Below are 57,671 nucleotides of genomic sequence, written 5' to 3'. Positions count from 1 at the left end.
GAAAAAGATGTTGCCATGGGCGCCAATGGATTAAAAATCTATAAAAGTCAGGGAATGGATAATAAAGATGGGAAAGGCAATCGTATTAAAATTGATGACCCCCGCATTGGTCCTGTATGGGAAAAGTGTGGTGAGCTTGGTATACCAGTATTAATTCATGCTGCAGATCCAAAATCCTTTTGGGATCCTCATGATAATAAAAACGAACGCTGGCTAGAGTTAAAACTTCGTTCTAGAAGGAAGCGTGATGCTAAGGTTACGGGCTCCTGGGAAACAATTATACAGGAACAGCATAATATCTTCAAAAAACACAAAAACACTACGTTTATTAACGCTCATTTAGGATGGTATGGAAACAATCTGGGTAAGCTTGCCCAATTAATGGATGAGATGCCAAATATGTACACCGAAATTGGAGCTGTTATTGCTGAGCTTGGCCGACAACCACGCAATGCTAAGGCTTTTTTAACAAAATACCAGGATCGCGTGATGTTTGGTAAAGATTCCTGGAATCCGGAAGAGTACTACACCTATTTTAGAGTTTTAGAGTCTGATGACGAATATTTTCCTTATTACAAGCGTTATCATGCTTTTTGGAAAATGTATGGATTAGATCTCGATGATGAAGTACTTAAAAAATTATATTATAAGAATGCATTAAAGGTCATTCCAAACATTGATAAAAGCTTATTTCCCGAATAGAATAAACTACATCTTCGCCTTGCCTTAAACTGAAATCCTAAAGACTTAAGTCAGCGTGCATTATTTGATTCTACTTCGATTGAAGCGAAGAAGCAATTATTTTGTCATTACTGTATTAATCATCTTAAGCCTTTCTACATACATTTGATTATCAACGTTTTAATTTTTTGGCACGCTGCTTGATATCATAAAAGTGAACATCAGAAACATTTAAAAGTGTTTCTTCAAAATCACGAATTATGAAAAATGTTGTTTTACTTTTTACAGGACTATTACTAGCAACTTTTAGCGTAAGTGCATCAGAGACAAGTACAGAAGCTTCTACTCGATATTATAATAATGGAAGATCCTTCATTTTTACTGAAGGAGGAATTGATTTTTCAGTATTCGCTGATGGGCAGTTCGATTTTTTTATTAATGGTAGAAGAGGTGGTGTAAGTGTTGGAGTAAATGCTCCTGGTGTGAACATCAGCTTTAATTCAGGATACGATTATGATGCCTTTGTGCAGTACGATGATTATGGAGCCGTGGTACAGATAGAAAATGTACCTATCTTTTATGATCACTTTGGAAGAATTATACAGGCTGGTGATGTATTTATTAATTATAATCGTTGGGGTCGAGTGTCCAGAGTGGGTGGATTATACGTACATTATAATAGCTATGGTAATTTCATCAACTATACTGGTTTTATCAACCGTTTCAATAGACATTATGTATACAGACCCTTTCATGCATATTTTACTGTACCTATTGTAAGCAGATGTATTGTATACAATAGACCTTACAGAAGATTTTATAATCCATACAGATGTTCTTATACCGTATATAGAAGGAACTATTTTAACGGATATTATCACAGACCATATAGAAGTAGAAACTATTATAGACCTCACCAAAGAGTGGCGAGTTATAATAGAGGATACAGAGTTTCTAATGCAAGAGCTGTAAACTATAGAACCAGAGGTCATAGAGCAGAGATGTATAAAAGAAATGATCGAAACTATAGTAGAATCAATCGCAGCAGATCAAATAATAGTTTGGCTACAAGAAGTAGATCTAGTAACAGATCGAATAATTACGGCACAAGAAATGTGACCAAAAGTAGATCTATAGACAATAGAAGTAGAAGCGTAAACAGAACTCGTTCTGTAACACCAAATACGAGATCACGTACTACGAGTAGAAACGTTCAGTCTAAAGAAAGAGTGCAAGGAAATAATAGAAGTACTCAACCAAGACAAAGAGCACAAACTACCCAAAGAACGGGAAGTAAGGTTACTAGTAGATCTCAAAATAATAACAGAGCTGTGTATAATAGAAATGGTAGAAGTACCCAGCCGAAACAAAGAGTACAAGCTACGCAAAGAACTAGAAATACAGTAGCTAGTAGATCACAAGGTAACAACAGAGCAAAATATGAAAGAAATAATAGAACGCAGGCAAAAAAACCTACAAGTACAAACAGAAAATATTCTGAAAATGTAACAAAACGTTCTAATAACAGTCGTTATAGTAATAACAAAGGAACGAGTAAGTCGAGATCAACAGTAAACAGACAAAGAAGCAATACTTCTAAAGGATATACAAGATCAAATAGTTCAAGATCAAGTAACAATCGAGCACGTAGCGCCAGAAGTAGAAGCTAGAAAACATAAACAATATTTATTTTTTTGGTTGGTTAGTTGGAAAATCCCCCAGAGCAGATGCTTAAGCACCTCGGGGGATTTTCTTTATAATCGTATTAATATCAGGTGATATTCTTAGTAGATATAAGATAATCGTATACAACCCACCAATTACGATACTTTTTAGACCAATATTTATAATTGGGTGAAACTGAAAGTCCCAATAATAAAACCCAAATGAGAAAGCAATTATTAAAAGTAATCCTAAAAATGTCTTCTTCGAAAATGGATGCATTTTAAATTTAGTATTTACAACCCATAGTTTTGCCAGGTTATAAAGAAAAACTGCTCCAAAAGTGGCAATAGCGGCTCCTGTAACTCCATACAGACGAATACATATGAGATTCAATACAAACGAAAGAATTGCCATACCTACCCCTATGTATAAAACTATTCGATAATAATCAGAATTGTAAAGGATAGCATTGTTATTTCCCATAAGATTATCAAATAATTTGGCCACACCTATTAGAATCACCACCCAAATAAACAGTTCATAATCATCAGGAATAATTTCGAATAACTGATTAACGTTGCAAACAATCAATATAAATAATAGCCCACTTATAAGGAGAAGATTTAATGAACTTTTTTGATAGAGATTTTTTAGTTCCTCAAAAGACTTTTCATTAATTAGCTTAGCGGTTATAGGATATGTAATCTGGTGCATAGCACGAGACGGAATGATAATTACACTTGCGATATAAGCGCATATACCGTATTTAGCTACGTTTTCTATAGGGAGAAACTCATTGATCATTACTTTATCTAGATCAATCAATAAAGAAGCTACTGATCCTGCAATCAAAATCAAAAAGGAATATTTAAAAACAGAACTATAGTTGGCCGGCAGAGAAAATCTTGGTGTAAAACTATGTAAACTAAAAGCATAAAATTTCATAATAAAAGTTCTAATCAGATAAACAAGGACTAATCCGTAAATGAATTGATCGATGGTCAAAACTTCAAAATACAATAAGAGTAAAAGCAAACTTGTTGAAATTCTAAGAAAAAGTTCTTTCATTATATTTCCAAAAACGCTCTTTAGCTTCACTTTGGACCAAGCAAAAAACACTTCAAAGTATGATAATGCAAATGCCAGTATGTAAATTGTCCAAACATATGGAGCCACAATTTCATTATCATCACTAATAAAATTAATGATTGTTGAATAAAGTACAGTTCCTATGAATCCAAGAATCAATGCTATAATAAAAGGAAGAACCAATATTTGAGTTAAAAACTTGTTTTGTTGGTTTTCGTTTGTATATGATGAGAAAAATTTAACTAACGTATTATGAGTTCCAAAAGCCATCAATGGCCATATCAGATTTGAAGCAGAAATCAGATAAGTGATTAATCCATAATGCTCCTCATCCATAAAATTAGTAAATAAGAACAACGTATTTATTGCTCCTATTCCAAAACCCAAACAGGTGATGATTACGTTTTTTATAGACTGATTTACTACTACGCCCATTAGAATAGATTCTGTTTAATGGATTATTATGGTTAGTTATAAATACTCATAAACTCAATATCCCATTTACTTAAATACTTTTAATAATTTCAGATATGCTTTTAGTCAACTCCCGCCTACTATACTTCTCTATTCCTTTAACCTCAGCATACAATTTCCCTTCTTGAAACTGTTTGAAATATTCTAATATCTGATATTTTATACTTTTATACTCGTGATATTCAAAAAAACAACCAGAATTTGTTTCTTTGATCAGCTTCGCAATATCTGCATCCTTAGGCCCTACCGCCAATATAGGCCGTTTAGAAACCATATATTCAAACAGCTTACCCGGTATGATACACTTCGTTGCTGCACTATCAATTTCTATTAGCAAAAGAATCTGGGAACTTCTTTGTATCTGTATTGCTTCTTTATGCGATACATATCCTTTGAGGTCTATAAAATCTTTTAATCCTGCTTCCTTAATTGAGATTAATACATCATCGCTAACTGCCCCTACTAATTGTAGTTGAAATGCTTTTGCAAAATCCTGGTTTTCCAGGGTCAAATCGTGTAAAGCTTTCCAAAGTTTTTTAGGGTTACGGCCCGATAATAAAGAACCAATATGCGAAACGGTAAACGTAGTGTCCAAAAAAGCTTCTGAAATCTCTTCCTGATCATATCCATTCGTAACCACAGAAATTGGACGATCAGTAATCTCTTCGAATTCTTCTTTTGTTGTAAAACTAGTCACTATGATCTGGTCTGTTGAGTTGAGCACCTCTTTTTCTAAAGTTTTATGCTTCATCATTGACGCTTTTGTAAGTTTTAGCTTTTCATGATATCCAATGGTAGTCCATGGATCCCTAAAATCAGTGATCCATTTGAGTCCCAACTGTTTTTTTAATTTCATTCCGATCAAATGAACACTGTGTGGTGGGCCAGTCGTAATGACAAGATCTATTTTATTTTCTGAAAGATAATTTTTTAAATACCGAACAGAAGGTTTTATCCAGAATTTACGGGCATCAGGTATAAAAAAATTTCCACGAATATATAATAATAGTCTTTGAATCAAAGATTGCTTTGTTGCACCCGATATAATTCCCTTACTGATAGTTTTAGTTTCTTTTTTTGAAAAAAACTCAGCAAATTTATATGGTTCAAATATTGGTTGTTTAATTACAGTAACACCGTTTGGAATCTTAGCTAGAAAAGATTCATCTTTTAAAGGATAGGTAGGGTTTTCAGGAACAAATACAACTGGTTCTATATCAAACTCTCTAAAATATTTTACAAAAGCAAGCCATCTCTGTACTCCGGGACCCCCGGCCGGTGGCCAATAATATGTAACGATCAGTATTTTCAAAATTAGTTACTTCTCTTCTTTGATTAAAGATAGTAAACTACCGGACTTTTTGTATTGATAAAATAACCCTCCTATTATCAATAGCACAAAAATAATAGAACTGGTAAGTGTGATAGCACTTCCCGTTCTTACTACCTGCGGTTCAAATTTGAATTCTATCTTATGTTTACCCTTGGGCACTTTGAGCCCCCTAAGCATATAATTGACAGGATATATAGGTTGCTCTTTTTCATCAATAAATGCTTTCCAGCCGTTCTTATAGTAGGTTTCTGCAAAAACCACAAATCCAGGTTGAGCAGCATACACATTGTAAGCCAGATGATCGGGAGTCGTTTTGGAAACAGAAATTGTCGAAACACTATCTTTCTGTATTTTGAGAGTTCCTATTTCCTCCTTAAAATCTTTTCTAATTATTGCAGTTTGTTTTGTTTTTATATCGCCAAGAGCCTTAAATTCAGATTTATAATCATCTACATACTGTATTTCTTCTACAAACCAGGCTGGACCATTTGCCGAAGGATTGATTTGTGCTTCTAGCCTACCCTCCTTAGTGCGCTGGATAATGTATTTAACATTAAGCATATTCAATACTTCAAGGTTACCTTTAGCTATATGTCCAAAATAAATATCTTCCATCTTTCTTGGGCGAACAGCAGTATATCCATTAATTGAATTGAAGAAATAATTAGTATGAGAATTGTTAAAACCTCTTGCTTGGTCTAACACTCTATAATAAGAGTCATCTTTCATGATTTCTTTATCAACCTGTGTAGGTTGAAAAAATGCTCTGTACTCTCTCTTCGATATAAAACCTTCTTCGTCTACACTTCGTCTGTCTACGGTCACCAAATCTACAAGAACTAATACTGCGATGCAGACCAAAGCAATATTCTCATTAAGTTTTTTCTTAAGCATAAACCATAGTACAGCACCAATTAAAATTATATATACCAATGATCGTAAACTATCACTTTTCATAATAGTGATACGATCTTCTTTTATGGCATCAAATATCATTGGTTGTTCTATTTCTAATTGTACTTCTGAAGGCGATTTAAAGCTGAATAAGCTACCTCCGAATAAAAAGAAAAGTAGACATAAACCACCAAATACTCCCAGAGAAATTAGAAACTTTTTTTTCTTTTCGTCAAATGCAATTTTATCACTAAATAATCTATGTAGTCCAAAGACAGCCGCTATAGGTACCAGCAACTCTAAAATTACCTGAATACTGGATACTGCCCTGAATTTGTTGTAAAGAGGAACGTTGTCAATGAAAAAGCGAGTTAAAAACTCAAAATTTTTCCCCCAACTCAACACTAACGACAATATGATACCGCCTAAAAGCCACCATCGCAACCTTCCTTTGATGAGTAACAGTCCCAGAAGTGCTAAAAAAACTACAGTAATTCCCAAATAAGGCGGTGCTTCGACAAAAGGCTGTGCGCCCCAATACAACGGAGTACCATTTGCATAGTAATTTGCTTGTTCGGGCGACTGCCCCAATGCTATTAGTTTTTGATAAAAAGCAGAATCACTGCCTAGATCTGATGCTCTTCCTAATCCCATTAATTTTGGAATAAAGAGATTTAAAGATTCTAATTTTCCATAGCTATATTCAGTAATGTAATCATAGTCCAAGCCATTTTTCTCTGATGCACGTGTAGTCTCGTCTGCTAGATAATTTTTACCTCGTATACTGGTATCCACATATTCAGATGTTGATAATAAAGTAGTTGCGTTAGTGGCCAGACCTAAAGAAACAGCCATTATTAAGAATCCAACTGATTTAAAAAAATGGGGCAGCTCCTTCTTTTTATAGGCATCAATTAGGTAAGAAACACCTAAAACAGCCACCAACAACCCCAAATAATAGGTCATTTGATAATGATTCGCTTGTATTTCTAAACCCATCGCCAATGCTGTAAGTACAGAACCCCAGAAATACCTTTTCTGAAACACAAGCAAAATCCCTGCAATAACCAAAGGAAAATAAGCAATAGCATGTGCTTTAGAGTTATGTCCAACACCTATTATAATGATCAAATAAGTTGAAAACCCAAATGCTAAGGCTCCTATTATACCTATTTTCCAGGGTACACGCATTACAAGCATTAAAATATAAAAACTTACCAGGTATAGAAACAGATAATCTGCCGGTCTTGGTAAAAACCGAATTAAACGATCCAATTTGTCCATATAATCATGCGGAAATCGAGCTCCTATCTGATAGGTAGGCATACCCCCGAAAGCAGCGTTATTCCAGTAGGTCTCCTTGCCTGTTTTTGCTCTATGCTCATTTTGTTGCTTGGCCATACTTTCATAAAGCTTAATATCATTTTGATACAAGACTTTGCCGCTTAATACCGGATTAAAATATAAAAGTGAAATAACAATAAAACCCAGAATGACAAATATATGAGGTAAGAATCTTTTAATTAAAGACATGATATGTGCAAGTTTACTAAATGAAAGGCCAAATTAAAAAATATAAGTAACTTCTATAACAATGCTGACATATTTTTAGGTAACATACCTCAAATAAAAAATAGAAGATTAGTAAGCAGTTGAAAGCTAGTGGTAATTTCCAAAAATTTTGTTTTAAATGATATAATGGTATATGGATATTAAAGCTTATCCAGATAAAAAATGTGTTTTAATCAATGAAATTGTTGTTGAAGAAAATAATACTCAGTCTAGCTCTTCAAAATCGATATATTCTCCTACGTCTTTATTAGAAGACTTTTGTTTTGGTTTCTTTTCGATGGTAACCTCACCTTTTTTAGTTTGTTGGGGTTGTTGGTATTTCCCAAAATGTTGTTCAAATTTTTCTCCTGCTTTCTTTGTGACGTACCTAAACAATAGAGGACCAAATAAACGCGTTAATACTTTTAGTCCATAATATATTAACAATATAATGAGAATTACCTTTAACACCCCTTGTAGAGAAGCTTCTTGCATGTCATTTTTTTTCAAAAATAAGGAACTCGCTACACAATTACAGGTAGACAATCCTAAAAAAATGATAAAATCTGCTATATTTGAACCAAATATATTGAATATGAGCCCTAAGTCTATTCTATTGTTGGTATCCATTTTTCTATTTGGGTTAATGGCTTCTGCACAATATACCGAGAAGATTAATACCAATAGACCCGGTACTTCTCAGGGAGCTTTCTCTGTTGGTAATAATGTATTACAGATAGAAGGTGGTCTTGGTTTCGGAAAAGAAAAACATGATATTTTTAATACGAAGACCAATGTCTTCAACTTTGACTATGCGATTAGGTATGGTCTTCTAATCGAGCAATTAGAGATTAGATTGAATGGTCGATTTAGAGCAGATGGAGTAACACAAACGGTTGGGGCTAACGAACAAAAAATAACTCGAAGCGATTTTGAGATCAATACATTAGGTGCTAAATATTTGATATATGACCCCTATAAAAAGCCAAAAAAAGAAGATTCTACCTACGCAAGTTTGAAAAGCTGGAAAGAGCACCATAGATTTAAATGGAAAACGCTTATCCCAGCAGTTTCAGCCTACGCCGGTGTTAATTTTATTAATGCAGATAATCCATTCACATTTCCTGAAGATCAAAGTATCAGCCCTATATTTGTAATAGCAGCTCAAAATAACTGGACGACAAATTATGGTGGAGATTGGGCATTTGTAACCAATATCATTATTGATAAAGTAACAACAGAAAATCCTGCATTCGGACTCATTCTCACAGCCACTCATACCATCAATGATACATGGGCTGGATTTTTAGAATATCAGGTGCAAAAAAGCGACTTCTATAGTGATAATATCATGAGATTAGGAGGAGCCTACCTGTTTGATAAAGATTTGCAATTCGATGCTAACCTGGCCTTCAACTTTAAAGACACACCTTCAATTTGGACGTTGAGTTTTGGTGCTTCCTACAGATTTGATTGGCATACCAAAGATGAAATTATTGAGCAACCAGGATTAGAAGGAGGTGTTACAGAAGAAGAAGTCGAAGAAAACGAGGATGGCGAAGGCGAAGATGAAGACAGCATCGAAGGAGAATTTGATGAACTCAATGAAAATGAGACAGATAGTCTGAAATTAGGAAAAACCCCGTTCATTAATGATTTTGAGGATGATGGCTTCAGAGAAGAACTTGAAAGAGATCTTGACCAAAGACGTACTGAAGAACGATTAGAACGCGAACGTATTGAACAAGAGAAAATTGATAAGAAAGAAGGTAAGAAATTTAAGAAAGAAGAAGCAAGACGTTTGAAACGTGAGGCCAAAGAGGCCAGAGAAGCTGAAAAAGCTGCTTTAAAAGCAGAAAAAGATAAAGAAAAAATGATTCAGGATATCGATGCCGAACTGGATAAAATGGAACAGGATAAAGGAGTCGACCAGGAACTTGAGGATTTGGACAGACAGCTTAAGGAGCTTGAAAAAATGGAGCAGGATCTAAATATAGAAGAAGAAAAGCCAAAAGAAAAACCTGAAGAGAAGAAAAAAGAAGAAGAGATTGATGTTGATGCAGAGTATGAGCAGTATCAAAAAGAGCAGGAAAAAACTAAAAAAGCTGAAGAAAAAAGAAGAAAAAAAGAAGAAAAAAGACGCTTGAAAGAAGAAAAAAAGCGCCAGAAGGAAGCAGAGAAGATCAAAAAAAATAATGAAAAAGATCCTAATATAGACCAAGAAATAGAGAAAGAACTCGAGGATTTTGATCGCTAATGCTGATATTATTGGCAAAATGATCACTGTACAACTATAAATATTTGATAAAAGGGTTATATATTTGCCATGAATTAGAGATAATATATGATTACGATTAAAGAAATTACTTCTAAAGGAGATTTAACGACATTTGTTAAATTTCCTTTTTATTTATATAAAGACTCTCCATATTATGTCCCATCAATTATCAAAGAAGAGGTTGATGTAATGGATCCCAAAAAAAATCCGGTTTTTAAAAATGCTGATGCCAAATACTTTTTAGCATATAAGGGAGATCAAATCGTAGGGCGTATTGCGGGTATAATTAATTGGATTGAAGTCAATGAACAAAAGAAACCTAAAGTGCGTTTTGGGTGGTTCGATGTTATTGATGATATTGAGGTTACAAAGGCCTTATTAAATAAGGTTTCAGAGTTTGGTGTACAACATAATCTAGAATATATGGAAGGCCCTGTCGGGTTTTCTAATATGGATAAAGCAGGTATTTTAATTAAAGGATTTGACGAATTGAATACCATGATTACCTGGTACAATTATCCTTACTATGCCGATCATATGGAGCAACTTGGCTTCGAACCTGCAGCAACCTGGGTAGAATACAAGATAAAAGTACCTAAAGAAACCAAGAAAAAAGTTATAAAATTCGCTCAAGTAATTAAAGATCGTTATGAATTAAAATTACTTAAATTTAATAAGAGTAAGGAGATTCTGAAGTATGCCGATGATATGTTCGATCTTCTTAATAAAACCTATAGTAGTTTACAGACTTTTGTTCCTATACAGCAATATCAAATAGATATGTACAAGAAGAAGTATCTTCCCTATCTTAATCCAGAATATATTACCTGTATTGCCGACAAAACCGGAAAACTTATTGCTTTTTCTATTGTTATGCCTTCATTTTCAAGGGCTTTAAAGAAAATGAATGGTAAAGTATATCCATTGCGATTTTTACATATTTTAAAAGCTCAGCGACGAAACGATACGGCTGCTTTTTATCTTATAGGTGTAGACCCGCACTATCAAAACAAAGGCGTAACGGCTCTTATTTTTAAAGAAATGAACGAAGCATTTCTTCGCAATGGCATTGAAATGGTCGAAACCAACCCCGAGTTAGAAGAAAACAAAGCTATTCAAGCACTTTGGAATGGTTATGAACATGAGCAACATAAAAAGAGAAGAACTTTCAGAAAAAAAATTTAAAGTACTTTACTTTCCCTAAACTTACGTAATATTTTCTCATCAGTTTCAAATTGAGGATACTGAGGTGTTTAGCATTTTTAGTATCTCAAAATGTTAAATAACTTTTGCTTAACTATATCCTAAATTTTATTCAATAAATTGTATGCAATAAGACATGAATCTGAGGGTCTATAAATATATCAGGATTAGTTAAATTCTTAAAACCTATAATTATGTTAAAAAGTATTTCAAGTATTAAAGGAGTTAAACACTTCTCGAGGTTAGAACAAAAAAATATTAAAGGAGGATTTAATAACGATGATTATGGAGTATGCAAAACTCCTTATTCTTTTTTATGTGGAATACCTAACCATATCTGTTGTAATCAAATGTGTGTTCTAGAAACCCACCCTGCCTGTAATTTTTAGTAAAGTTTTAATTAAAGCGAACTTCCCGTTCGATTTAATCTAGTATTAATCTGTATCGATTATTTAGGACTAGTCAATAATTTTCAAAAAAAATCCGCTATTAATAGCGGATTTTAATATTATATTTAAAGAGAATATACGTTATTCACCCATAGCGGCAGCTACTGCAGCAGACATGCGCTTGTATGTTCCATTCTCCAGTCGCTCTCGTATAGCAGAAAACGCTACTAACGTTTCTTGGATATCCTCCATAGTATGAGAAGCTGTTGGAATTAATCTAAGTAAGATTAATCCTCTGGGTATTACTGGATACACTACAATAGAGCAAAATATACCATGATTCTCTCTAAGATCTTTTACCAGCGCCATAGCTTCAGGAATACTTCCTTTTAAATAAACCGGCGTAACACAACTTTGAGTGGTTCCCAGATCGAAACCTCTTTCTCTTAAACCATTTTGTAGAGCGTTTACATTTTCCCAAAGCTTTGCTTTTAACTCTGGCATTGTTCTCAACATATCCAGGCGCTTTAAAGCACCCACTACAAGTTGCATCTGTAAAGATTTTGCAAACATCTGAGAACGTAAATTATACTTCAAATAATCAATAATTTCTTGATCTGCAGCAATAAAAGCACCTGTACTCGCCATTGATTTTGCGAAGGTGGCAAAATACACGTCGATTTGATCCTGTACTCCTTGTTCTTCACCGGTTCCTGCTCCTGTTTGGCCTAATGTGCCAAACCCATGGGCATCATCTACGAATAGTCTAAAATTATATTTTTCTTTTAAAGCAACGATTTCTTTTAATCTTCCTTGTTCACCACGCATTCCGAATACTCCTTCTGAGATTAACAAAATACCTCCACCAGTCTTTTCGGCCATTTTTGTGGCTCTCACCAAATTTTTATCGATACTTTCTATATCATTGTGACGATAAGTATATCGCTGTCCTTGATGCAATCTCACACCATCGATGATACATGCATGGGCATCAACATCATATACGATAATGTCATCTTTACTAACCAATGCATCGATCGTAGATACCATCCCCTGGTAACCAAAATTCAATAAATAGGCAGCTTCTTTATCAACAAATTCTGCAAGTTCATTTTGTAATTGTTCATGAAGATCGGTATGACCACTCATCATTCTAGCACCCATTGGATATGCAGAACCATAAGCCGATGCAGCCTCTGCATCTACTTTACGAACTTCTTCTTTGTTAGCTAAGCCCAAATAGTCATTGATACTCCAGGTAATAACTTCTCTCCCTTGAAACCTCATTCTATTTGATATTGGACCTTCTAATTTAGGAAAAACAAAATATCCTTCTGCTTGATCTGCCCACTTCCCTAATGGTCCTTTGTCTTTATAAATTTTATCAAATAAATCTCTCATTTATCAAAAATTGTTTCTTTTAAGTGTGCGAAAATACGTAAAATTGATTTGATGACATAATTATATTCAAATTCACTTTTATAAAGTGATATTTTAACAAATTAAAACTTTAAACATGAAATAAACCCATCAACATTTTACAGGTTTTCTGTAATTTTATAAAAATAATAAATATCGCTAATTGACTATTAATGAAGATATTTACAAAACATATAAAAAGGCATTCCTCTGTCAAAGAATGCCTTTTTGTCAATTTAATATTTTCTTATTTAATAAATTCTACTTTTGCGGCATCAACTTCATTTTTACTATCAAAAAAGCCTTGTTCCATCATCCAATCATCGCTATATACTTTACTCATATATCTAGAACCATGATCCGGTAAAATAACAATCACATTACTATTCTCATCAAATTCTCCTCTAGCAGCAAGCTGCCTAATTCCTTGAATCGCCGCACCACTGGTATATCCCAAAAACAATCCTTCAGTTTTTGCTAATTCTCTAGCTGTATGAGCACTATCCTCGTCATTTACTTTTTCGAATTTATCAATAGCTTCAAAATCTGTTGCTGTTGGGATCAAATTTTTTCCTAATCCCTCGATACGATAAGGATAAATTTCATCACTATCAAATTCTCTTGTTTCGTGATATTTCTTGAGTACAGATCCATAAGCATCTATACCCATGACTCTAATATTTTTTTTCTTTTCTTTTAAATATCTGGCTGTTCCAGAAATAGTGCCACCGGTACCACAACATGCAACAAAATGAGTAAGATGTCCATTGGTCTGCTCCCAGATTTCAGGACCCGTTGAGTTATAATGGGCATCTATATTTAATTCATTAAAGTATTGATTTATATATACAGATCCTTTTATTTCTTCATGCAGCCTTTTTGCTACTTGATAATATGATCTAGGATCATCTGCACTTACATGGGCCGGACACACATACACTTTGGCTCCCATGTTTTTTAGCATAGCGATTTTATCTTTAGAAGATTTTGAACTTACCGCAAGAATGCAATCATATCCTTTGATTACGCTTACCATCGCGAGACTAAAACCTGTATTACCACTTGTAGTCTCGATAATAGTGTCTCCAGGTTTAAGGATTCCCTTTCTCTCTGCTTCTTCTATTATGTATAATGCAATTCTGTCTTTGGTGGAGTGTCCCGGATTAAAAGATTCTATTTTTGCATAGTAATTTCCCGGGAAATCTTTCATAATTCTGTTCAGTTTTACAAGTGGGGTTTGCCCTATAAGTTCCAGAACATTATTATAAGCCTGTATATTTTCTTTCATAAGATGTTGTTTTATGAATTTGTGATATAAAATTGGGGATCACAAACTGCTACAAAAACGCTACGAAGTTACATTATTTTTTTTAATTACTCTTTTATACCTTCTAAATCTAAGACAAAGGAATATTCTTCTGCCACCTCTTTAAGGGCATCAAACCTTCCTGATGCTCCACCATGTCCTGTTTCCATGTTGGTATGTAAAAGTAATATGTTATTATCTGTTTTCAATTCTCTTAATTTTGCGACCCATTTGGCAGGTTCCCAATATTGTACTTGTGAATCATGCAGTCCAGTGGTCACCAACATATTGGGATACTCCTGTTCAACTACATTATCATAAGGGGAATACGATTTCATATACACATAATAATCTTCTTCATTAGGATTTCCCCACTCGTCATATTCCCCTGTCGTTAAAGGAATGCTATCATCGAGCATTGTCGTTACTACATCAACAAAAGGAACAGTAGCAACTACTCCGTTGTAAAGTCCTGGAGCCATGTTTACAATAGCACCCATTAACAAACCTCCGGCAGATCCGCCCATAGCATATAAATGTTCTACAGATGTATACCCTTCCGCAATTAAAAATTTTGAACAATTTATAAAATCAGTAAAAGTATTTTTCTTTTTAAAAAGCTTTCCATCTTCATACCAGGCTCTACCCAAATACTCTCCACCCCTAACATGGGCTATGGCATAAATAAAGCCTCTGTCTAATAAACTTAAACGTACTGAAGAAAAATACGGATCTATCGTAGATCCGTACGAACCATAAGCATACTGTAATAAGGGATTGTTTCCATCTTTTTTAATACCTTTTTTATATACCATAGAAATTGGAACCTTAGTTCCATCTTCAGCGGTAGCCCATAACCGTTCCGAAACATAATTATTCTTGTCAAATTTACCTCCAAGGACTTCTTGTTCTTTTTTTATTTCCTGTGCTTTGGTATCCATATTGAAATCAATGACAGAATTGGGAGTAGTAAGAGAGTTATAGGCGTATCTAAGGATTGTTGTGTCAAAATCAGGGTTAGTACTTACATATGCCGTATAAGTTTCATTGTCGAATGGAAGATAATAATCTGCTGCCCCATCCCAACGCTTTATATTGATTACGTTCAGCCCATTATTACGCTCACTAATCACAAAATAATCTTTAAAAATTTCAATGTCTTCGATAAGAATATCTTCGCGATGAGGAATGACCTCTTTCCAGTTTTCTTTTAACGTATTTTCTTCTGAAACCTTCATCACCTTAAAATTAAGGGCCTCATCAGCATTAGTCAATATATAAAAATCACTATTATAATGTGCTATTCCATACTCTACACCCCGTATTCTAGGTTGAAAAATTTTGAATTCTCCAGTGGGATTATCCGCTTTAAGAATTCTATACTCTGAAGTCAAAGTACTACTCGAACCAATAACCAAGTATTTTTTTGATTTTGTTTTATAAACGAAGGTATAAAAGGTATCATCTTTTTCATTATAAACCTCGACATCTTCGGAAATCGGAGTACCTAACACATGCCTGTAAATTCGATCAGAACGTAATGTTTCTTCATCTTTTTTTGTATAGAATAACGTTTTACTATCGGCAGCCCAGGTACTACCCCCTGTTGTAATTTCTATAGTCTCAGGGTACAACTCTCCTGTCTCAAGATTTTTTATTCGTATTTTATATTTACGTCTACTTAACGTATCTACACCAAATGCAATTAGTTTATTATCCGGACTCACATTAAGTCCTGTCATTTTAAAATAACTATGCCCTTCAGCTTCTACATTACAGTCAAAAAGTATTTCTTCAGGAGCTTCCAGAGTATCCTTCCTTCTGGCGTATATAGGATACCCTTTTCCTTTTTCATATCTCGTTATATACCAATATCCATTAAGTTTATAGGGGACCGATTCATCATCTTCTTTAATTCGTGCTTTCATTTCTTCAAAAAGAGTAGCTTGAAAATCTTTGGTATGTGAAGTCATTCTATCATGATATTCATTTTCACTTTTAAGGTAATCGATTACCTCTTGATTTTCACGCTCATTTAGCCAGAAATAATTATCTATACGAATATCATTATGTTTTTCAAGATACGTGAGCTTCTTTTTTGCTAATGGATTTTGAATCTTAGTTTCCAATGTGATTATGGTATTTTATAAGAGGTTGCAAAAGTAATTGAAAGTAAGTACATAACCTCTTTGTTTTGACTAATTTATTACAATTTATTATACAGATAACATAAAAATTATTGTTGGCATTCTGTCTTGAACTACAATTTGGAAGTACTATTCGTTTTCGTAAACAATATACTAGAATATTAATACTCAAAATATTAATTTTGCTTCTATAACTATTTATAAATAAAAGGATATGTTTGGAGATATGATGGGCATGATGGGAAAGCTCAAAGAAGCTCAACAGAAAGTTGAAGAAACAAAAAAAAGGCTCGATACGGTTTTAATAGACGAGAATAGTGCTGATAATCTTCTGAAGGTTACATTAACGGCCAATCGAGAAATAAAAAATATAACTATTAGCGATGAGCTTTTTGAAGACAAAGAGCAATTAGAGGATTATCTGATTTTAACTTTGAATAAAGCTATCGCGAAAGCTACCCAGGTTAATGAAAGTGAATTGGCTGCCGTTGCAAAAGAAGGAATGCCTAATATCCCCGGGTTAGATTTATTCAAATAAATCTAAATCTAATGGATGATTATGACTCTTTTTCATAAAAATTGTTGACTTCGCTATTTTTATATTTTTCTTTTTCCTTTTTATTCTATAATTTTAACAAAAGTGAAAAAATTAACTAAAAACTAACACTATGTTTGAACTCAAAAATAAGGAAGGGTCTAGCTACCATTTTACGCTAAAAGCTAAAAACGGACAGGTAATTTTATCTAGCGAAGTTTACAACAGTAAGTCCGCTGCAGAAAACGGAATTGCTTCTGTTAAGAAAAATGCTTCTGACGACGGCAGATATGAACGCAAAACTGCTAAAAATGGTAAATTCTTTTTTAATCTAAAAGCAGGTAATGGACAAGTAATAGGGAGTAGTCAAATGTATTCTTCTGAATCAGGAATGGAAAATGGAATCAATTCTGTTAAAGAAAATGCAGCAGGTGCTGATACCAAAGAAGCTTAATTTTTAAGCGCATACTTTAATATAATTTTAAGCTGTTCAGATTTTTTGAACAGCTTTGTTTGTTTTAAAAGTAGCTAAAACTTCGAGGAAATATTTGTGCATCTTTTGCGTATAGTCCAGATGAGTTACAAAACGAAGCTTACCTTGTCCCATACCATAAAAATGAATATCCATTGATCCCATTTTGGATATAAACTCCTCTTCATTACCTTCTACCGTAAATATAATAATATTGGTATCTATTGGCTCAACCTGTTTTACAAAAGATAATGTTTGTAATACGCTCCCGATTTCTTTTGCTCTTGTATGATCCTCTGCCAAACGATCGATGTGATTTTCTATAGCGTATAGACCCGCTGCAGCTAAATAACCAACTTGACGCATTCCTCCTCCCAATATTTTCCTTACCCGAATAGCATTTTTCATAATTTCTTCATTTCCTATCAGTACAGAACCTATGGGGGCCCCTAAACCTTTACTTAAACAAACAGAGATGGTATCAAACATTTCTCCATATTGTTTTGCACTTTCTCCTTTTGCAACTAGAGCATTCCATAATCGTGCTCCATCGAGGTGATATCCAAGGTTATGATGATCACAAACCTTTCTTATTCTTTTGATTTCTTCAAAATCATAACAAGCCCCTCCCCCTTTGTTCGTTGTATTTTCTATGCACACCAGACTAGTTAGTGGACTATGATAAAAATCCGGTGGATTGATCGATGCTTCAACTTGGGCTGCTGTAATCATACCTCTATGCCCCTGGATAAGTTTACATGACACGCCACTATTAAAAGAAACTCCTCCGCCTTCATAATTATAAACATGAGCGTACTGATCTGCGATTAATTGTTCTCCAGGCTGAGTATGTAATTTGATTGCTGCCTGATTGGCCATACTCCCCGAAGGAAAAAACAATGCTTGATCCTTACCAAACATGCTTGCAACTTTTTCTTCCAAAGCATTTACAGTAGGGTCTTCTTTGTATACATCATCTCCTACCTTAGCATTCATCATAGCTTCCAACATTTCTGAGGTAGGTTTGGTAACCGTATCACTTCTAAGATCTATTGTCATTTATAAAAAAATTAATTAATTAAAACTACACTTAAAACTACCTATAGGAGACCCGTCGGGAATTTTTGGAGAAGGTATTATCTTAAAAGCGGACGGCTTTTCTAAAAAATCAGTGATTTGCTTTAGATAATATTGATTATACATTTCATCTTTAGGATCTCCTGTTTTATTTTTTAGGAAGGATCCTAAGTCTACAATTTTGGCATGCGCGATAGCATTAACTTGCGGATACGCTCTTTTATTTTTACTAAGATTCATAAAATGTTTTAAAACATTGGCTCTTACGGTATGCTGAATTTCTTGATGATAATTATTTGTTGATTTAGTTTTAAAAGTAACTAACACTAATTCATCCAGAACCTCAAGTAGTCCCAATTGATTTTGATTCAAACTTTTTTGTTGGACTAATCTAGATGCTCTTTCTGGATGCAATAAAAGAGACAGACTCATGTCGCTAGCAGTAGCTGTAGCACTTAACGCATCAAAACCAACTCCCGTTTTACCTTTAAAAGACTCTCGGGTTCTAGAGTATCCAAAAGCTCTTGGTGGAAACAACTTTAATTTATCTTTGGGAATAGCGAGCACTTCTGGTGATAGTGTCTTCAACACTTCTCGAAGTGTTTTTTTCTGTTTAGCCGGACTAACTGATTCTACTATCTTCTGTTGATCTCCCTTTACCGCATAATTATAATTCAAACCGCCAATAAGCTTCACAGCGGCTTCAGTTTGATATCTATGAAAAAAATATAACGGCACAAATACATCTTCCAGCACAGAATAAGGTTCATTACTTCTAATATTATCCGCAGAGAAATTACGGATAGCTATTTCTCGAACTTTTAATATATTTTCCAATTCTTCTTCAGCACTTTTACCATTATCCCATAAATGTGCTAGTTCATGAGCTCCTCCAGTCGCTCTGGCGTCACTGTCAGAAATAAACCGCAGGCCAGATTGATAAGCTTTATTTAATATTTTATGAAGTTCTTCCTTTTCACTACTTCCATTTGCAAATTCAGAATAACTATAAGCCACTGTTACTTTATCCCATACTCCAATTTTGTTATCATAGGCATCAGAGAGATCAATTTTACCATCTTTTAAGGTTACTTTTGGATGTGGATAGTCCATTACAGAAGCGCGACCTTTTGTACTAGCCGTAAAATTATGAGCGAAGCCTATGGTATGTCCTACCTCATGAGCAGATAATTGACGAATACGAGCCAGAGCCATATCCAACATAGGTTTGTAATTATCATCCCGATCCTTAAAAGGTTGATCTAACAAGGATTGAGCAATTAAAAAATCCTGACGAATTCTTAAACTTCCTAAGCTTACATGTCCTTTTAGAATCTCACCAGTTCGAGGATCAACCACGCTTGCACCATAACTCCATCCTCGTGTAGATCGATGTACCCATTGTATGACATTATAGCGTAAATCCATAGGATCTGCATCTTTGGGTAACATTTTAACCTGAAATGCGTCCTTGAAGCCAATTGATTCATAAGCTTCGTTCCACCAGCGGGCACCTTCTAATAAGGCAGATCGAACCGGTTCTGGTGTACCGGGATCGAGATAATAAATAATGGGTTCTTTTGCTTCACTGACAGCAAGATTGGGATCCTTTTTCTCTAGTCGATGTCTAACAATATAACGTTTTACTATAGGTTCTTGAATTGGAGTCGCGTAATCCATATATGAAATGGAGATAGCACCACTTCTGGGGTCAAATTCTCTTTTTTGGTACCCATCATCTGGTAATTCGACAAATGAATGATGTTGAATAACAGTTAAAAGTTTTGAATTGGGAGCAACAGATCTAATATTTCGTCCTTTTGGAAGTCCCTTATACGTGATGAGCGCTTCAAATTCAATATTTTTAGGAAATGCTTTTGTCCTTTCAAGACTCAATGCACTTTTTTCCTTATCTACTTTATAATCTCCTTCATTTTGTGACTTTAATCTATCAATGATACCGTGAGTGTCCTGAAGTAAAAAAGGAGTTAAATCAATGATATACTTATTCGGTTTTTCTTCTTTTATAGGAAATCCATATAATACAGACCTAGTAAAAGCCTGTTCAACACTTCTTTTTTCTAGAGTATTATCGGTTATAGCACGATATCTTTGATTGGGTTGAACGAGTAATAACTTATTCCCTGCTTTTTGAAATTTGACAACGATCCCGTCCCCAATCTGACCTCTATCCAATCCTATATCGTTGGATCCTAATCCTGTTGCCAAAGAGTGAACATATAAAAATTCTTTTTCAAGGGTATCTACCTCCAAATAAATTTCATCTTTGGATTCGTTGTAGTAGAAATTAAAATAACCCTTATATGGCTTTAGATTTTTTTGACTCTCTAAAAACTGCCCTGAAACCGAACATGTTACACATAAGATGAGAAATAAGAAAAAATGTTTCATAAATGATGAGTTTGTATAAAAGTATTTACAATATTTTGAAAGCCATAAAATAATTGAAAAAATGTTTCTTACTGAAGTGTTAAATCCTATTTTTGTGATAAATAATTAAATTATGATCAATACTGAGACCTTACAAGATCTTAGAGAGCGCCTGGTTGCGTTAAGGAGGTATCTTTGACATTGATGCCAAACTTATAGAAATAGCAAACGAAGAAGAAAAAACATATGCTCCTAATTTTTGGGATGATGCCCAAAAAGCCGAAAAGTTAATGAGGACCCTTAACGCAGAAAAAAAATGGGTCTCTGATTATGAAAAAGGTGTTTCTTCGGTTGATGATCTTGAAGTACTTTATGAGTTTTATAAAGAAGGAGATGTTAAGGAAGAAGAAGTTTCTGAACGTTACGAAGAAACTAAATCCCTTATTGAAGGCTTAGAGTTTAAAAACATGCTTAGCGACGAAGGCGATAGCATGAGTGCTGTTTTACAGATTACAGCGGGCGCCGGGGGAACTGAAAGTTGCGATTGGGCAAGTATGCTTATGCGTATGTACCTCATGTGGGCAGAAAAACAAGGGTATAAAGTAAAAGAATTAAACTATCAAGAAGGCGATGTTGCCGGTATTAAGACGGTTACCCTAGAAATTGAAGGTGATTACGCCTTTGGATGGCTCAAAGGAGAAAACGGAGTACATAGATTAGTACGTATCTCCCCTTTTGATAGTAATGCAAAACGCCACACCTCCTTTGCCTCCGTATATGTGTATCCACTAGCTGATGATAGTATCGAAATCGATATTAACCCATCAGATTACGAAATTATAACTTCAAGATCTAGTGGTGCGGGTGGACAAAATGTAAATAAGGTTGAAACCAAAGTTCAACTTACCCATTTCCCCACCGGTATTCAAATATCATGTTCAGATTCAAGATCACAGCATGATAATCGAGAAAAAGCGTTACAAATGCTTAAATCACAATTGTTTGAGATCGAACTTAAAAAGCAACAAGCGCAACGAGATGAAATTGAAGCTTCAAAAATGAAAATCGAATGGGGATCACAGATTCGTAATTATGTGATGCATCCATACAAATTAGTCAAAGATGTTCGTACAGCAGAGGAAACAGGCAATGTAGATGCTGTGATGGATGGGAATATCGATCAATTTCTTAAAGCTTACCTAATGATGATGGGACAGAAAGAAGTTTAAGTTGTTAGTTGTTAGAGTTTACAAATTCGTAATTCTTAAATAATATGATTACTATATACCATAATCCAAGATGTAGAAAATCAAGAGAAACTCTTGAAATACTTGAAGAAAGAAATGAAGACATAACCATTGTTAAGTATCTTGAAACACCTCCTACCAAAGAAAAATTAAGCGAGATAATTAATCTTTTAGGTATTTCACCGATTGATTTAGTTCGAAAAAATGAAGCTACCTGGAAAGAAAACTATAAGAACAAGATTCTAACAAATGATGAACTAATTGAAGCTATGGTAGGCAATCCTAAGCTTATCGAGCGTCCTATAGTTATCAAAAATAATAAAGCCGTGATAGGGAGGCCTCCTTCGAATGTTTTAGACATCTTGTAAACAACGTTTTGGTAAAAAATAAAATTTTATTTTTCATTCTTTTTTTGATTAAATGACAAATATTTGGGCAATAAAGCGGCTATCTGAAAAGAATTCGAAACGTCTTTGTGAAAATTTTATTTTTGAATTATATGATTACCAATAACTTATATTTAATAGATTCCATCGTTTCTCGGGAATGACGACATTTTAGATAACCTATTTTGTTTAATTAATCATAAAAAAAATTTAACAAAGTATTAATCCCTTTCTTGTAACTCCTTCAATACTTTTGACTCGAATTACATAATTTTTATCATGTTAAGATTTCTGTTCATTGTTTTATTAGTACCAACAATATTCATTTATGCCCAACAGAGCGGAGATTTTCAAAAAGCTCCTGTAACCATAACAGGACTGGTTCTGGATCAGGATACTAACGAACCACTTGAGTATGCTACTGTTTCTTTTTTTAGCCCAAGACAACAAAAAATTATCACTGGTGGTATCACCAATCAAAATGGAAAGTTTAAAATAGAAGTAGATGCTGGTGTGTACGATGTAAATATAGAATTTATCTCTTTTAAAACTAAGACACTACCCAAACAAAGATTATTCAAAAACACCAATTTAGGTAGTATTTCATTAGGGCTGGACACCGAAATGCTTGATGATGTCGTAGTTATTGCAGAAAAAACTACTGTAGAAATTAAACTCGATAAAAAAATATACAATGTAGGTAAAGACCTTACCGTTGGTGGTGGTACAGTAAGTGACGTTTTAGATAACGTACCTTCTGTCTCTGTAGACGTGGAAGGAAATGTGGCATTGCGCGGAAATGATAATGTAACTATACTTATTAATGGAAAACCTTCTGGATTGGTCGGGCTTAATAGTACGGACGCATTACGACAACTTCCTGCAGAGTCTATTGAAAGAGTTGAAGTAATCACTTCTCCTTCTGCTCGTTATGATGCAGAGGGAACTGCAGGAATCCTAAATATCATTTTAAGGAGAAGTAAGTTACAAGGAATGAACGGGGCTATCACGATTAATGGAGGTTACCCAACAACCGCTGGGATATCAGGCAACATTAATTATAGAACGGGAGATTTTAATTTTTTTACTACTTCTGGGTATAATTATAGAGAAGTCCCAGGAAATTCGTTGACCGAAACTCGGTTTTTAAACATCGATTCTGAGGGACTGGATAATCCTGATACCTTCCTTACCGAAGAAAGAGATTTCGATCGGATTAGAAAAGGAATCAATTCTAATGTTGGTATTGAATGGTATATCAATGATAGTTCCTCGATAACCGGTTCCTTTTTTTATAGATCACAAGATAATGAAAGTAACACTACCAATATTATCACAGAACCCGATATAAATGGAAATATTTTAAGTCAGAATATAAGATTTGATCCAGAAGTTGAAGATGATCTTACCAAGCAGTATGCTTTAAATTATGTAAAAAACTTTGATGATGACGGACATAAATTAACCTTTGATTTTCAGGTAGAGGAAAGCAGTGAAGATGAGCGTTCTCAAATCACTCAAGAAAATATTTCTACTGTAGAACTTGTAAATACCCTGGAAGATCAAGATCGTATTCTCTTACAAGCAGATTATGTATTACCGATTGGTGAAAAAACTCAGTTTGAATTAGGATATAGGGGTAATTTTAATGATCTGGATACAGATTTTTTAGTACAGTTCGATAATAACGGTACGATAACTACTGATACTAATTTATCCAATAATCTGATTTTCAAAGAACGCATCAACGCAGCCTACACTCAATTGGGAAGTAAATGGGGAAAGTTTTCTTATTTACTGGGTCTTAGAATGGAAGATACTCGGATTACTATTGATCAACAAACAAGTAATGATTTTAATAGAAAAAACTATACTGATATATTTCCGACAGTAAACCTTGGCTATAAGTTATCTGATAAACAAAGTCTTACATTAGGATATAACAGGCGAATAAGAAGACCGCGCTCTAGGTTTATTAATCCATTTCCTTCACGATCAAGTGCGACCAATTTATTTCAAGGAAATGCAGATCTTGATCCAAGTTATTCTAATGTATTTGATTTGGGATATCTGAATAGAATAGGAAAGCTAACACTAAATTCCTCGATATATTACAATAGATCTACTCAGGTTTTCACCTTTATTTCTGAAAATACAGGAGACACGGTAATTATTGGAGCCGACGAAAACAATCCTGGTACTGAGGTGCCTGTGATTCGAAGAACTCCTGTAAATCTAACCAGTTCTGACCGATATGGTTTTGAATTTACACTTACTTATAATCCAAGCAAGAAATGGCGATTAAATGGTAATTTTAATGCATTTCAGAATAATATAAGAGGAGAAAATAATGGTGAAATTTTAGATAATGATAACTTTAGTTGGTTTGCAAGACTCAATAATAAGTATACTTTACCCGGTAAAATAGATTGGCAAACTAGTATTTTTTATAGAGGACCCAATGAAAATGCTCAAAATAGAAATGAAGGTATTTTTAGTATGACTCTGGCATTTAGCAAAGATCTCTTTAAAGAAAAAGCTTCATTAACTTTTAATGTTAGTGATGTGTTCAACTCCAGAAAGCGAATTAGTATAGCCACGACACCAACTTTTATTTCTGACAGTGAATTTCAGTGGAGAGAACGTAGTTTTACTCTATCCTTTACGTACAGATTCAATCAGAAAAAGAAAAGAGGTCGTTCACAAAGAGACTTTAATGGTGATGAAGAATTTGAAGGGTAAACCCTGAAACGATGATAAATTATATTTTACTTCTAAAAGTGTCTATATATTTTACTAGCAGAGAAGGAGCTAATTATTACAATATAGAAAACCTAAAAGATCACACCTACTGTCAGGGACGGTTAAGATCAATTAAAAAATGCAAAAATCAACATCTTCTAAGAAGAATAAAGAAACCAGATAAATATTCTTCCTTAGCAGTCCTACAAATATATGATGAACAGATAGATCCAAATATCTAAAAACAAGTTTCATATCCCAGTCCCGTAAAAATTAAGGTTTTATCTTGCTTTTTTTGATTGGTAAATATAACAAATGTATTTTTGCTTCGATTAGACCTGCTCTTATGAATATATTAGATGCATCACCTTTATTAAGTACTATAGTTGGATTATTATTGGGATTTTTTATTTTTTTTGGAAAATCTGGTTTAGGAAGAGATAAAAAAATACGGTTAGTTCTTAGTGCATTAGTTTTCTTATACGCATATACCACACTTGATTATTATTTAACTATCAATATTGATAGTAATAGTATATATTCTGGCAGTTCATATCTATTCTATCATATTATAGGTTTTTTGTTCTATTACTTTATTTTGCTATTCACGAGAACAGAAGTCAATGTAAAAAAATGGCTTTTTATAATAATTTGTTATACATTCTTTAGATGGACCCTCTTTATTCCATTTATACAGCATAAACACATCAATGAGTTATTTTTAGCCACCGATTCATTCGATTTTTTATCTTTAATAGATTTGGAATATTTTTCTGCCAGTTTAATAAATATCATTTTATTGATTGCTGCCTTTTTTAAATTAAAACAAACTCCTCTCTCGTTGGTATTGAATAAAACGCAGCTGTTACATTTTAAATGGATTAAAATTGTTATACTAATAAATATCATCTTGCAATTAGGTAGCTTTCTTAATACTATAGTTAACACTAATGCCATTGAAAATTACGAATTTTACATGAAACTTGAAACGCTGTTATTTGCTGTATTCTTCTTTATAATGGCATATTCTATGATGTATTTTCCGGTATTTGCTTTTTCAGGTTCTTTTGAAGATCTACCAGAAATGATTAAGAAAAAATATGCGAATTCTTCATTATCCGATTCTTTAGAATTATTCCAATTAATTGAGGAGAGTATGAAAAAAGAGCAGCTTTATCTTGATTATGATATTAAGTTAAATACTCTGGCTAACATACTCAATAAGTCCGTACATCATATTTCGCAAGCCATTAATGAAAATGCTCATATGGGATTTTCAGACTATATCAACCAATATAGGGTGGAAGATGCTAAAAAGAAATTACTAAGACCTAACCCGGAAACTATTTATGCGATTTCTTTAGACGTAGGTTTTAATAGTAAAGCAGCTTTTTATAAAGCCTTCAAAAAAAACACCAAATTAACTCCAACAGAATTCAAAAAACGTCATGAAAACAGTAAATAATATAATTTACTGATAATCAGTTTTTTTAAGTAAATAAAAATGTCTTCCCGATGATTGAAGACATTTTTTTTTGTTCAGTATTATAGGGAAAAACGATTAAAACATTCTCTAAAAATACATTTGTCCTGTAATTAAAAATAAAACTGATAAACATCATTTAAAACAAAAAACAATGAAAACAATTAAAAAAGGAACATTAATTTTAGCACTGTTATTTATGGGAGCCATAACAGCTAATGCCCAATCAAACATCGATGGTTTGAAATTTGGTATAAAAGGAGGAGCTAACCTTGCTAAATTAAAAAATGTCGATAGCAAAGCAAAAATAGGTTTGGTTGCTGGTGTTTTTACCGAGTATGGGTTTTCGGATAAATTTTCTCTTCGCTCTGAAGTTTTATTTTCTGTCCAGGGAGCCAAAGCCAAAGGGAGTTCAGAAAAAGTGAAGTTAAATTATATTAACGCCCTTCCTGCATTAATAAAGTTTTATCCTGTAAAAAAATTCAGTCTCGAAGCCGGGCCACAAATAGGACTGCTAATAAGCAAAAAAGGAGGAGGTCTCCTTAAAAGTGATTATAGAAAATTAGACTATGGATTGACTCTTGGTGCTGGGTTTCATATCATTGAAAATATAGAAATTGGAGCTCGTTACTACTTAGGGTTAAGAGATATTACAAAAACACCAGGAGAAGTTAAAAACGCTGTATTTCAATTCACTCTTTCCTATGGATTTTAAAAAATGAAAACAATAATAAAGAATTCCTCAATCAAAATTTGAGGGATTCTTTATAGATAGACCTGTCTATAACCAACTCTGGTTTGATAAGACTTGATAGCATTCATAAATGTAATTTATTAGGCTACCTGTTTAGAACACTAAAAAGGAATCAATTAGGCTCAGTTTTTCTTTATATGCCTTGCCGAAAATAATGCCGAAAAAGATTCCATTTCATTGCTCATGCAGTCAACTGCCATGTAAAAAAAGAAGTATGATTAAAACAATTTCAACATTATTTATTATGATGATTACTGTGTTTCCTTCGGTACAGGAAAAGCAGGTCGAGGATAACTCCCATTTCGTCGAACTTTCGGTTGAAAATATATCTAAAAAATGGCTCTTGGATAAGCACAAAATATTCTTTCGTTCTTATCCTCCTGCCGAAAATGAAAAAGGAGATTATATCTATTTTGATAAGCAGATGATCTATACCAGTGTTTCAGAAGGAATCTATGATGAAGGAACATGGCAACTTGATAAAAGGTCTAAAAGAATTTTTATATCTAGTAAAAATGAAAAAGGAGAACTCATATTCATCATAAAAGAATTGTCTAAAAAGAAGCTTGTACTGGTTATTGATGATGATTCAGACAGCGATACCAAATATTTAAAAATACATTTCAGAGCGGTTGGTAATAAGTAAAACAGGTTTCGCATTTTGATTTTCACATTTTTGAGAAGAAAAAAAATTTGTTTTCGTTAGCCTGCTAATATTTCATCCTTCCACAGATAAACAATCTCTGATAAGTTACAATTGATTGCTGGGCAGTAATAAAACTAGCATAACATCCAAGCTTACTTATTAAACTTTCTAAAATAATAGACAAATTACAAAACAACGTGGTATGAGAACAACTATTCAACTATTTCAGAAACCAACAAAACCTTTCTGGAGCGGTAATAAAACGGACTTAAAATCAATCTCAATGAAGTTTTTAAACATCAGGTTTTTATTCTTATTGACTAGTGTTTTTATTTCAACAACAATTGTAGCACAGGATAATGTGTTTTTGAGCCTGGAAGATGCTCTGGGACTTGCTACACAAAACAATACCGATATTACTATAGCCAACGCGCAAGTACACTCAACAGAATACGCTTTAAAAGAAGCCAAGGGCAATTACCTGCCAAAACTTTTTATAAGTGCCGGTTACAATCGTAATATTAAACGGCAGGTCATCTTTCTTCCTGATGGTCTTGGTCTGGGTGATACAGCTACCGAATTAGGGTTAGATAATGACTATCAAGCATCCTTAAATCTTTCGTTTCCTATTTTTTCAAAGTTTAATATTGCCAATAAAAAGTTTACCCAGACACGGTTAAATTTTCAAAAGGAAGTTTCTCGTGGCGTAGAGCAATCCATTGTTAATGCTACCAAAAAAGCGTATTTCGCTTATTTGATTACTAAAGAAGTGGTGAAGGTTCAACAAAACGGACTGAATAATGCACAGAAGATAGTCGAGGATATTGAAAGGAGAGTACAGCAAGGGACCCTTACCGATTTTGATCTTACTTCAGCACGTGTGCAAGTTGCAAATGCAAAAAATAGATTACTGGAAGCCCAGAGTAATATTGTTCCGGTCGGTAACTCACTAAAATTATTATTAGGGTTACAACCAGAAATCAATCTTGTCCTCACAGATTCTTTGACGATTATAGAAAAAGAACTGCAGTTAGTGGACCACATTGAAACTATGCTCAACCAAAATAGCCGCTTAAAACAAATGGATTTGGATATTGAACTTTCAGAAAAACAAATCAAAATGACTAAAACGAGTTATTACCCTACGGTTGATGTCATTGGAAACTATAGCTATCAGGCGCAGGAAAATAATTTTAGAATATCAGATTACAACTGGATCCGTACCAGTTTGGTGGGTTTACAGTTGCAGTTCCCTATTTTTAATGGAACAGTTACCAAAAATAAAGTAAACCAAGCTAAAATTGCTAGAGAAATTGCCATTGGAGAAAAAGAATATGCTACAAGAAAATATCGTATGTATTATGAAGAATTGCTAACCGAACTTCAGTTTTATTTTCAAAAAACGGAGATACAGCAGGAAAATATGAAACTCACTGCAGAAGCACTCATGTTGGCAAAGAAACGCTATCAATTTGGCATAGGTACTTTTCTGGAAGTAAACGATGCCGAATTATCTTACACACGAGCAAGACTTAGCTGGCTACAAGCCATTTCAGATTATAATACCACATACTATGACTATCAATTACTAATAGGAAAAGATTTAAAATAATAACAATGAAAAAATTAAAATGGATTATTCCGGTGATGTTCATCATAGGCTTAGCAGTATATTTTGTCATTAAGCCAAGACTAGATGCAAAAAATTTGGTTTTCACATACACTACATTAGAAAAAGGGAATATTGAAGCAAATGTTTCAAGTACCGGTACATTAGAAGCAATTAATACCGTAGATGTAGGTACCCAGATATCTGGCACTATAGAAAAGATTTATGTGGATTATAATGATAAGGTGCATGCAGGGCAACTTCTAGCCAAGATGGATTTAAAATTATTAAATACTAACCTTATAAGTGCCAAAGCTGATCTAGCTGTGAGCAATGCACAATTGAGCCAGTCAAAAATTGAGTTTGAAAGAAATAAAACCCTTTATGAGCAAAAAGTGATTCCTGAACGTCAATTAACAAATTCAAAATTTACTTATGAGCAAGCTAGAAGTGCACGTGAGGCTGCACTGGCGGCAGTTAAAAATATACAAGTAAGTATGGGATATGCACGCATTACCTCACCTATCAGCGGAACAGTAACAGAGCGAAGTGTAGAAGAAGGACAAACGGTTGCTGCCGCTTTCTCGACACCAATCCTTTTTATTATTGCCGAAGATCTTTCCAAAATGCAAATACTGGCAGATGTAGATGAAAGTGACATAGGACATATTAGTAATGGAATGAAGGTCCGGTTTAAGGTGCAGACCTATCCCGAAGAACAATTTTTCGGATCGGTAAGCCAGATCAGGCTTCAGCCCATTAATATAAATAATGTGGTGAACTATCAAGTTGTAGTAGATGTAGATAATAAAGAAGGGCTGTTGCTTCCGGGAATGACTGCTAGCCTAGAATTTATCACAAAAGTTGCTCAAGATGTCTTACTATTGAATAATTCGGCTTTTCGTTTTCGCCCTACAGAAGAAATACTGAAAGAAATCAAACCAATATTGATTGAAAAGGCTAAGGTATTGTTGCCAGATTCTCTTCAGCAAAATTTTAATAAAGCTATAAATAATGATGAAACCTATACCCCAGCCAATTTTAAAAAGAAATTACCTTCAAATTTTGATGGGTTCTTTTATCAGAATGCCTATGGAAAACTGGATTTCAAATTTGTAGAGATAGGAATAAAATCCGGATTACAGTCAGAAATTAAACGTTTTTTAGACGGAAAAGCACTTGTCGAAGGTGATAAAGCCATTAATAGTATTAAATCTAAAAAATAACCAATGGCTATCAAAAAAGTAATAGAGACAAAAAAGGTAAGCCGTGTTTTCAAAAACGGTGAGATTGAAGTACACGCACTTACCGATGTAGACCTGGTGATCAAAGAAGGAGAGTTTGTGGCTATTATGGGAGCATCAGGATCAGGAAAATCTACCTATCTCAATATTTTGGGATGCCTTGATTTACCTACTTCAGGAGAATATTTCCTGGATGGTATATATGTAAACACCTTGACCAAAAATCAATTAGCCGATATACGCAACCAAAAAATTGGCTTCATATTTCAAAATTATAATCTACTGTCACGAACTACTGCTTTGGAAAATGTAGAGTTACCATTGGTATATGATCGTACTGGCAGATTTCCTAACCCAAAAGAAATGGCAAAGAACGCTTTAATACAGGTGGGTTTGAAAGATCGGATACATCACAAAACTAATGAACTTTCGGGAGGGCAACAACAACGGGTTGCTATTGCACGAGCATTAGTAAATGATCCGGCAATAATATTGGCCGATGAGGCAACGGGAAATTTAGATAGTAAAACCAGTATTGATATAGCCGATTTGTTTGTACGCCTAAATGATAAAGGAAAAACGATATTGATGATTACCCACGAGCCTGAAATTGCTCAATTTGCAAAACGTATTATCATCTTCAGGGATGGGTATATTCTAAGTGATGAAACCATAGAAAACAGAAGCACCAAAGAAAGTGCACTCCGTGACCTGGAGTTAACCGCTAAATAAAAAAGATGCAACAGTTATTTAAAACATTCAAAGTAGCTTTTCAAGCCATTAATAAAAACAGGACAAGGAGTTTGCTTACCATGTTGGGTATAATCATTGGTGTTGGAGCCGTAATTATGACAATTTCTGCTGGTGAAGGGGCTACCAAAAAAGTGCAGGACGAGATTTCAGGATTGGGCACCAACCTGCTAATCATCGAGGCAAGGCAGGAACGCAGAGGCGGTATATCTGTGAGAAAAGGAAAGGAATTAAGTAAAAAAGATTATAAGGTTTTACAGGATAATTCGGTTTGGATGAGTAAGATCTCTCCAATGGTAGTTGCAGGTATTCAGGCAATAAGCAATCAAGGGAACAAGAGCACAATAGTATACGGGGTATCAGGAGATTATTTTGATATCATGAGCCGTGAAGTGGTTTCTGGGAAAGCTTTTTCAGAATTGGATGTAAAAATGACAAAACAGGTTTGTTTGGTTGGAAAAACAATTCAGAAAGAACTTTTTAGTGGCGAAGACCCTATCGGGAAAACCATTAGAATTGATAAAGTGCCTTTTACCATAGTTGGCCTATTGGAAGAGCAAGGACAAGATGGTATGGGCGAAGATCAGGACGATATGGTGGTGGCACCTTATACAACCGTTCAAAATCGTCTTTTTGGTGATCCTAATTTCAATGTCTTTGTGGTCTCTGCCGTGAGCAAGGAAAAGATAAATGATGCCGAAGTAGAAGCTACTATTTTACTGAGGGAAGCACACAAAATTTCACCTAATCAAGAAGATGATTTTGAAATTACTACACAAGTAGAACTTAATGAAATCACAGGTGAAATTACAAGAATACTAACCATTTTACTGGGTGCTGTCGCGAGTATTTCATTACTCGTGGGTGGGATAGGTATTATGAATATTATGTTGGTTTCCGTAACAGAACGAACCCGCGAAATAGGGACCCGATTAGCATTGGGGGCGAGAGAAAGTGACATCCTTACTCAATTCTTAACGGAAGCCATTGTGCTAAGTGCAGCAGGAGGCATTATTGGGATTGCGCTTGGAATCATAGGGAATCAGATAATTTATCAAACTACCAATTTTTATGTACCTACAGCGGAGTATGCTATTGCCATTGGTTTTGGCTTCTCGGCCATCATTGGGGTTGCATTTGGGTATTTTCCAGCTCGAAAAGCGGCTAAATTGAACCCTATTGATGCCTTACGGTATGAATAGCATAATCAAAAAACACGAAAACTATTTATAAACTTAATTTTGTAATGTAGCTTATTTTGTTATAGATATCTCTTTTGAAAAGTATGTTAAACATACAATTTGAAATACACAATTTTAATTATAAAAATGGGAGTAGTGTTATTGTATCTTTTGTTACTTGTTACTGGAATACAGACAACTACTGTGTTAGGCCATATTATTATCAAAATAATGTAAGATGGCGTAATAAATTGCGGTATACAAGTTACCTGTCAAACGAAAATCAAATAAACAAAAAAAGGAAGTCAAATGACTTCCTTTCCTATTTATATGTATTGTGATAAGTTATGCTTCCTCTTTTGCTTTTCGCTTAGCTTCTCTTCTAAGCTTAAAATTTTCAATATTCGCTCCAATAATCCAATAAGGAACTACAAAGGTTAATAAAAAGATCATCAACCAAAAACCAATGGTAAGAATCGTTAAAAAGGCTAAAAAACCAAGATACTGATCAAATTCAAACATAACTTTATTCTTATTTTCAATTTCGACAAAGATAATAAGTCTTATTCATATGTCATAGCAGAAAATAAATTTATTTCCATAATCTCTGATTGCGTCAAAATACAAGCAAACTAACTTAGGGAAAGTCTCAAAATGTTTAAATCTCGATTATCGAGTAAAAAGTAGTAGTATTATTCAGAAATAGCCCTGCAAATGCTTAAATTTGCCTTTTCAAAAAAACAAATCATCTCACTAATGAAATATAGAATAGAGAAAGATACGATGGGCGAGGTTAAAGTGCCGGCTGATAAATTATGGGGGGCTCAAACCGAACGTTCTAGAAACAATTTTAAGATTGGCGCTCCTGGTTCAATGCCATTAGAAATTGTTTATGGTTTTGCATATTTAAAAAAAGCCGCAGCCTATACCAATTGTGAGTTAGGTGCATTGCCTATAGAAAAGAGAGATCTGATTGCCCAGGTATGTGATGAGATTTTAGAAGGAAAACATGATGATCAGTTTCCGCTCGTGATATGGCAGACAGGTTCAGGTACGCAAAGCAATATGAATGTAAATGAAGTAATTGCGAACCGAGCACATCAATTAGCAGGTAAATCTATTGGAGAAGGAGAAAAAACACTGCAACCAAATGATGATGTAAACAAATCTCAATCATCTAATGATACTTTCCCCACTGGAATGCACATAGCAGCCTACAAAAAAATTGTAGAAGTAACGATTCCAGGCATAACACAACTCAGAGATACTTTAAAGAAAAAATCTGACGAGTTTAAAGATGTCGTAAAAATTGGTCGTACACATTTCATGGATGCTACTCCACTAACTATAGGGCAAGAATTATCAGGGTACGTTTCTCAGTTAGATCACGGTCTAAAAGCATTAGAAAACACCTTACCACATCTCGCAGAATTAGCTCTTGGTGGTACCGCTGTAGGTACTGGTTTAAATACTCCGAAAGGATATGCAAAAAGAGTTTCAGAATTTATAGCACAGTTTACAAGCCTACCATTTATCACTGCAGAAAATAAATTTGAAGCCCTGGCTGCTCATGATGCCCTCGTTGAAACTCACGGCGCATTGAAACAGCTAGCCGTTTCTCTTAATAAAATAGGAAATGATATTCGTATGCTCGCTTCTGGACCTCGAAGCGGTATTGGGGAATTAATTATTCCGGCCAACGAGCCTGGTAGTTCAATCATGCCAGGAAAAGTAAACCCTACACAGTGTGAAGCATTAACTATGGTTTGTGCGCAGGTATTGGGGAATGATGTTGCCATTAATGTTGGCGGAATGCAAGGACATTTTGAATTAAATGTATTTAAACCGGTAATGGCTGCAAATCTTTTGCAAAGTGCTCAGTTAATTGGTGATGCTTGTGTTTCTTTTGATGAGCATTGCGCACAAGGAATTGAACCTAATCATAAACGAATTACGGAATTACTAAATAATTCTCTGATGTTAGTGACTGCGTTAAACACCAAAATAGGATATTATAAAGCTGCCGAAATAGCAAATACAGCTCACAAAAATGGTACTACATTGAAACAAGAAGCCATTGCATTAGGATATGTAAATGAAGAAGAGTTCGAACAATGGGTAAAACCAGAAGACATGGTAGGTACCTTAAAATAATTCTTAATTTTTATCATCTAGAATAAGAGTAAACCTCATAGTTTTCAACAAATTATGAGGTTTGTTTGTTTATATTATTGTATATTTTTAGTTTTATTAACATAAAAACTGTATAATTGATAAAATTATGTTAATGAAATTTATCGTTCTTTTTGCAATATCAACACTATTTGTCTCTTCAAGTATTACATCTGAGAGCTATCTCGGAAAATGGGAAATTACCGGAGGATCGGTAATTGAGATCTATCAGAATGGTAAAAATTTCTATGGAAAGATTGATAAACGGGCATCAAACCCATTATCAAATTTTAATGGTTTAGATAATAAAAATCCTCAAGAAGAATTAAGAAATCGACCTCTATTGGGAATGAACATTTTAAATGAACTTAAATATGAGGACGGAGTATTATCTGGAGGTACAATATACAATGCAGATAGTGGAAAGACCTATACCGTTAAGGTTTGGATTGACAGTGATGATATAAACGTTTGTTATATCAGGGCGTACAAAAGCTTCTTATTTAAAACCTTTATAGCAAAAAGGATAAAAAGTCAGAAATATATAGCGAGCGACACGAAATAAACTGAAAAACCAACAGTATGCACACTAGAAATCCGCATTTGGACAAATGCGGATTTTCTATTTTCTCTTACCTAATTTATATCCCCAAATTGTTAATATTTTGCCCCCCAACAAACATATTACAATTATTATCTATGAATAGCATGACTACAAGCTCTTGGTAGTTCTTGCATAAATTCTTGTATAAATCTGAAATTAATTCGAAAGAGTTTCATAATGTTTGTGTAAAATTGTTTATACTGTTGTAATGTTATGATGAAAAAATAATAGCTATCTATTTTATATAAAATAAGTGACGCTACCTAGATTTGATCTTTGAGACTCCTTATCTATGGATTGCAAAACTGCTAGCCTTTGGAAGTTCCTTTACAAATTTTAAAATAAAACTGAAATTAATACTTGATAAGTTCATGATTCTAATATTTAATTTGGTTTGTAGTGAGTTTTGATTAATTCTGATACAAATGTACTTTGATAAGTCACACGATGCAATGGGGAAAAAACCCCATTTTGTATAGGTAATCCACCCCATACCAATAAATATAGGTATTGAAAGAGATGTTATTTTCTATGATAAATGAAAAAAGCACGATCAAAATATCGTGCTTTCCTGTACTTATAATTAAAAATCTTTTTATACTCTTTCTAATTTCAATGTCAAGTCGATCTCTACTGCTTCAAGAGCCTGACCTAGGTCCCAGATAAGATCCTTGGCACTTTCAACCCCTATTGATAATCTAACTAATCTGTCTGTAATATTCATTTGTCGTCTTTGTTCTTCGTCAACTCCGGCATGTGTCATCGTTTTAGGATGCTCGGCCAAACTTTCGGTACTACCCAGGCTTACTGCAAGCTTCATTAATTTAAGATGGTTCAAAAACGTAAAGGCTTCTTTTTCTCCTCCTTTAATATCAAACGAAACCATTGCTCCAGGAGCAGAGCATTGTTTTTGGTAAGCAGCAAAAGCTTCTGATCCTTCTTTTAGCAATCCTAAATAATACACTTTTTCTACTTTAGCATGACTATTAAGGTAATCTGCAATTATTTCTGCATTCTTAGTTTGCTGATCCATGCGTACTTTCAATGTTTCTAAACTCCTTAACATCAACCAAGCTGTATGCGGACTTACCATATTTCCTAAGAAAGTACGCAACGTTTTTACTCTTAACATTAATTCTGCATTTCCCAACACCGCCCCTGCGATCAAATCACTATGCCCTCCAATGTACTTGGTAGCAGAATATAACACTAAGTCTGCTCCGCATTGTAAAGGATGCTGCCACAGTGGCCCCATATACGTATTATCTACGGCAACAAGGACTTTTCTCTCTTTTGTGCTGAATTGTTTAGCTAATTGACTGAACTTTTCTATATCTACAATATCATTAGTAGGATTAGCAGGAGTTTCCAAATAAATCATAGCAAGTTTTTCTGCCAAGCCTGAATCTTTAATTATTTGAATTACCTCATCGATACTTTGGTTAGGCATAACTCCTATGGTATGTACGCCTATTTTATCTAAGAAATGATGTATAAAATGATCAGTACCTCCATACAAAGGATTACTATACACCAATAAATCTCCTGGTTTCAGGAATTCCAGTAACACGGTACTTATTGCAGACATCCCACTTTCAAAAACCGCACAATCATCAGCTTTATCCCAAAGACAAAGCCTGTTTTCCAAAATTTCGAGATTGGGGTTATTGATTCTACTGTAGATAAGACCCAACTCTTCCTTAGGCGATTTTTCTCTCAAACCATAAGCCAGCTCAAAAAAAGCTTTTCCTTCTTCAGCTGTTTTGAAAACGAATGTTGAAGTTTGAAATATTGGGCATTTTATAGCTCCTTCAGATAACTCAGGTTTATAACCATAAGTCATCATTAAACTTTCGGGGTTGAATTTGTGTTTTTCCATAGTCTAAAAATATAATGTATAGAATTAAAAACCATAAAAACATCTATTTTTAGAACAAAAAAATATAAATACTCTATATGTAGAATTTTATTCTATATTTGAATCTATACAAACTTTAATGTAGAAAAATATTATGGATCCAATAGATCGATCAATTTTACTTTTATTACAAAAAGATGGTAAAATTACTATCAAAGAGATTGCAGAACGATTAAACTTAACCACCACCCCTATTTTTGAAAGAGTGAAAAAACTAGAGCGTGACGGGTATATTAAATCCTACAAAGCTATTTTAAACAGAAAAAAAATAGGCCTGCAATTAATGGCATTCTGTAACATTACGCTGAATTTGCATCAAAAAGATTTCATTAAAAAGTTCGAAAAAGATATTCAGCAATTTCCCGAAGTTGTAGAATGTTACCATGTAGCGGGAATGTTTGATTACTTGATTAAGATATATACAGAAGATATGGAGCAGTATCAGGATTTTCTTTCAAATAAATTAGCCTCATTAGAAAACATTTCTAAGGTACAAAGTTCTTTTGTGATGACAGAGGTGAAAGATTTTTCGTATTTACCAATTCCATAAAAATAATACCAGGACTTAACAAAAGATTTAGAACTCAAAATGTAATTTTGATATTCAACCAAAAAAGTTGCACAAACATGAACATCAAAGATGCAAAAGTATTGATTACCGGTGGTAACTCTGGTATAGGAAAAGCTACTGCCAAATTGCTTAAAGAGAAAGGGGCTCAGGTAGTGATTTCGGGAAGAAATGAAGCTACACTTCGACAAACAGCAAAAGAATTAGATATTGATTACTTGAAAGCAGATGTAACCAAGGAGAGTCAGGTAAAACAGATGGTGCAAGAGGCAAAAAACAAAATGAACGGTCTTAATGTTTTGATTAATAATGCAGGCTATGGTTATATCTCCAAACTTGTAGATATAGAAGCAGATAAATTTACCGACCAGTTTAAAACTAATATTCTTGGTGCTGCGCTTTGTGCAAAAGAGTCTGCAAAACATTTTGTAGCACAAGACTACGGAAATATTATCAACATTGGCTCTACCTCTTCATTAAAAGGTTCTCCCACTGCCTCTCCCTATGTAGCTACTAAGTTTGCATTAAGAGGTATGACAGAAAGTTGGAGAAATGAACTTCGTCCTCATAATATACGAGTAATGCAGGTCAATCCCAGTGAGGTAATGACCAATTTTTCAGACAATCGGGTCGATACTAACACAAATCAAAAACAATATACAGAAGCAGAGCAACAAACCAAGCTCAGAGGAGAAGAAATCGCTCATACCATTGCCAGTCTTTTGGAAATGGATGATCGGGGATTTATTACTGAAGCTACTGTATTTGCAACAAATCCAAAAGTATAATATATTTTCTCTAATGAACTCTCATTAAAATTAATTGAGATCATTTCTCTCTTTTTATAAAAATATATTTGATAGTTATTATAATCTAACTGTCAATGTTTATAAAGTACATTCGATTTTTCTTAATACTAGTGCTCTCAAATTCTTTTGAAGTAAGAAGTCAATCTGGAAATTTTGAGAACCCCTGGATTTTTGGAGTTGGAATAAACCTAATAAATGACTCGGTAGAAACCATTGAGGATTTATTTGATCTTAAGGATAACTACCACTACCAAACACCTATTTCTCTTTCCTTAGAAAAACGATTTAAAAATGATTTTGGTTTAGAAGGAAGAATTAATTTTAATAAGCAAATCCAAGGAAAAAAAGTCAATGATTTAATTTTACAAGAAGATGTAACTTTAACTGCGTTCGATGGACATCTAAAATATTACATAACTAATCTCTGGTTAAATACAAGAAGAGCAATTTATGAAGGATATTTATCAGCCGGACCGGGAGTAACATTTTTTGATTCTTCAGATAAAATTACCGCTAATTTTGCAGTGGGCATTAATTGGTTCTTATCAGAACAAACGCGTTTTAACACACAAGCTGTCTTAAAAGAAGGTGTTATCGGCAACCCGACGAATAGTTACATTCAATTTAATTTTGGAATTATCTTCAGATTAAACAAATCAAGATCCTGTTCTTGCTATTGACATTTTACTCCTATTTTGAGATCTGTAATGGTGCAAAAAAACAAGTAGTAAAATTATAAAAAACATTGCCGCTCCAATCTTAAAAACAGCGACTTGGATACTCTCAAAAAGGATACCCCCGAGTACAAGTCCAAAAATACTGGCAAAGCTTCCCATACTATTGCCATATCCTTGTATGGCTCCCTGCATTTGATGATTCCCGGTTTTTGATAATAATGACAAAAAACTTGGCCACATGAGACCATTACCTAAGGATAATAATGTAACAGCTAAATACATTATATAAACATTTGAAACTGAGAGGAGGTAAAAACTGGTAGCCAATAAAAAAGTCCCTATTACAATAAAAGTGTTGCTAGACACCTTACCCGACAAAAACGATAATAAAGGGCCTTGAACCAGAATCATAATAACACTCGAATATGCCAAAAAAATCCCCAGCTCGATAGAAGACCAATTCAAAATCGTGGATGCATATATAGGTAATCCCGCATAAAATAAACTAAACCCTAAAAAGGTGAAAAAATAAATAGCGTATAATAAAGGAATATCATCAAGTTTAAGTATTTTCCAAAATGTATTAGATGAGTTATCTCCTTCTGAAGTTGAGCCACCATAACATTCTTTATGTTCTACCTGAAAAAACCGTCGAAACGATTTTAAACCAACACTACCAGTATCTACAACGCAAGGATTACTCTCTGGTAACTTTGTTGAAATTACAAAAATGGCAATTAATGATATGAATGCAGCCAAAATAATTGGCAATGCTTCTCCCAAAAAAGTAGAGGCCAATAGTCCTGCAACCGCAGGCCCTAAAACAAAACCAAGACTGGTTGATGCTCCCATCATTCCGAAGTTTTTATCACGATCTTTATCTGTGGAAACATCTGATAAATATGCATTCGCTACAGAAACATTCCCCCCCGTAAAACCATCAAAAATTCTGGCTACAAAAATCAGAATCAGTGGTAAAGTCATTATATAACTTCCTGTAAGTTCAGAATCAGAAGACCACAGTTTTGTTTCTGGCAATATAAAGGCAATTAGAAATAGTGACCATGCAATAAATGTTCCAGCCTGGCTCACGATCAGAACTTTCTTTCTACCTAATCGATCAGACAGCTTACCAAGAATAGGTGCCCCAATGAGTTGAAAAAATGGATACGTTGCTCCTAAGATACCATAAATGAAACCATTTCCACCTAAGTCAGTAACAATAAATATAAGGATTGGAATAACAATACTATACCCCAATATTCCAATAAAATTAACCAATAAAATAGGAAAGATGTTCTTATTGAAAAAGCTAAAAAATTGCATCCCCTAAAATAAGATTGTTCATTTGAAAGTGCTGTTAAACTATTGCCAATAAGTAGTGATTATGCCATAATCTTTACTAAGAGTTCCTTGAGAATATCCCCCTGAGGAAGGTTAGCAGCACCCACTCCTTTGCTTTTTACATCTGCATCACGCAGTAACGCGATAATTCTACTCACTTTTTTCATAGGAAAATTATGAGCAGCCTCGGTATAATCCTTCACAAAATAAGGATTGATTCTTAGCGAACTAGAAACATTGCGTTGTGACTTATCAGATATCCCATGATATTGTAGAACCTGAGCAAAAAAACTGTATAACAACGAGATGGTCACTACTAAAGGATTATCCTTAGGGTTTTGGGCAAAATAATTTATAATTCGATGTGCCTTGATCACATCTCTGGAACCAATTGCCTTGCGCAATTCAAAATTATTGAACTCCTTACTAATACCTATGTTTTCTTCAATCTGGTCAGCTGTAATTTGTGAACCGGCAGGGACAATTAATTTAAGTTTTTCTAACTCATTGTTAATCTTGCTTAGATCTGTTCCCAAAAATTCAACCAACATTTGAGCCGCTTTGGGTTCTATACTATACTTGACCCCTCCCAAAACCCTTCGTATCCAATCAGATACTTGATTTTCGTATAACTTCTTGCTTTCAAAAATGACTCCATTTTTAGAGACCATCTTGTAAAGCTTTTTTCGCTTATCAATTTTCTTATATTTATAACACATGACCAAAACCGTTGATGGTTGAGGGTTTTCAGCATAATCAGCTAATTTCTCAATCGTTCTTGACAGATCTTGTGCTTCCTTTACAATGACTACTTGTCGCTCTGCCATCATCGGAAAACGTTTTGCATTACCAATGATATCATCAATACTTACATCACGACCATACAAAACCATTTGATTGAACCCTTTTTCTTCTTCGGCAAGTACATTTTTATCGATAAACTCAGAAATTCTATCAATATAATAAGGTTCCTCTCCCATTAAAAAATAGATTGGCTTAATATTTCCGTTATTTATATCGGTAACAATTTGTTTTACTTCATCCATTCAGAAAAAATCATCAAATTTGTGATATGCAAATGCAAAATTTAAATTTTCCGGCATATCAGTTCAGGTTCAAAAGTAGCGAAAATAAAATTTCTATTTTTGACCGAATACGTAAAAAATTTATCCTTCTTACACCAGAGGAATGGGTGCGACAACATACGATACATTATCTTATTGAAGAAAAAAAATATCCGGAAAGTCTAATCAATATTGAAAAAATTATAAAACTTAATGACCTCAACAAGCGATATGACATTATTATCTTCAAACCTAATGGCGAGATCCGTCTTATTGTTGAATGTAAATCATATTCTGTAAAGATCACTCAAGAAGTATTCGATCAAATTGCTCGATACAATCTTGCTCTTCATGCAGAATACTTAATGGTGACCAATGGACTGAATCATTATTATTGCCAAATGAACTATACCAATCAACGATATACTTTTCTGACGGATATCCCCTTCTATAAAAAATAAAACCCATTACTTTGTATTAGTGAATATCGCAGTAGTTATATTAAATTGGAATGGAAGGTCATTACTGGAGCAGTTTTTACCTTCTGTAGTAGAATATTCTGAAGAAGCTGTTATTTACATCGCAGATAATGCTTCTACTGATGATTCTGTGGGATATGTAAAAGATACTTTTTCACAGGTTCGTATCATCCAAAACAAAAGTAATGGTGGGTATGCCAAAGGGTATAATGATGCTCTTTCCCAAATTAATGCTGATATTTATTGCTTACTGAATAGTGATGTAGAGGTTACAAAAGACTGGCTTGTTCCTGTTAGGAGAATTTTTCAGGAATCTCAAAATGTTGCTGCTATACAACCCAAGATTTTAGATTATAAAAGGAAAACACATTTTGAGTATGCAGGAGCAGCCGGAGGTTTCATAGATAAATTTGGTTACCCCTATTGCAGAGGCAGAATTTTTGACACCCTTGAAGTAGATCGGGGTCAATATGACGATACGGTTGAAATATTTTGGGCCAGTGGTGCGTGTTTGTTTATTAGAAAAGAAGTTTTTGATGAAGTTGGAAAACTCGACGAAGATTTCTTTGCCCACCAAGAAGAAATTGATCTTTGCTGGCGCATCCAAAACCTAGGATATAAAATTATGTACACAGGCGCTTCTACCATATATCACCTTGGAGGCGCAACTTTGAACACCATGAATCCCAAAAAGACATTTCTCAATTTTAGGAACAATCTATTTCTATTGGTCAAAAATGTACCCGGAAACAATGTTTGGTTTTTAATACTTAGTAGATTGGTTTTAGATGGATTAGCAGCAATGAAATTTCTAGCTTCGGGGAAATTTTCTCATTTCATTGCTATACTTAAGGCGCATTTCGGCTTCTACCTCAATTTTAACCATTTCGTTAAAAAAAGAAAAAAACTTTCTCAACAGGGGAAATATTATTCAATTTTTTCCGTTGTATGGCAGTATTTTATTTTAAAACATAAACATTTTAATCAATTATAAGGTTATTTAATAAATTATTGTTAATGGTCTATTATTACGCCACATTTTTAATAATTTTGAGTTATATAACCAGAACAAGACTTAAAACAATTTTCTAATGAAAAAAGTAATGATTATTGGCGCTTCAATGGCCGTTTTACTATCTTCTTGTGTTTCACAGAAGAAATTCTCTGAACTAGAAGCCAAACACAAAGAAACTGAGGACTTACTAAATTCTGCAACAGTTAAACTGAATAGCTGTCTAGAAGAAAAAGCAAGCTCAACGTCACAATTAAAAGTATTACAGGATCAAGTATCGAATCTCAAAAACCAAAACTCTGCATTATTAAATAATGTGGGTAATCTTGCAACGCTTTCTACAAAAGAGGCTGAAAACCTTGAAAAATCTTTAGAAAGTATTAAGGAGAAAGACTTGCAAATAAAAACAATGCAAGATGCAATTACCAAAAAAGATTCTGTTACTCTTGCCCTTGTAACCAGTCTTAAAGGTGCTTTAGGAAATCTTGCCGACGAAGACATAGAAATTAATGTTGAAAAAGGTGTGGTTTATGTTTCTATTTCTGACAAGCTTCTTTTCAAGAGCGGCAGCTATAATGTTTCAGCCAGAGCTCGTGAGGTCCTGGGAAAAGTAGCTAAAGTAGTAAATGACAAGCCAGATATTGAATTCTTAGTTGAAGGACATACCGATAATGTACCTATCAAAAACAAAGTATTATTAGATAACTGGGATCTTAGTGTAAAACGTGCTACTTCTGTAGTAAGAGTATTGCAAAACGATTTTAAAGTAGATCCAAAACGTATGACAGCGGCTGGTAGAAGTTACTATGTACCTGTTGCGAATAATGATACTGCAGCTAACAAAGCCAAAAACAGACGTACACGAATTGTAGTATTACCGAAACTCGATCAGTTTTATAACATGATCGAAGACGGAATGAAAAAAGCTACTCAAGGAGGAAATTAAAAGATTTAATTTTTTATCACGTAAAAAAGGTTGTCCAATGACAACCTTTTTTTATGCAAAATAGACACCATAATAATTTTTATGTTAAAGAAATACTAATATCTTTGCGCGTTTTATTTTTAACCCAAATCTAAAACCTTCAAAATGAGAAAACTTATTTCTACAGTGCTACTCCTGCTATGTATAGCATCTGTACAATCACAATCCTATTTAGGATTTTTAACAGATAATTATAGCGGTGTACATGGTGTTATTAACAATCCAGCAAATATTGTTGATTCTAGATTCAAAACAGACATTAACCTTGTTGGCGTAAGCGCTTTTATTGGTAACGATTACTACGGAGTAAATTTTACTGATATTTTTGATGAAAATTATGAGATCGAAGATGAAGCAAGAGAGTTTCCAAAAGATAAAAATAATTTAGTAGGAAATATAGATGTACTTGGTCCTGCATTTATGTTCAATATCAATGAGAAAAACGCTATAGCTGTATACAGTAGAGCAAGAGCATTTTTTAATGTGAATGATATTAATGGTGAAACCTTAGAGGGTATCATTGATAATCTTGACGATAATATCAATTTCGATGTTAATCAAGGTAGTGCCTATGCGAGTGCACATAGTTGGGCCGAAATAGGAGTTTCGTATGCTCGAATTATTTTCAACAAGGAACAACATTTCTTAAAAGGAGGACTTACCTTAAAGTATTTACAGGGTCTAGGTACAGCATATGCTACGGGTAATAACTTGTCTATAGATTTTGATGCTAATACAGCTACCGGAAACGGGAGTGTAACAACTACCGGAGAAGTTGCCTATGGATATAGTGATAATCTAGAAGACGACCTTGACCAGGTTGAAGTGGTTAGCGGCGCTACTGGTGTAGGGGCCGATCTTGGTTTTGTTTATGAATGGAGACCTGATTATGCAGAGTATACTTCGACTGATAGTAAGGGTAAAACATATATGCCAAAAGATGTAAACAAGTATAAATTAAAATTTGGACTATCCCTCACCGACATTGGAGCAATATCTTATAATGGAACTCAAGAAAATTATGACTTCAATAGAACAATAACACAAAACGAATTTGAAGACCTTGACATTGATGAATTAGAAAGGTCATACGGAACACCAATATTAAGTGATTCAGAAAGAGCTACCCTGCCTACTGCTTTACATGCTACTGTTGATTGGAGTATCAATAATAGATTTTATCTAAATTTAAACACTGACCTCTCACTCACCTCAAAGGATAAAGTAAACGCAAGTAGAATTACCAATGTGGTTTCTCTAACTCCCAGATTTGAGAGTAAGTGGTTTAGTTTTTATTCTCCTATAAGTGTTATACAACATAGCGGTTTTCAATGGGGAGCAGGTTTTAGAGCTGGACCCTTGTATGTAGGATCTGGATCTGTACTTTCTTTACTTATAAGTGACGAAACAAAAGCTGCTGATGTTTATGTAGGGTTTAAAGTACCGGTATATCAATCCAGGCCTAAAGATAAAGATGGTGACGGTGTACTAGACAAAGTCGATGAATGCCCCGAAACTGCTGGGCCAGAAGAGAATTACGGCTGTCCATGGCCTGATACAGACGGTGACACCGTTTTAGATAAAGATGATAATTGTCCTGATGTTGCAGGAGAAGTAGATAATAATGGCTGTCCGTGGCCAGATACCGATGAGGATGGGTTACTTGATAAAGATGATAATTGTCCACAAACTGCCGGACCAAAGGAAAATAATGGTTGCCCTTGGCCTGATACTGATCAAGATGGCGTACTAGACAAAGATGATAATTGCCCTAATGTTCCAGGTACTGTAGCTAATAATGGTTGTCCTGAAGTAACAGAAGAAGTTCAAAAAACATTAAATGAATACGCAAAAACAATTTTGTTTGACTCAGGAAGATCTTCTATAAAAGCAGAATCAAATCAGGTATTAACAGGTATCCTAAATATTCTTAAAGAATATTCGACAGCAAAATTTAAAGTTGAAGGCCATACTGATAGTGCTGGTAGTGCAAAATTGAATCAGCGTTTATCTGATGCAAGAGCCAACGCAGTTAAGAACTATTTAGTAGAGAACGGTATTGATCAATTTAGATTATCGGCAATAGGATATGGAGAAGACAGGCCGATTGCTACTAATAAAACCAGAGCCGGAAGAGCACAAAATCGAAGAGTAGAAATCAATTTGGTAAAAGAATAAATTCTTTTACCAGAAAAATGTTTTAAAAGAAAAAAGACAGGCCTTCAAAGCCTGTCTTTTCAATTGTGGTTAGTCAAAATAAAACAATCAAATTCTAATTTCTTTTGTAAATTTTCTGTCTTTAAGATCAAAATAGATGATATATTTTCCTGAAGGTACATCAGAAAAATTATAGGCTCTTTCAAAAATTAATTTATCTTCCTTTACGTTTTCAGAAAAGAGCATTACTCCTTCTTGATCATAAATCGATACGTGCAAAGGCGATTTTTCTGATCTGGTAAGCATAACTCTTACGATGTTACCTTCTACAAGTGCTTTTGGTTTAAATACCGTTATTACAGACTTGTTGATTAATGAAATCCCCTTTGAATTCTTCACTACAGGAGTTACCTTAATATCAAATTCTGTCTCTGTTTCGACAAAATAAATACCATCCTTAACCGTATTTAGATTAAAATACTTTCTATAAGTAGGCATCGCATCTAATGTAATATCAAAAAGTATTTTTCCTGAATAATTCTTAAGATACAATTTCTGTCCGTTGCTTATATTTGACAATGAAACATTAATTGTAGAAGAGTTCTCGATCTTTACTGATAAAACATCTGAAGCTTTTACTACCGTGCTAAAACATATAGCACCAATAAGCAGGCATAGGTTAATTACTCTTTTCATAATTTTCTAGTTTTAGTTGTTAACGTTTTGATGGTACAAATTTAATTAACATACAAACCCATATACGCAACAGAATTTGCAAATTTATATGCTATTTTAACCTCACTTAGTCCACAAATATCATTTTGAAGTTAATTTAACATATTTTTTATTTTAATTTTACAATATTTTAACGAATCTAATGCAATATTTGTACTCATATCTTGTAATTAAAAAAGATTTATGAAAAACATAAAACCATCATTAGAAAAGATCGTTCCAGAATTTGGAAGTTCTATGTACTACGAGACATTTTCGAAGGACAATAAGAACAAAGCACCTATCTGGCACTATCATCCCGAGATTGAAATAGTGTATGTTAACGGAGGAACCGGAAAGCGTCAAATTGGTAGTCATATGTCTTATTATCGAAATGGAGCACTAATGCTTATTGGAAGCAACTTGCCTCATTGCGGTTTTACCGATCGCATGACAGGAAATAGTAGCGAAACTATTATCCAAATGCTGCCTGATTTTCTTGGTAGAACATTTTTTGATATTCCTGAAATGAGTACCATAGGTAGATTGCTTGAACAAGCAAAAAAAGGAATAGTTTTTCATGGTGATACCAAAAGAAGAATAGGAGCACAAATAGAATCCTTACAAAATCTGGAATCTTTCGAAAAGTTAATAGGAATTCTTCAAGTCCTTAGAGAAATGGAAAGAACAGATGATTACACGATTCTAAATGCAGAGGGTTTTATTGTTGAGACTGCCTTACAAGACAATAATAGAATTAATCTGATTTTTAATTTTGTGCAGCAAGAGTTTGTTCGACCAATACCGTTAGAAGAAATAGCAGATAAAGTAAGTATGAGTGTCCCTGGTTTTTGTAGATATTTTAAAAAAATCACTGGGAAAACGTTCACTCAATTTGTAAATGAGTATAGGTTAGTACACGCAGCCAAATTGCTACACGAAAAGCAAACAAGCATTACAGACATTTGTTATGAAAGCGGTTTTAGTAATTTTTCTCACTTCAATAAGTTATTCAAACAATTTTCTGGAAAAACACCAAGTATGTACAGAAATGAATTGAAGTATACTGTCTCTTAAACCTGATTAAATAATATCGATGTTTCCTTTTCCTTCCCTTATCAAAACCGGCTCATCACCTGTTAAATCAATTACTGTAGAGGGTATATTGTCACCATAACCTCCATCAATAACCATATCAACAAGGTTATCCCACTTTTCTAAAATCAATTCGGGATCGGTTGTATATTCGATCACTTCATCTTCATCATATATAGATGTAGAGACTATTGGATTACCTAAGCCATCTACAATCGCTTGACAAATATTATTATTTGGAACTCTAATACCCACGGTTTTTTTCTTTTTAAACACAGTGGGCAGATTGTTATTTCCAGGAAGAATAAAGGTATATGGTCCGGGCAATGCTCTTTTTAGGAGTTTGAAAGTAGCATTGTCTATTTGTTTGACGTAATCAGATAGATTACTTAAGTCTTTACAAATGAACGAAAAATTAGCCTTTGCAAGTTTTACTCCCTTGATTTGTGCAATACGTTCTAGTGCTCTGGTGTTTGTAATATCACATCCTAATCCATAAACGGTATCTGTAGGATAAATAATTAATCCTCCATTACGCAAACAATCAACAACTCGTTGAATCCCTCTTGGGTTTGGATTTTCATTATACAATTTTATAAACTCTGCCATAGTACTACTAAAAGAGACGGTAAAGATACAGGTTCTATCTCAGATTAATTTCAAAACCTAGCTAAAGATCACCAAGAATTCATCATTAAAATATCTTTACCATCAGTCGTTTTATAGCGTTTCATCAGATTTGCCGTCATGCAGGAATGAATAGGTAATGCCAAAATGTAATCACCAATTGAATAATTTTTGATTTGATCATCACTTACAGAAATTATACCGTGCTCCTGAGATAGACTTTTTATAACCGTATCAGGAATTAGATCTCCCCAACTATTTTCATTTTTTTCTACTATTCTGCCATAAATCGTTCCTTCCTTTTCATTCTCTAATCTTTCTTTAGAAAAATGCACTCCTCCTCCATAAACCACTATTTCATTTCGATCATCATGAATAGCAACTATAGGACAAGCCAATGCTACTGCTATATGATCTATAGCATTAGAACCTATTTTATTTTGCATCAGGTCATAAAAAACAAAATTTCCAGGTCGTATCTCATCAATACCTTCAAAATCTTCAGCTATGCTACAACTTGGTGTGTCTCCTAACGACAGTATTAAGTTAGAATATTCATTTTTATATTTTTCTTTTAGTTCTACCAATGTGTTCATGCACCTTTGATGGATATCAAGAACATCAGCCTTATTTTGGCATTTATAGGTATGACCTGAATGCGATAAAAATCCTTTAAAGATTAGTTTTGCCGATACCTCAGAAATTTTTAAAATGTCATCAATAATATTACCATCTTTTGGTTGAACTCCGGTTCTATGATATCCGGCATCTATTTTTATAAAGAAGCCTACAGGGTTTGTCAAGTTTTCTATTAAGAACTTTGCGGTCTCAGCAGATTCTATCAAAAGATTAAGTTGTATTTTCTCTGCCAGTCTATTTATTCTTTCAATTTCCAGGATATTCGTCGGGAAAGCTACGGTAATATCTTTCCATTCGGGTAAGAAATATTCAGCCATTTCTAAAGAAGAGACTGTTATTTTATTGACTCCGTGTTCTTTAAACCATCTTCCAATTTCTAGCGATTGATGTGTTTTGAAATGTGGTCTAAACGTAACCTTGTGTTCCTTTGCTTTTAGAGCCATATCCCTAATATTCTTTTTACACTTATCTACATCCAAAATCAAAGAAGGTACATGTATCATCCTATTAGTATTTGTTTAAAAAAAATATCATCCTATTACTTTCAGCTTGGCAAACCTTAACAGTAGTTTTTTGATTCCACCTTTATCAAAATTAATCTCTGCTTTTTTATCGTGCCCCACTCCTTCTAATTTGATAATCTTTCCTATTCCAAATCGCATATGCTCCACTACCATTCCCGCAGCTAAATCACTATCAAACAGATCTGTCTTGCTCTCACTATTTGACGTTCCATTAGAGACGGGTCTGAGCTTACGCAATTTTTGTAGTTGTTCTTGTGTTGGTTTATGTGCCAAAGGGGGAGACCCTATAACAGGCTTCTTGAGTCGAAGTTTGCTTTTATCTACTTCACCAAATATATCTGAATCTATTAATGGCTTATATCTATAATTCTCTACCGGGGTTAAATATTCGAGATATTGATCATCTATTTCTTCGATAAAGCGACTAGGTTCTGCGTCTACCAATTTACCCCAACGGTATCTGGATTGTGCATAGGTTAAATATGCCTGTTTTTCGGCTCTTGTTAAAGCTACATAAAACAAACGTCGCTCTTCTTCTAATTCGCTCCGGGTGTTCATGCTCATCCCAGAAGGAAAAAGATCTTCTTCCATACCTACAATATAAACATAAGGAAACTCTAAACCTTTCGCCAGGTGTATGGTCATCAATGCTACTCTATCATCATCTCCTGTATCTTGATCAAGATCGGTGGCAAGAGCTACGTCTTCAAGAAATTCTGCCAATGAACCAGTGGCTTGATCTATTTCTTTTTGCCCCTCGACAAAATCCCGAATACCATTAAGTAATTCTTCTATATTTTCAATCCTTGCGATACCTTCTGGTGTTCCGTCTTTCTTTAGTTCTTGAAGTAATCCAGTTTTTTTAGCGACCGTTTCAGCAAGGACAAAAGCATCAGATGTTTGATTGGTGATTTGAAAACTCTTAATCATATTCATAAAGTTTTCTAATCTTGTTTTGGTTCCACTATTGATTTTAAGGTTAATTCGATCTAAATTTTCTATCACTTCAAAAATAGAACGATTATAATGATTTGCGGCTACCACCAGTTTATCTACTGTCGTCCCCCCTATTCCTCTTGTTGGATAATTGATCACGCGTTTTAAAGCTTCTTCGTCTTTTGGATTGATCACCAAACGCAAATATGCCAATACATCTTTTATTTCCTTTCGTTGGTAGAATGATAAACCTCCATATATCCTGTATTTAATATCACGTTTCCTTAGAGCATCTTCAATAGCTCTGGATTGAGCATTTGTGCGGTATAGTACTGCAAATTGTCCATTACCCAACTGATGTTGCATTTGGTTCTCAAAAATTGAACTTGCTACAAATCTTCCTTCATCACCATCAGTCAATAATCTGTTTACTATAATTTTTGGACCTGCATCATTGGCTGTCCAAACCACTTTATCAAGCTTGGTTTTGTTTTTATCAATAATTGAGTTTGCAGCTTCAACAATATTTTTCGTCGATCGATAGTTTTGTTCTAAACGATATTGCTGAACATTATCGTAATCTCTTTGAAAGTTAAGAATGTTATTAATATTCGCCCCGCGGAAAGCATAAATACTCTGGGCATCGTCGCCCACGACACAAATATTTTGAAACTTATCTGATAAGGCTCTCACAATCAAATATTGTGAATGGTTGGTATCCTGGTACTCATCTACCAATATATATCTGAAGCGATTTTGATATTTTGCCAACACATCCGGAAAACGATTTAATAGCTCATTGGTCTTTAGTAACAGATCATCAAAATCCATTGCTCCCGCCTTGAAACAACGATCTACATAATGCTGATAGATCTCTCCCATACGTGGGCGTTTTGCCATAGCATCAGCCTCTACCAATTCCGGATTTTGAAAATATGCCTTAACTGTGATCAAACTATTTTTATAAGACGAAATTCTGGAATATACCTGTTTATACTTATAGATATCCTTATCCAATCCCATTTCTTTAATGATCGAAGCTATTAAGCGTTGGGAATCTTGCGTATCATAAATGGTAAAATTTGATGGATAGCCTAATTTATCGGCTTCAAATCTCAATATTTTTGCAAAGATAGAGTGAAATGTTCCCATCCAAAGGTTCTTTGCCTCACTGGCTCCCACAATAGTTGAAATACGTTTTTTCATCTCACGTGCTGCTTTGTTGGTAAACGTAAGTGATAATATATTAAACGGATCTACACCTTGATGCATTAAATAAGCGATACGGTACGTAAGTACACGTGTTTTTCCCGAACCGGCACCTGCAATTACGATCATAGGACCATCTTTCTGAAGTACGGGAGCCCGTTGTGCATCATTCAATTCTGCTAAATACTCTTCCAAACGTGACAAATTTTAAAGACTCGAAATTTAAGGAAAGAATGACGGTTATAAAACTCATATCAAGTCTTTTTGTGAACAAATACTGGTCAATAACTTTTGTGATTGAAACCTCTTTTTACCATTGGATCATCTGAAAACCACATAGCTTTTAGAAAAAGCCCTTAATGCAATGATAGAAGAAGCAATTTAGCCTGAAATTTGGGTTGATTGTAAGTAAACTCTAAAAAATTGAAAAGAAAAAATTGTAATGGTTCAGGGTTTAGAAACCAATTACCTATTACCTAATATTCCTACATTTTATTATAAATATGGACATTTTTATAGATTAAATACAATATTTTAAGATAAAATGTATTATATTGAAAAAAATTTGTTTCAATTACGAATCTTAAAACCAAAAAACTAACCCAAAATTAACACTATGGCCCCAAACATGAATGTGCAAATAATTGAAAAAGAGCAAATTAAATTCTTAAAATTTCCTAAGGAAGATGTACTTAACAGAAGAAAGGATCAAATTGATAGATTCTTAGAGCTACAAAGAGCACTGTCCCTTGGAAATCTCGAACGTCAAAAAGTAAGAATTGTTTTTGTAGATGACAGCGGATTCAAAAAAGTAGAAACTACAATTTGGGGAATCACAGATAAAGAAGTTATATTAAAACAATCTACGATCATACCTCTAGAACGTATTATTAGTATTTCATAATACTAATAATACATATTTCTTAATCTAGACAATATTAGAAGACATGTTTAAATTAAATATGTCTTTATTCTTATTGATCCCAATTTAATTTTATAGAATGATGGATATTCATTTTAGTGTACACTAATTTTTGTTCGTTAAGACAAATAGTTTATACAAGTTAAAAATTAGAATTTATACCAAATTAGTTTGTAGTCTCGATGATTGTTGTTTGTTTCTTAATTGGTTTTCGTTAAAGAAACCTACAAATATACTTCTCTAAAAATACTCTCCATACCCTATAAAAGGTAACGAATTACTTAACATCGATGGAATCACCAAAAATAACTATGATCTTAGGGTTGTAGATATTCTAGCTCAAATTGTATTCCAGTCGGCTCCGATCTCAGAAATAGATATTTCAGATCTCAACAAAGGAATGTACATTTTGTTGATTAATAATAAACCCATCAGTAAATTCATCAAAAAATAGATCTACAAAAAATAACCTTTCTAAATTTACTAACTTATTAAAACGGTAGGCATTGATATTTTTACAGAATCAAAGTAAGTTTTAATTTTCCTTTTATAGATTTTTGAATATCTTTAGAAACCAAAAAAATCATAGCTTGAAAAACAAATTATCTACGTTTATCTTTTTATTGCTGCCTTTGTTGATCTTTTCCCAGGAAAAAGGTAAAATTATTCCAGAATATGGAGAAACGTATGAAGTCGTAAGTCCAGATTTTAAAACAGACATTCAAAATGAGTTAAAAGTCGTTTTTGATGTCGGTAGAACATTTAAGGACAGTACAAAAGTAAATCCGCTTTTTAATACCGCTGCTCGATACTTTAATATGCATGTAGATGCAGGAGTTGCATTTGAGAACCTTCAAGTAGCTTTGGTAGTGCATGGTTCTGCTGCAAATGATATTCTAAATAACAAAAAGTACAAAGCAAAATACGGTATGGATAACCCCAATACAGGTCTTATTTCTGCATTATCAAAAAAAGGGGTACAAATAATTCTTTGCGGTCAAACAGCTGCCCATAGAAACATTTCGAAAGAAGATACACTCCCAGAAATAAAGTTCGCGCTATCTGCTATGACGGCTCTAGTACAATTACAAAACGAAAATTATCGACTTATCAATTTTTAATATAATGAATACGAAAACACAATCAATCTTATTTGTCCTTTTATTTACTTTTTGCGCTATCCAGGCTCAAGAAATTGATCCCAAGATTAATGCTATGGCAGATAAGTTAGAAGGAAAAGTAATAGAATGGAGAAGAGATTTCCATCAGAATCCAGAACTTTCAAACAGAGAATTCGAGACATCAAAAAAAATAGCAAAACACTTAAAGGGTTTAGGGTTAGAGGTAACCGAAAATGTTGCAAAAACAGGTGTTGTAGGCGTTCTTAAAGGAGACAAACCAGGGAAGACGGTAGCGCTTAGGGCAGATATAGACGCCCTACCCGTAACAGAAAGAGCCGATGTGCCTTTTAAATCAACCGTAAAAGCGACATTTCTCGATACCGAAGTTGGTGTAAGCCACGCTTGTGGTCATGACACTCATACTGCAATTCTTATGGGGGTAGCAGAAATATTAACAAAGCACAAAGATAAAATCAACGGTACGGTTAAGTTTATCTTTCAACCTGCAGAAGAAGGACCACCACCAGGAGAAGAAGGTGGTGCAAAATTAATGATTAAAGAAGGTGTTTTAAAAAATCCTGATGTAGATGCTATTTTCGGTTTACATATCAACTCGGGTACCGAAGTAGGAAAAATACGTTATAAACCCGGTGGTACTATGGCAGCTGTAGAACGCTTTGTTATCAATGTAAAAGGAAAACAAACCCATGGTTCTGCTCCATGGACTGGTGTAGATCCTATCCTCATTTCAGCGAAAATTATAGATGGTCTGCAAACAATCATAAGTAGAGAATCGCCATTAGTTAATGAAGCAGCAGTGATTACAGTAGGTAAAATTACAAGTGGTGTGCGATTTAATATTATACCAGAAAGTGCAGAAATGATTGGTACAGTAAGAACTTTGGATCCAAAAATGAGAGAACTTATTATTCGTAGAATGACCGAGATGGTTCCATCTATTGCTAAAACCTATGGTGGAGAAGCAACTATTGATTTTCAGAACAACACTTCGATCACCTATAATGATCCCGATTTGGTAAAAAAAATGTTGCCAACTATACAAGGAATCGCAGGTAAAGAAAATGTTATTTTATCGAAGGCAACAACCGGTGGTGAAGATTTCTCATATTTTCAGGAAGTTGTACCCGGATTTTATTTCTTTCTAGGAGGTAAATCGCCTGGCTCAGAAAAAGCAGCTCCTCATCATACTCCTGATTTTTATATTGATGAAAGCGGACTGAAACTTGGAGTTAAAATAATGTCGCAGCTAACTTTGGATTATCTTAATGCCCAATAGATAACAAAATATTAATGGAAAGTATACTCAATTTTTTGGGATCAATATCTTTGTGGGTATGGATTATCGTAGCCTTACTTTTAATAGCATTACGGGATATTTTCTTTAATAGAAAACATACTATTAGTCATAATTTCCCGGTTGTTGGACATCTAAGATATATGCTAGAAAGTATTGGTCCGGAAATACGACAGTATTTTGTCGCTAATAACAGAGAAGAGCTTCCTTTTAATAGAATCGAAAGAAGCTGGGTATATGCTTCTTCAAAAAATGAGAATAATTATGAAGGATTTGGCACAGATAGAGATATTTATCTGCACCAGCATATTTTTGTAAAAAACTGTATGATCCCTTTTAAAATGGAGAAAGATCATCCTAATAAGTCAGATAAATCTTTTCTTCCATGTGCAAAAGTGATAGGATTATATAACAACCGTAAAAAACCATATCGCCCAGGATCTGTTATTAATGTCTCAGCCATGAGTTTTGGTTCACTTTCTGCTAAAGCAGTAGAATCTTTAAATATCGGTGTTCAAAAAGCTAATGCATTTCATAATACCGGAGAAGGTGGTCTTTCACCCTATCACAGTAATGGTGGTGATGTTATTTTTCATTTTGGAACAGGGTATTTTGGAGTACGTGATGAGTATGGTAATTTTTCTATGCAAAAAATGAAGGAACTGGTACAAAAGAATCCTTTTATCAGGGCTATTGAAATTAAACTATCGCAAGGAGCTAAGCCAGGAAAAGGAGGAGTTCTACCAGGTGCAAAAATTTCTCCCGAAATTGCAAAAATACGAGGTGTAGAAGTAGGTAAAGATGTGCTATCACCATCTGCTCACAAGGCTTTTACCAATGTTCCTGAACTTTTACAGTTTATTGAAAATATTGCTGAGGAAACAGGATTACCAGTGGGTATCAAAGCAGCAATAGGTAAAACCGAACAGTGGGAACTGCTTGCCGAGCTTATGGTCAAAACTAATAACGGACCTGATTTTATCACTATTGATGGTGGTGAAGGAGGAACAGGCGCAGCTCCGCCAAGCTTTGCCGATCATGTTTCGCTTCCCTGGGTTTATGGATTTACAGCCATCTATAAGATATTTCAAAAACATAAACTTACCGATCGGGTGGTTTTTATTGGCAGTGGTAAACTTGGTTTTCCTGCCAAAGCTGCAATGGCTTTTGCTATGGGTGTGGATTGCATTAATGTAGCACGAGAAGCTATGATGAGCATTGGCTGTATTCAGGCGCAAGTATGCCACACCAATCGTTGCCCGAGTGGAGTTGCAACACAAAGCAAGTGGCTACAAAATGGAATTGACATTCCATTGAAATCTGATCGATTGGCTCAATATTTTAAGACGTTTCGCAAAGAATTTATAGAAATTACACATGCTTCTGGATATGAGCATCCGTGTCAATTTACCATGCAAGATGTAGATCTTAATGTAGACGACGGGGAGCTCACCAAAACTTTAGAGGAGTCTTTTAAGTATTCTAAGACCCCAGTAGAATATACTTGTGCAGAAGATTTGAAACAATGTACGTATCTTGGTGGTTCTTACACATCATGAGTTTAATTTAATAATTAGCAATTACAAATGAATATCGAAATAATACCATTAATCATCTCTTTAATTCCGACAACGCTAATCACCATATTAGCCATATTCTTTTTTAAACAACATACAAATAATGAAGAAAGGCGACGCAGGTTTCTTTTGCATCGAGAACATCAAAAGCAAGCATTTCCGTTGCGACTACAAGCCTATGAGCGAATGGCCTTGTTTTTAGAAAGAATTTCTCCCGGTAAATTACTATTCAGAATGGCACCTGTTGGTGAAGATAA

Annotated in this window: 50 protein-coding genes (2 of these 50 cut by a window edge); 33 read left to right on the top strand and 17 right to left on the bottom strand. The window is 34.1% G+C overall.

The features are described from left to right. Both ACFSJT_RS19375 and ACFSJT_RS19370 read left to right on the top strand, forming a co-directional pair. A protein-coding gene (locus tag ACFSJT_RS19375; protein WP_378321995.1) for an amidohydrolase family protein crosses the window boundary here: on the top strand, window positions 1-702 show its 3' portion. It extends 327 nt beyond the left edge of the window; only the last 702 of its 1,029 coding nucleotides appear in the window; the start codon falls outside the window, past its left edge; the stop codon is at window positions 700-702. A 239-nt stretch (window positions 703-941) separates the two neighbouring features. Further along, window positions 942-2,351, top strand: coding sequence for a hypothetical protein (locus tag ACFSJT_RS19370; RefSeq protein ID WP_378321994.1), 1,410 nt, complete (start codon window positions 942-944; stop codon window positions 2,349-2,351). Window positions 2,352-2,412: 61 nt separating this feature from the next. Here ACFSJT_RS19370 and ACFSJT_RS19365 read toward each other — a convergent pair whose 3' ends face one another. The 4 genes from ACFSJT_RS19365 to ACFSJT_RS19350 form a co-directional block, all read right to left on the bottom strand. Continuing rightward, complete coding sequence (locus ACFSJT_RS19365) at window positions 2,413-3,870, bottom strand: oligosaccharide flippase family protein (protein ID WP_378321993.1); 1,458 nt, start codon at window positions 3,868-3,870, stop codon at window positions 2,413-2,415. A gap of 70 nt (window positions 3,871-3,940) precedes the next feature. Then, window positions 3,941-5,221, bottom strand: coding sequence for a glycosyltransferase family 4 protein (locus tag ACFSJT_RS19360; protein WP_378321992.1), 1,281 nt, complete (start codon window positions 5,219-5,221; stop codon window positions 3,941-3,943). Between the two features lie 6 nt (window positions 5,222-5,227). Beyond that, entirely contained in the window at window positions 5,228-7,669 is a 2,442-nt protein-coding gene (locus ACFSJT_RS19355; RefSeq protein WP_378321991.1) for a YfhO family protein, read from the bottom strand. 243 nt (window positions 7,670-7,912) lie between these two features. After that, window positions 7,913-8,182, bottom strand: coding sequence for a DUF4834 family protein (locus tag ACFSJT_RS19350; RefSeq protein WP_378321990.1), 270 nt, complete (start codon window positions 8,180-8,182; stop codon window positions 7,913-7,915). Here ACFSJT_RS19350 and ACFSJT_RS19345 point away from each other — a divergent pair. The 3 genes from ACFSJT_RS19345 to ACFSJT_RS19335 all read left to right on the top strand — a co-directional run bounded on the left by ACFSJT_RS19345 (window position 8,181) and on the right by ACFSJT_RS19335 (window position 11,557). Continuing rightward, the gene (locus tag ACFSJT_RS19345) at window positions 8,181-9,944 is read left to right on the top strand and encodes a transporter (RefSeq protein WP_378321989.1); all 1,764 of its coding nucleotides are present in this window, start codon (window positions 8,181-8,183) and stop codon (window positions 9,942-9,944) included. The two genes, ACFSJT_RS19350 and ACFSJT_RS19345, sit on opposite strands and share 2 nt — an antisense overlap. An 87-nt stretch (window positions 9,945-10,031) precedes the next feature. Further along, window positions 10,032-11,150, top strand: a complete 1,119-nt coding sequence (locus ACFSJT_RS19340; protein WP_378321988.1) for a GTP cyclohydrolase — start codon at window positions 10,032-10,034, stop codon at window positions 11,148-11,150. 212 nt (window positions 11,151-11,362) lie between these two features. Then, window positions 11,363-11,557: a hypothetical protein gene (locus tag ACFSJT_RS19335; RefSeq protein WP_378321986.1), complete on the top strand. Its 195-nt coding sequence runs from the start codon at window positions 11,363-11,365 to the stop codon at window positions 11,555-11,557. A 141-nt stretch (window positions 11,558-11,698) separates the two neighbouring features. Here ACFSJT_RS19335 and ACFSJT_RS19330 read toward each other — a convergent pair whose 3' ends face one another. From ACFSJT_RS19330 to ACFSJT_RS19320, 3 genes are all read right to left on the bottom strand, one after another. Next, the gene (locus ACFSJT_RS19330; protein WP_378321985.1) at window positions 11,699-12,958 is read right to left on the bottom strand and encodes an aminotransferase class I/II-fold pyridoxal phosphate-dependent enzyme; all 1,260 of its coding nucleotides are present in this window, start codon (window positions 12,956-12,958) and stop codon (window positions 11,699-11,701) included. A gap of 265 nt (window positions 12,959-13,223) precedes the next feature. Further along, window positions 13,224-14,264, bottom strand: coding sequence for a PLP-dependent cysteine synthase family protein (locus ACFSJT_RS19325; protein ID WP_378321984.1), 1,041 nt, complete (start codon window positions 14,262-14,264; stop codon window positions 13,224-13,226). 86 nt (window positions 14,265-14,350) lie between these two features. Beyond that, window positions 14,351-16,411 (bottom strand): S9 family peptidase, encoded by a 2,061-nt coding sequence (locus tag ACFSJT_RS19320; protein ID WP_378321983.1) that lies wholly within the window; start codon window positions 16,409-16,411, stop codon window positions 14,351-14,353. A 232-nt stretch (window positions 16,412-16,643) separates the two neighbouring features. Between ACFSJT_RS19320 and ACFSJT_RS19315 the strand changes: the two genes are divergently transcribed. Next, complete coding sequence (locus ACFSJT_RS19315; protein ID WP_378321982.1) at window positions 16,644-16,967, top strand: YbaB/EbfC family nucleoid-associated protein; 324 nt, start codon at window positions 16,644-16,646, stop codon at window positions 16,965-16,967. Between the two features lie 130 nt (window positions 16,968-17,097). Further along, a complete protein-coding gene (locus ACFSJT_RS19310) occupies window positions 17,098-17,418 on the top strand; it encodes a YegP family protein (RefSeq protein WP_378321981.1) in 321 nt (106 codons plus the stop codon). Between the two features lie 36 nt (window positions 17,419-17,454). On the opposite strand, the gene ACFSJT_RS19305 is transcribed toward ACFSJT_RS19310, so the two are convergent. Continuing rightward, window positions 17,455-18,495, bottom strand: a complete 1,041-nt coding sequence (locus ACFSJT_RS19305; protein ID WP_378321980.1) for a threonine aldolase family protein — start codon at window positions 18,493-18,495, stop codon at window positions 17,455-17,457. A 15-nt stretch (window positions 18,496-18,510) separates the two neighbouring features. Then, window positions 18,511-20,925, bottom strand: coding sequence for a zinc-dependent metalloprotease (locus ACFSJT_RS19300; RefSeq protein WP_378321979.1), 2,415 nt, complete (start codon window positions 20,923-20,925; stop codon window positions 18,511-18,513). A gap of 112 nt (window positions 20,926-21,037) precedes the next feature. Between ACFSJT_RS19300 and prfB the strand changes: the two genes are divergently transcribed. The 10 genes from prfB (at window position 21,038) to ACFSJT_RS19250 (ending at window position 32,967) form a co-directional block, all read left to right on the top strand. Beyond that, window positions 21,038-22,133 (top strand): peptide chain release factor 2 gene (gene prfB, locus ACFSJT_RS19295; protein ID WP_378321978.1). Its coding sequence is split into 2 segments (ribosomal slippage): window positions 21,038-21,100 and window positions 21,102-22,133, totalling 1,095 coding nucleotides; the frame shifts between segments, so codons are not numbered across the junction. Between the two features lie 44 nt (window positions 22,134-22,177). Then, complete coding sequence (gene arsC, locus ACFSJT_RS19290; protein ID WP_378321977.1) at window positions 22,178-22,519, top strand: arsenate reductase (glutaredoxin); 342 nt, start codon at window positions 22,178-22,180, stop codon at window positions 22,517-22,519. A 297-nt stretch (window positions 22,520-22,816) separates the two neighbouring features. Beyond that, window positions 22,817-25,279, top strand: coding sequence for a TonB-dependent receptor (locus tag ACFSJT_RS19285; RefSeq protein ID WP_378321976.1), 2,463 nt, complete (start codon window positions 22,817-22,819; stop codon window positions 25,277-25,279). 346 nt (window positions 25,280-25,625) lie between these two features. Continuing rightward, window positions 25,626-26,744: a helix-turn-helix domain-containing protein gene (locus ACFSJT_RS19280; protein ID WP_378321975.1), complete on the top strand. Its 1,119-nt coding sequence runs from the start codon at window positions 25,626-25,628 to the stop codon at window positions 26,742-26,744. Window positions 26,745-26,916: 172 nt separating this feature from the next. Then, window positions 26,917-27,477 (top strand): porin family protein, encoded by a 561-nt coding sequence (locus tag ACFSJT_RS19275; protein ID WP_378321974.1) that lies wholly within the window; start codon window positions 26,917-26,919, stop codon window positions 27,475-27,477. Between the two features lie 253 nt (window positions 27,478-27,730). Further along, complete coding sequence (locus tag ACFSJT_RS19270) at window positions 27,731-28,162, top strand: hypothetical protein (RefSeq protein ID WP_378321973.1); 432 nt, start codon at window positions 27,731-27,733, stop codon at window positions 28,160-28,162. Window positions 28,163-28,364: 202 nt separating this feature from the next. After that, window positions 28,365-29,774: a TolC family protein gene (locus tag ACFSJT_RS19265; RefSeq protein WP_378321972.1), complete on the top strand. Its 1,410-nt coding sequence runs from the start codon at window positions 28,365-28,367 to the stop codon at window positions 29,772-29,774. Window positions 29,775-29,779: 5 nt separating this feature from the next. Further along, window positions 29,780-30,997 carry an efflux RND transporter periplasmic adaptor subunit gene (locus ACFSJT_RS19260; protein WP_378321971.1) on the top strand — a complete coding sequence of 406 codons (1,218 nt, stop codon included), beginning with the start codon at window positions 29,780-29,782 and terminating at the stop codon, window positions 30,995-30,997. 3 nt (window positions 30,998-31,000) lie between these two features. After that, entirely contained in the window at window positions 31,001-31,747 is a 747-nt protein-coding gene (locus ACFSJT_RS19255; protein ID WP_378321970.1) for an ABC transporter ATP-binding protein, read from the top strand. Window positions 31,748-31,752: 5 nt separating this feature from the next. Further along, window positions 31,753-32,967 carry an ABC transporter permease gene (locus ACFSJT_RS19250; protein WP_378321969.1) on the top strand — a complete coding sequence of 405 codons (1,215 nt, stop codon included), beginning with the start codon at window positions 31,753-31,755 and terminating at the stop codon, window positions 32,965-32,967. 324 nt (window positions 32,968-33,291) lie between these two features. On the opposite strand, the gene ACFSJT_RS19245 is transcribed toward ACFSJT_RS19250, so the two are convergent. Next, the gene (locus ACFSJT_RS19245; RefSeq protein ID WP_167549785.1) at window positions 33,292-33,468 is read right to left on the bottom strand and encodes a hypothetical protein; all 177 of its coding nucleotides are present in this window, start codon (window positions 33,466-33,468) and stop codon (window positions 33,292-33,294) included. A 234-nt stretch (window positions 33,469-33,702) separates the two neighbouring features. Between ACFSJT_RS19245 and fumC the strand changes: the two genes are divergently transcribed. Continuing rightward, window positions 33,703-35,100 (top strand): class II fumarate hydratase, encoded by a 1,398-nt coding sequence (gene fumC, locus ACFSJT_RS19240; protein ID WP_378321968.1) that lies wholly within the window; start codon window positions 33,703-33,705, stop codon window positions 35,098-35,100. Window positions 35,101-35,233: 133 nt separating this feature from the next. After that, window positions 35,234-35,683: a DUF2147 domain-containing protein gene (locus ACFSJT_RS19235; protein ID WP_378321967.1), complete on the top strand. Its 450-nt coding sequence runs from the start codon at window positions 35,234-35,236 to the stop codon at window positions 35,681-35,683. A gap of 634 nt (window positions 35,684-36,317) precedes the next feature. Here ACFSJT_RS19235 and ACFSJT_RS19230 read toward each other — a convergent pair. After that, window positions 36,318-37,601, bottom strand: a complete 1,284-nt coding sequence (locus ACFSJT_RS19230) for a cystathionine gamma-synthase family protein (RefSeq protein WP_378321966.1) — start codon at window positions 37,599-37,601, stop codon at window positions 36,318-36,320. A 133-nt stretch (window positions 37,602-37,734) separates the two neighbouring features. Here ACFSJT_RS19230 and ACFSJT_RS19225 point away from each other — a divergent pair, with 133 nt between their 5' ends. The 3 genes from ACFSJT_RS19225 to ACFSJT_RS19215 all read left to right on the top strand — a co-directional run bounded on the left by ACFSJT_RS19225 (window position 37,735) and on the right by ACFSJT_RS19215 (window position 39,697). Beyond that, the gene (locus ACFSJT_RS19225) at window positions 37,735-38,190 is read left to right on the top strand and encodes an Lrp/AsnC family transcriptional regulator (RefSeq protein ID WP_378321965.1); all 456 of its coding nucleotides are present in this window, start codon (window positions 37,735-37,737) and stop codon (window positions 38,188-38,190) included. A gap of 77 nt (window positions 38,191-38,267) precedes the next feature. After that, window positions 38,268-38,996, top strand: a complete 729-nt coding sequence (locus tag ACFSJT_RS19220) for an SDR family oxidoreductase (RefSeq protein ID WP_378321964.1) — start codon at window positions 38,268-38,270, stop codon at window positions 38,994-38,996. Window positions 38,997-39,091: 95 nt separating this feature from the next. Then, window positions 39,092-39,697, top strand: coding sequence for a hypothetical protein (locus ACFSJT_RS19215; RefSeq protein WP_378321963.1), 606 nt, complete (start codon window positions 39,092-39,094; stop codon window positions 39,695-39,697). Here ACFSJT_RS19215 and ACFSJT_RS19210 read toward each other — a convergent pair. After that, window positions 39,674-41,020 (bottom strand): MFS transporter, encoded by a 1,347-nt coding sequence (locus ACFSJT_RS19210; protein ID WP_378321962.1) that lies wholly within the window; start codon window positions 41,018-41,020, stop codon window positions 39,674-39,676. The genes ACFSJT_RS19215 and ACFSJT_RS19210 overlap by 24 nt on opposite strands. Before the next feature lie 59 nt (window positions 41,021-41,079). After that, a complete protein-coding gene (gene holA / locus ACFSJT_RS19205) occupies window positions 41,080-42,084 on the bottom strand; it encodes a DNA polymerase III subunit delta (protein WP_378321961.1) in 1,005 nt (334 codons plus the stop codon). Between the two features lie 32 nt (window positions 42,085-42,116). On the opposite strand from holA, the gene ACFSJT_RS19200 reads away from it, so the two are divergent. The 4 genes from ACFSJT_RS19200 (at window position 42,117) to ACFSJT_RS19185 (ending at window position 46,756) form a co-directional block, all read left to right on the top strand. Next, the gene (locus tag ACFSJT_RS19200; protein WP_378321960.1) at window positions 42,117-42,563 is read left to right on the top strand and encodes a type I restriction enzyme HsdR N-terminal domain-containing protein; all 447 of its coding nucleotides are present in this window, start codon (window positions 42,117-42,119) and stop codon (window positions 42,561-42,563) included. Between the two features lie 19 nt (window positions 42,564-42,582). Continuing rightward, window positions 42,583-43,575, top strand: coding sequence for a glycosyltransferase family 2 protein (locus ACFSJT_RS19195; protein ID WP_378321959.1), 993 nt, complete (start codon window positions 42,583-42,585; stop codon window positions 43,573-43,575). Window positions 43,576-43,672: 97 nt separating this feature from the next. Next, window positions 43,673-44,539 carry an OmpA/MotB family protein gene (locus tag ACFSJT_RS19190; RefSeq protein WP_378321958.1) on the top strand — a complete coding sequence of 289 codons (867 nt, stop codon included), beginning with the start codon at window positions 43,673-43,675 and terminating at the stop codon, window positions 44,537-44,539. A gap of 144 nt (window positions 44,540-44,683) precedes the next feature. Next, entirely contained in the window at window positions 44,684-46,756 is a 2,073-nt protein-coding gene (locus ACFSJT_RS19185) for a DUF5723 family protein (RefSeq protein ID WP_378321957.1), read from the top strand. Between the two features lie 87 nt (window positions 46,757-46,843). Here ACFSJT_RS19185 and ACFSJT_RS19180 read toward each other — a convergent pair whose 3' ends face one another. Continuing rightward, a complete protein-coding gene (locus ACFSJT_RS19180; RefSeq protein WP_378321956.1) occupies window positions 46,844-47,431 on the bottom strand; it encodes a PPC domain-containing protein in 588 nt (195 codons plus the stop codon). A 222-nt stretch (window positions 47,432-47,653) separates the two neighbouring features. On the opposite strand from ACFSJT_RS19180, the gene ACFSJT_RS19175 reads away from it, so the two are divergent. Beyond that, window positions 47,654-48,526, top strand: a complete 873-nt coding sequence (locus tag ACFSJT_RS19175; RefSeq protein WP_378321955.1) for a helix-turn-helix domain-containing protein — start codon at window positions 47,654-47,656, stop codon at window positions 48,524-48,526. A 6-nt stretch (window positions 48,527-48,532) separates the two neighbouring features. On the opposite strand, the gene ACFSJT_RS19170 is transcribed toward ACFSJT_RS19175, so the two are convergent. The 3 genes from ACFSJT_RS19170 to ACFSJT_RS19160 all read right to left on the bottom strand — a co-directional run bounded on the left by ACFSJT_RS19170 (window position 48,533) and on the right by ACFSJT_RS19160 (window position 52,674). Then, window positions 48,533-49,153 carry an L-threonylcarbamoyladenylate synthase gene (locus ACFSJT_RS19170; protein WP_378321954.1) on the bottom strand — a complete coding sequence of 207 codons (621 nt, stop codon included), beginning with the start codon at window positions 49,151-49,153 and terminating at the stop codon, window positions 48,533-48,535. Between the two features lie 68 nt (window positions 49,154-49,221). Continuing rightward, window positions 49,222-50,313, bottom strand: a complete 1,092-nt coding sequence (locus ACFSJT_RS19165; protein ID WP_378321953.1) for an alanine racemase — start codon at window positions 50,311-50,313, stop codon at window positions 49,222-49,224. A gap of 27 nt (window positions 50,314-50,340) precedes the next feature. Then, window positions 50,341-52,674, bottom strand: a complete 2,334-nt coding sequence (locus ACFSJT_RS19160; RefSeq protein ID WP_378321952.1) for an ATP-dependent helicase — start codon at window positions 52,672-52,674, stop codon at window positions 50,341-50,343. Between the two features lie 421 nt (window positions 52,675-53,095). Between ACFSJT_RS19160 and ACFSJT_RS19155 the strand changes: the two genes are divergently transcribed. From ACFSJT_RS19155 to ACFSJT_RS19130, 6 genes are all read left to right on the top strand, one after another. Beyond that, window positions 53,096-53,383, top strand: a complete 288-nt coding sequence (locus tag ACFSJT_RS19155; protein ID WP_378321951.1) for a hypothetical protein — start codon at window positions 53,096-53,098, stop codon at window positions 53,381-53,383. A 280-nt stretch (window positions 53,384-53,663) separates the two neighbouring features. Further along, window positions 53,664-53,855: a T9SS type A sorting domain-containing protein gene (locus ACFSJT_RS19150; RefSeq protein WP_378322043.1), complete on the top strand. Its 192-nt coding sequence runs from the start codon at window positions 53,664-53,666 to the stop codon at window positions 53,853-53,855. Window positions 53,856-53,991: 136 nt separating this feature from the next. Continuing rightward, window positions 53,992-54,522, top strand: coding sequence for a DsrE family protein (locus tag ACFSJT_RS19145; RefSeq protein ID WP_378321950.1), 531 nt, complete (start codon window positions 53,992-53,994; stop codon window positions 54,520-54,522). 4 nt (window positions 54,523-54,526) lie between these two features. Beyond that, window positions 54,527-55,819, top strand: a complete 1,293-nt coding sequence (locus tag ACFSJT_RS19140) for an amidohydrolase (RefSeq protein ID WP_378321949.1) — start codon at window positions 54,527-54,529, stop codon at window positions 55,817-55,819. Between the two features lie 14 nt (window positions 55,820-55,833). Beyond that, complete coding sequence (locus ACFSJT_RS19135) at window positions 55,834-57,396, top strand: FMN-binding glutamate synthase family protein (RefSeq protein WP_378321948.1); 1,563 nt, start codon at window positions 55,834-55,836, stop codon at window positions 57,394-57,396. A gap of 27 nt (window positions 57,397-57,423) precedes the next feature. After that, window positions 57,424-57,671 carry the 5' portion of a DUF7935 family protein gene (locus ACFSJT_RS19130; RefSeq protein ID WP_378321947.1) on the top strand. The gene runs 271 nt beyond the window's last position, so the window shows 248 of its 519 coding nt (coding positions 1-248); the start codon lies at window positions 57,424-57,426; its stop codon lies beyond the right edge, outside the window.

The organism is Aquimarina celericrescens, from assembly GCF_042682765.1.
In the GTDB taxonomy this organism is placed as follows: Bacteria; Bacteroidota; Bacteroidia; order Flavobacteriales; family Flavobacteriaceae; genus Aquimarina; species Aquimarina celericrescens.
Note: the sequence above shows the minus strand (reverse complement) of the source record. Positions and strands in the feature narration are given on the sequence as shown.

Excerpts from the sequence above, each read along its gene's own strand:
- ACFSJT_RS19210 (WP_378321962.1), bottom strand. The coding sequence starts at position 41,020 with ATGCAATTTTTTAGCTTTTTCAATAAGAACATCTTTCCTATTTTATTG.
- ACFSJT_RS19170 (WP_378321954.1), bottom strand. The coding sequence starts at position 49,153 with ATGGCAGAGTTTATAAAATTGTATAATGAAAATCCAAACCCAAGAGGG.
- ACFSJT_RS19265 (WP_378321972.1), top strand. The coding sequence starts at position 28,365 with ATGAGAACAACTATTCAACTATTTCAGAAACCAACAAAACCTTTCTGG.
- ACFSJT_RS19280 (WP_378321975.1), top strand. The coding sequence starts at position 25,626 with ATGAATATATTAGATGCATCACCTTTATTAAGTACTATAGTTGGATTA.
- ACFSJT_RS19355 (WP_378321991.1), bottom strand. The coding sequence starts at position 7,669 with ATGTCTTTAATTAAAAGATTCTTACCTCATATATTTGTCATTCTGGGT.
- ACFSJT_RS19335 (WP_378321986.1), top strand. The coding sequence starts at position 11,363 with ATGTTAAAAAGTATTTCAAGTATTAAAGGAGTTAAACACTTCTCGAGG.
- ACFSJT_RS19235 (WP_378321967.1), top strand. The coding sequence starts at position 35,234 with ATGAAATTTATCGTTCTTTTTGCAATATCAACACTATTTGTCTCTTCA.
- arsC (WP_378321977.1), top strand. The coding sequence starts at position 22,178 with ATGATTACTATATACCATAATCCAAGATGTAGAAAATCAAGAGAAACT.
- ACFSJT_RS19315 (WP_378321982.1), top strand. The coding sequence starts at position 16,644 with ATGTTTGGAGATATGATGGGCATGATGGGAAAGCTCAAAGAAGCTCAA.
- ACFSJT_RS19140 (WP_378321949.1), top strand. The coding sequence starts at position 54,527 with ATGAATACGAAAACACAATCAATCTTATTTGTCCTTTTATTTACTTTT.
- ACFSJT_RS19260 (WP_378321971.1), top strand. The coding sequence starts at position 29,780 with ATGAAAAAATTAAAATGGATTATTCCGGTGATGTTCATCATAGGCTTA.
- ACFSJT_RS19300 (WP_378321979.1), bottom strand. The coding sequence starts at position 20,925 with ATGAAACATTTTTTCTTATTTCTCATCTTATGTGTAACATGTTCGGTT.
- ACFSJT_RS19215 (WP_378321963.1), top strand. The coding sequence starts at position 39,092 with ATGTTTATAAAGTACATTCGATTTTTCTTAATACTAGTGCTCTCAAAT.
- ACFSJT_RS19350 (WP_378321990.1), bottom strand. The coding sequence starts at position 8,182 with ATGCAAGAAGCTTCTCTACAAGGGGTGTTAAAGGTAATTCTCATTATA.
- ACFSJT_RS19230 (WP_378321966.1), bottom strand. The coding sequence starts at position 37,601 with ATGGAAAAACACAAATTCAACCCCGAAAGTTTAATGATGACTTATGGT.
- ACFSJT_RS19250 (WP_378321969.1), top strand. The coding sequence starts at position 31,753 with ATGCAACAGTTATTTAAAACATTCAAAGTAGCTTTTCAAGCCATTAAT.
- ACFSJT_RS19370 (WP_378321994.1), top strand. The coding sequence starts at position 942 with ATGAAAAATGTTGTTTTACTTTTTACAGGACTATTACTAGCAACTTTT.
- ACFSJT_RS19220 (WP_378321964.1), top strand. The coding sequence starts at position 38,268 with ATGAACATCAAAGATGCAAAAGTATTGATTACCGGTGGTAACTCTGGT.
- ACFSJT_RS19330 (WP_378321985.1), bottom strand. The coding sequence starts at position 12,958 with ATGAGAGATTTATTTGATAAAATTTATAAAGACAAAGGACCATTAGGG.
- ACFSJT_RS19175 (WP_378321955.1), top strand. The coding sequence starts at position 47,654 with ATGAAAAACATAAAACCATCATTAGAAAAGATCGTTCCAGAATTTGGA.
- ACFSJT_RS19200 (WP_378321960.1), top strand. The coding sequence starts at position 42,117 with ATGCAAAATTTAAATTTTCCGGCATATCAGTTCAGGTTCAAAAGTAGC.
- ACFSJT_RS19225 (WP_378321965.1), top strand. The coding sequence starts at position 37,735 with ATGGATCCAATAGATCGATCAATTTTACTTTTATTACAAAAAGATGGT.
- ACFSJT_RS19245 (WP_167549785.1), bottom strand. The coding sequence starts at position 33,468 with ATGTTTGAATTTGATCAGTATCTTGGTTTTTTAGCCTTTTTAACGATT.
- holA (WP_378321961.1), bottom strand. The coding sequence starts at position 42,084 with ATGGATGAAGTAAAACAAATTGTTACCGATATAAATAACGGAAATATT.
- ACFSJT_RS19270 (WP_378321973.1), top strand. The coding sequence starts at position 27,731 with ATGATTAAAACAATTTCAACATTATTTATTATGATGATTACTGTGTTT.
- ACFSJT_RS19190 (WP_378321958.1), top strand. The coding sequence starts at position 43,673 with ATGAAAAAAGTAATGATTATTGGCGCTTCAATGGCCGTTTTACTATCT.
- ACFSJT_RS19325 (WP_378321984.1), bottom strand. The coding sequence starts at position 14,264 with ATGAAAGAAAATATACAGGCTTATAATAATGTTCTGGAACTTATAGGG.
- ACFSJT_RS19310 (WP_378321981.1), top strand. The coding sequence starts at position 17,098 with ATGTTTGAACTCAAAAATAAGGAAGGGTCTAGCTACCATTTTACGCTA.
- ACFSJT_RS19345 (WP_378321989.1), top strand. The coding sequence starts at position 8,181 with ATGTCATTTTTTTTCAAAAATAAGGAACTCGCTACACAATTACAGGTA.
- ACFSJT_RS19340 (WP_378321988.1), top strand. The coding sequence starts at position 10,032 with ATGATTACGATTAAAGAAATTACTTCTAAAGGAGATTTAACGACATTT.
- ACFSJT_RS19275 (WP_378321974.1), top strand. The coding sequence starts at position 26,917 with ATGAAAACAATTAAAAAAGGAACATTAATTTTAGCACTGTTATTTATG.
- ACFSJT_RS19285 (WP_378321976.1), top strand. The coding sequence starts at position 22,817 with ATGTTAAGATTTCTGTTCATTGTTTTATTAGTACCAACAATATTCATT.
- fumC (WP_378321968.1), top strand. The coding sequence starts at position 33,703 with ATGAAATATAGAATAGAGAAAGATACGATGGGCGAGGTTAAAGTGCCG.
- ACFSJT_RS19185 (WP_378321957.1), top strand. The coding sequence starts at position 44,684 with ATGAGAAAACTTATTTCTACAGTGCTACTCCTGCTATGTATAGCATCT.
- ACFSJT_RS19135 (WP_378321948.1), top strand. The coding sequence starts at position 55,834 with ATGGAAAGTATACTCAATTTTTTGGGATCAATATCTTTGTGGGTATGG.
- ACFSJT_RS19365 (WP_378321993.1), bottom strand. The coding sequence starts at position 3,870 with ATGGGCGTAGTAGTAAATCAGTCTATAAAAAACGTAATCATCACCTGT.
- ACFSJT_RS19255 (WP_378321970.1), top strand. The coding sequence starts at position 31,001 with ATGGCTATCAAAAAAGTAATAGAGACAAAAAAGGTAAGCCGTGTTTTC.
- ACFSJT_RS19165 (WP_378321953.1), bottom strand. The coding sequence starts at position 50,313 with ATGATACATGTACCTTCTTTGATTTTGGATGTAGATAAGTGTAAAAAG.
- ACFSJT_RS19305 (WP_378321980.1), bottom strand. The coding sequence starts at position 18,495 with ATGACAATAGATCTTAGAAGTGATACGGTTACCAAACCTACCTCAGAA.
- ACFSJT_RS19155 (WP_378321951.1), top strand. The coding sequence starts at position 53,096 with ATGGCCCCAAACATGAATGTGCAAATAATTGAAAAAGAGCAAATTAAA.
- ACFSJT_RS19180 (WP_378321956.1), bottom strand. The coding sequence starts at position 47,431 with ATGAAAAGAGTAATTAACCTATGCCTGCTTATTGGTGCTATATGTTTT.